Source organism: Rhizobium sp. 62_C5_N11_2 (assembly GCF_051811185.1).
Classification (GTDB): domain Bacteria; phylum Pseudomonadota; class Alphaproteobacteria; order Rhizobiales; family Rhizobiaceae; genus Rhizobium; species Rhizobium leguminosarum.
The window spans coordinates 345,086-400,269 of record NZ_JBPWPW010000004.1; the positions used below are offsets into that span (position 1 = coordinate 345,086).

At 59.4% G+C, this 55,184-nt stretch carries 53 protein-coding genes and 5 pseudogenes (1 of these 58 cut by a window edge); 31 read left to right on the plus strand and 27 right to left on the minus strand.

Going from position 1 to position 55,184, the window contains the following annotated elements:
- Nucleotides 1-1,621: the 3' portion of a type VI secretion system baseplate subunit TssF gene (tssF, locus tag AB8B31_RS33380; protein WP_096772083.1), read on the plus strand. It extends 266 nt beyond the left edge of the window; the window shows 1,621 of its 1,887 coding nt (coding positions 267-1,887); its start codon lies beyond the left edge, outside the window; it ends in the stop codon at nt 1,619-1,621.
- Nucleotides 1,585-2,556: pseudogene (gene tssG, locus AB8B31_RS33385) on the plus strand (type VI secretion system baseplate subunit TssG); the annotation flags it as partial. The gene tssF and the pseudogene tssG, both read left to right, overlap by 37 nt.
- Nucleotides 2,557-2,661: 105 nt before the next feature.
- Here tssG and AB8B31_RS33390 read toward each other — a convergent pair.
- Nucleotides 2,662-2,799 (minus strand): annotated as a pseudogene (locus AB8B31_RS33390) (CoA ester lyase); the annotation flags it as partial.
- Nucleotides 2,800-3,347: 548 nt separating this feature from the next.
- On the opposite strand from AB8B31_RS33390, the gene AB8B31_RS33395 reads away from it, so the two are divergent.
- The 5 genes and pseudogenes from AB8B31_RS33395 to AB8B31_RS33415 form a co-directional block, all read left to right on the plus strand.
- Nucleotides 3,348-5,375, plus strand: a complete 2,028-nt coding sequence (locus AB8B31_RS33395; RefSeq protein WP_096772086.1) for a type VI secretion system Vgr family protein — start codon at nt 3,348-3,350, stop codon at nt 5,373-5,375.
- Between the two features lie 170 nt (nt 5,376-5,545).
- Nucleotides 5,546-5,965 carry a hypothetical protein gene (locus AB8B31_RS33400; protein WP_170961528.1) on the plus strand — a complete coding sequence of 140 codons (420 nt, stop codon included), beginning with the start codon at nt 5,546-5,548 and terminating at the stop codon, nt 5,963-5,965.
- Nucleotides 5,966-6,472: 507 nt separating this feature from the next.
- Entirely contained in the window at nt 6,473-6,778 is a 306-nt protein-coding gene (locus AB8B31_RS33405; RefSeq protein ID WP_097622224.1) for a hypothetical protein, read from the plus strand.
- 47 nt (nt 6,779-6,825) lie between these two features.
- Entirely contained in the window at nt 6,826-6,969 is a 144-nt protein-coding gene (locus AB8B31_RS33410) for a hypothetical protein (RefSeq protein ID WP_170961552.1), read from the plus strand.
- A gap of 321 nt (nt 6,970-7,290) precedes the next feature.
- Nucleotides 7,291-8,306 (plus strand): annotated as a pseudogene (locus AB8B31_RS33415) (IS3 family transposase); the annotation flags it as partial.
- Nucleotides 8,307-8,329: 23 nt separating this feature from the next.
- Here the strand turns inward: AB8B31_RS33415 and AB8B31_RS33420 are convergent.
- Together AB8B31_RS33420 and AB8B31_RS33425 are read right to left on the minus strand one after the other, a co-directional pair.
- Nucleotides 8,330-10,393, minus strand: coding sequence for a recombinase family protein (locus tag AB8B31_RS33420; protein ID WP_097622254.1), 2,064 nt, complete (start codon nt 10,391-10,393; stop codon nt 8,330-8,332).
- Nucleotides 10,383-10,580, minus strand: a complete 198-nt coding sequence (locus AB8B31_RS33425; RefSeq protein WP_037145433.1) for a hypothetical protein — start codon at nt 10,578-10,580, stop codon at nt 10,383-10,385. The genes AB8B31_RS33420 and AB8B31_RS33425 overlap by 11 nt, the downstream gene beginning before the upstream one ends.
- A 342-nt stretch (nt 10,581-10,922) precedes the next feature.
- Here AB8B31_RS33425 and AB8B31_RS33430 point away from each other — a divergent pair.
- From AB8B31_RS33430 to AB8B31_RS33445, 4 genes and pseudogenes are all read left to right on the plus strand, one after another.
- A pseudogene (locus AB8B31_RS33430) lies at nt 10,923-11,102 on the plus strand (IS3 family transposase); the annotation flags it as partial.
- 714 nt (nt 11,103-11,816) lie between these two features.
- Nucleotides 11,817-12,188 carry a hypothetical protein gene (locus AB8B31_RS33435; RefSeq protein WP_096772329.1) on the plus strand — a complete coding sequence of 124 codons (372 nt, stop codon included), beginning with the start codon at nt 11,817-11,819 and terminating at the stop codon, nt 12,186-12,188.
- A gap of 8 nt (nt 12,189-12,196) precedes the next feature.
- Nucleotides 12,197-13,195: a caspase family protein gene (locus AB8B31_RS33440; protein WP_096772330.1), complete on the plus strand. Its 999-nt coding sequence runs from the start codon at nt 12,197-12,199 to the stop codon at nt 13,193-13,195.
- A 3-nt stretch (nt 13,196-13,198) separates the two neighbouring features.
- A complete protein-coding gene (locus tag AB8B31_RS33445; RefSeq protein ID WP_088397079.1) occupies nt 13,199-13,462 on the plus strand; it encodes a hypothetical protein in 264 nt (87 codons plus the stop codon).
- A 1,482-nt stretch (nt 13,463-14,944) separates the two neighbouring features.
- Here the strand turns inward: AB8B31_RS33445 and AB8B31_RS33450 are convergent.
- On the minus strand, nt 14,945-15,148 hold the full coding sequence (locus AB8B31_RS33450; protein ID WP_007636633.1) for a cold-shock protein: 204 nt from the start codon (nt 15,146-15,148) through the stop codon (nt 14,945-14,947).
- Between the two features lie 642 nt (nt 15,149-15,790).
- On the opposite strand from AB8B31_RS33450, the gene AB8B31_RS33455 reads away from it, so the two are divergent.
- The 3 genes from AB8B31_RS33455 (at nt 15,791) to AB8B31_RS33465 (ending at nt 19,653) form a co-directional block, all read left to right on the plus strand.
- On the plus strand, nt 15,791-17,392 hold the full coding sequence (locus AB8B31_RS33455) for an MFS transporter (protein WP_096772332.1): 1,602 nt from the start codon (nt 15,791-15,793) through the stop codon (nt 17,390-17,392).
- Nucleotides 17,393-17,767: 375 nt separating this feature from the next.
- A complete protein-coding gene (locus AB8B31_RS33460) occupies nt 17,768-19,405 on the plus strand; it encodes an MFS transporter (RefSeq protein ID WP_239621082.1) in 1,638 nt (545 codons plus the stop codon).
- Nucleotides 19,406-19,458: 53 nt separating this feature from the next.
- A complete protein-coding gene (locus AB8B31_RS33465) occupies nt 19,459-19,653 on the plus strand; it encodes a hypothetical protein (protein ID WP_170961515.1) in 195 nt (64 codons plus the stop codon).
- A gap of 622 nt (nt 19,654-20,275) precedes the next feature.
- Here the strand turns inward: AB8B31_RS33465 and AB8B31_RS33470 are convergent.
- Nucleotides 20,276-20,422 (minus strand): hypothetical protein, encoded by a 147-nt coding sequence (locus AB8B31_RS33470; RefSeq protein WP_170961516.1) that lies wholly within the window; start codon nt 20,420-20,422, stop codon nt 20,276-20,278.
- Between the two features lie 215 nt (nt 20,423-20,637).
- On the opposite strand from AB8B31_RS33470, the gene AB8B31_RS33475 reads away from it, so the two are divergent.
- The 5 genes from AB8B31_RS33475 (at nt 20,638) to AB8B31_RS33495 (ending at nt 25,046) form a co-directional block, all read left to right on the plus strand.
- On the plus strand, nt 20,638-21,705 hold the full coding sequence (locus tag AB8B31_RS33475) for a DUF3991 and toprim domain-containing protein (protein ID WP_141399563.1): 1,068 nt from the start codon (nt 20,638-20,640) through the stop codon (nt 21,703-21,705).
- Between the two features lie 9 nt (nt 21,706-21,714).
- Nucleotides 21,715-21,996 (plus strand): hypothetical protein, encoded by a 282-nt coding sequence (locus AB8B31_RS33480; RefSeq protein WP_239621084.1) that lies wholly within the window; start codon nt 21,715-21,717, stop codon nt 21,994-21,996.
- 358 nt (nt 21,997-22,354) lie between these two features.
- The gene (locus AB8B31_RS33485) at nt 22,355-22,552 is read left to right on the plus strand and encodes a hypothetical protein (protein WP_141399564.1); all 198 of its coding nucleotides are present in this window, start codon (nt 22,355-22,357) and stop codon (nt 22,550-22,552) included.
- Nucleotides 22,553-23,230: 678 nt separating this feature from the next.
- Complete coding sequence (locus AB8B31_RS33490) at nt 23,231-23,818, plus strand: hypothetical protein (RefSeq protein WP_096771922.1); 588 nt, start codon at nt 23,231-23,233, stop codon at nt 23,816-23,818.
- Nucleotides 23,819-24,122: 304 nt separating this feature from the next.
- Nucleotides 24,123-25,046 carry an ArdC family protein gene (locus AB8B31_RS33495; RefSeq protein WP_096771923.1) on the plus strand — a complete coding sequence of 308 codons (924 nt, stop codon included), beginning with the start codon at nt 24,123-24,125 and terminating at the stop codon, nt 25,044-25,046.
- Nucleotides 25,047-25,052: 6 nt separating this feature from the next.
- On the opposite strand, the gene AB8B31_RS33500 is transcribed toward AB8B31_RS33495, so the two are convergent.
- A complete protein-coding gene (locus tag AB8B31_RS33500; protein WP_179874271.1) occupies nt 25,053-25,574 on the minus strand; it encodes a hypothetical protein in 522 nt (173 codons plus the stop codon).
- A 95-nt stretch (nt 25,575-25,669) separates the two neighbouring features.
- On the opposite strand from AB8B31_RS33500, the gene AB8B31_RS33505 reads away from it, so the two are divergent.
- From AB8B31_RS33505 to AB8B31_RS33520, 4 genes are all read left to right on the plus strand, one after another.
- Nucleotides 25,670-25,978 (plus strand): DUF736 domain-containing protein, encoded by a 309-nt coding sequence (locus AB8B31_RS33505; protein WP_096771924.1) that lies wholly within the window; start codon nt 25,670-25,672, stop codon nt 25,976-25,978.
- Nucleotides 25,979-26,298: 320 nt separating this feature from the next.
- The gene (locus tag AB8B31_RS33510) at nt 26,299-26,463 is read left to right on the plus strand and encodes a hypothetical protein (protein ID WP_170961517.1); all 165 of its coding nucleotides are present in this window, start codon (nt 26,299-26,301) and stop codon (nt 26,461-26,463) included.
- A gap of 337 nt (nt 26,464-26,800) precedes the next feature.
- A complete protein-coding gene (locus tag AB8B31_RS33515) occupies nt 26,801-27,292 on the plus strand; it encodes a hypothetical protein (protein ID WP_096771926.1) in 492 nt (163 codons plus the stop codon).
- A gap of 330 nt (nt 27,293-27,622) precedes the next feature.
- The gene (locus AB8B31_RS33520; RefSeq protein WP_170961518.1) at nt 27,623-27,796 is read left to right on the plus strand and encodes a hypothetical protein; all 174 of its coding nucleotides are present in this window, start codon (nt 27,623-27,625) and stop codon (nt 27,794-27,796) included.
- Nucleotides 27,797-27,829: 33 nt separating this feature from the next.
- On the opposite strand, the gene AB8B31_RS33525 is transcribed toward AB8B31_RS33520, so the two are convergent.
- From AB8B31_RS33525 to AB8B31_RS33535, 3 genes are all read right to left on the minus strand, one after another.
- The gene (locus tag AB8B31_RS33525; protein ID WP_096771927.1) at nt 27,830-28,087 is read right to left on the minus strand and encodes a WGR domain-containing protein; all 258 of its coding nucleotides are present in this window, start codon (nt 28,085-28,087) and stop codon (nt 27,830-27,832) included.
- Between the two features lie 196 nt (nt 28,088-28,283).
- Nucleotides 28,284-28,745, minus strand: a complete 462-nt coding sequence (locus AB8B31_RS33530; protein ID WP_239621087.1) for a thermonuclease family protein — start codon at nt 28,743-28,745, stop codon at nt 28,284-28,286.
- A 603-nt stretch (nt 28,746-29,348) separates the two neighbouring features.
- A complete protein-coding gene (locus AB8B31_RS33535; RefSeq protein ID WP_096771929.1) occupies nt 29,349-30,425 on the minus strand; it encodes an IS110 family transposase in 1,077 nt (358 codons plus the stop codon).
- Nucleotides 30,426-31,024: 599 nt separating this feature from the next.
- Here AB8B31_RS33535 and AB8B31_RS33540 point away from each other — a divergent pair.
- Both AB8B31_RS33540 and AB8B31_RS33545 read left to right on the plus strand, forming a co-directional pair.
- Nucleotides 31,025-31,162 carry a YHYH domain-containing protein gene (locus tag AB8B31_RS33540; RefSeq protein ID WP_096771945.1) on the plus strand — a complete coding sequence of 46 codons (138 nt, stop codon included), beginning with the start codon at nt 31,025-31,027 and terminating at the stop codon, nt 31,160-31,162.
- Complete coding sequence (locus AB8B31_RS33545) at nt 31,153-31,431, plus strand: DUF5334 family protein (RefSeq protein ID WP_239621089.1); 279 nt, start codon at nt 31,153-31,155, stop codon at nt 31,429-31,431. The genes AB8B31_RS33540 and AB8B31_RS33545 overlap by 10 nt, the downstream gene beginning before the upstream one ends.
- Nucleotides 31,432-31,602: 171 nt before the next feature.
- Here AB8B31_RS33545 and AB8B31_RS33550 read toward each other — a convergent pair whose 3' ends face one another.
- On the minus strand, nt 31,603-32,058 hold the full coding sequence (locus AB8B31_RS33550) for a phasin (RefSeq protein WP_096771931.1): 456 nt from the start codon (nt 32,056-32,058) through the stop codon (nt 31,603-31,605).
- A gap of 1,208 nt (nt 32,059-33,266) precedes the next feature.
- On the opposite strand from AB8B31_RS33550, the gene AB8B31_RS33555 reads away from it, so the two are divergent.
- Nucleotides 33,267-33,971, plus strand: coding sequence for an aquaporin (locus tag AB8B31_RS33555; protein ID WP_096771932.1), 705 nt, complete (start codon nt 33,267-33,269; stop codon nt 33,969-33,971).
- A gap of 140 nt (nt 33,972-34,111) precedes the next feature.
- On the opposite strand, the gene traG is transcribed toward AB8B31_RS33555, so the two are convergent.
- The 3 genes from traG to traC are packed head-to-tail and all read right to left on the minus strand — an operon-like array spanning nt 34,112 to nt 36,543.
- Nucleotides 34,112-36,034 (minus strand): Ti-type conjugative transfer system protein TraG, encoded by a 1,923-nt coding sequence (traG, locus tag AB8B31_RS33560; protein ID WP_096771933.1) that lies wholly within the window; start codon nt 36,032-36,034, stop codon nt 34,112-34,114.
- Complete coding sequence (traD, locus tag AB8B31_RS33565) at nt 36,027-36,242, minus strand: type IV conjugative transfer system coupling protein TraD (protein WP_170961519.1); 216 nt, start codon at nt 36,240-36,242, stop codon at nt 36,027-36,029. Before traD ends, traG begins: the two co-directional genes overlap by 8 nt.
- A gap of 4 nt (nt 36,243-36,246) precedes the next feature.
- Complete coding sequence (gene traC / locus AB8B31_RS33570; RefSeq protein ID WP_088396705.1) at nt 36,247-36,543, minus strand: conjugal transfer protein TraC; 297 nt, start codon at nt 36,541-36,543, stop codon at nt 36,247-36,249.
- A gap of 255 nt (nt 36,544-36,798) precedes the next feature.
- Between traC and traA the strand changes: the two genes are divergently transcribed.
- From traA to AB8B31_RS33590, 4 genes and pseudogenes are all read left to right on the plus strand, one after another.
- Nucleotides 36,799-40,110, plus strand: a complete 3,312-nt coding sequence (gene traA / locus AB8B31_RS33575; RefSeq protein WP_096771934.1) for a Ti-type conjugative transfer relaxase TraA — start codon at nt 36,799-36,801, stop codon at nt 40,108-40,110.
- Nucleotides 40,107-40,673 carry a conjugative transfer signal peptidase TraF gene (traF, locus tag AB8B31_RS33580; protein WP_096771935.1) on the plus strand — a complete coding sequence of 189 codons (567 nt, stop codon included), beginning with the start codon at nt 40,107-40,109 and terminating at the stop codon, nt 40,671-40,673. The genes traA and traF overlap by 4 nt, the downstream gene beginning before the upstream one ends.
- Nucleotides 40,663-41,825 (plus strand): annotated as a pseudogene (locus tag AB8B31_RS33585) (conjugal transfer protein TraB). The gene traF and the pseudogene AB8B31_RS33585 overlap by 11 nt, the downstream one beginning before the upstream one ends.
- A gap of 15 nt (nt 41,826-41,840) precedes the next feature.
- Nucleotides 41,841-42,464, plus strand: a complete 624-nt coding sequence (locus AB8B31_RS33590) for a TraH family protein (RefSeq protein ID WP_088396708.1) — start codon at nt 41,841-41,843, stop codon at nt 42,462-42,464.
- 436 nt (nt 42,465-42,900) lie between these two features.
- Here the strand turns inward: AB8B31_RS33590 and AB8B31_RS33595 are convergent, their stop codons facing one another.
- Nucleotides 42,901-43,164, minus strand: a complete 264-nt coding sequence (locus AB8B31_RS33595; protein ID WP_088396709.1) for a helix-turn-helix domain-containing protein — start codon at nt 43,162-43,164, stop codon at nt 42,901-42,903.
- A 206-nt stretch (nt 43,165-43,370) separates the two neighbouring features.
- Here AB8B31_RS33595 and AB8B31_RS33600 point away from each other — a divergent pair, with 206 nt between their 5' ends.
- Entirely contained in the window at nt 43,371-43,691 is a 321-nt protein-coding gene (locus tag AB8B31_RS33600; protein WP_096771936.1) for a transcriptional repressor TraM, read from the plus strand.
- Between the two features lie 3 nt (nt 43,692-43,694).
- Here the strand turns inward: AB8B31_RS33600 and AB8B31_RS33605 are convergent, their stop codons facing one another.
- The 13 genes from AB8B31_RS33605 to traI all read right to left on the minus strand — a co-directional run bounded on the left by AB8B31_RS33605 (nt 43,695) and on the right by traI (nt 54,795).
- Nucleotides 43,695-44,399, minus strand: coding sequence for an autoinducer binding domain-containing protein (locus tag AB8B31_RS33605; protein WP_088396711.1), 705 nt, complete (start codon nt 44,397-44,399; stop codon nt 43,695-43,697).
- 271 nt (nt 44,400-44,670) lie between these two features.
- Nucleotides 44,671-45,966 (minus strand): IncP-type conjugal transfer protein TrbI, encoded by a 1,296-nt coding sequence (trbI, locus tag AB8B31_RS33610; RefSeq protein WP_096771937.1) that lies wholly within the window; start codon nt 45,964-45,966, stop codon nt 44,671-44,673.
- A gap of 10 nt (nt 45,967-45,976) precedes the next feature.
- Complete coding sequence (trbH, locus tag AB8B31_RS33615; protein ID WP_096771938.1) at nt 45,977-46,414, minus strand: conjugal transfer protein TrbH; 438 nt, start codon at nt 46,412-46,414, stop codon at nt 45,977-45,979.
- 2 nt (nt 46,415-46,416) lie between these two features.
- Nucleotides 46,417-47,229 (minus strand): P-type conjugative transfer protein TrbG, encoded by an 813-nt coding sequence (trbG, locus tag AB8B31_RS33620; protein ID WP_088396714.1) that lies wholly within the window; start codon nt 47,227-47,229, stop codon nt 46,417-46,419.
- Nucleotides 47,230-47,243: 14 nt separating this feature from the next.
- Nucleotides 47,244-47,906: a conjugal transfer protein TrbF gene (locus AB8B31_RS33625; RefSeq protein ID WP_096771947.1), complete on the minus strand. Its 663-nt coding sequence runs from the start codon at nt 47,904-47,906 to the stop codon at nt 47,244-47,246.
- Between the two features lie 24 nt (nt 47,907-47,930).
- Nucleotides 47,931-49,112, minus strand: a complete 1,182-nt coding sequence (gene trbL, locus AB8B31_RS33630; RefSeq protein ID WP_097622194.1) for a P-type conjugative transfer protein TrbL — start codon at nt 49,110-49,112, stop codon at nt 47,931-47,933.
- 5 nt (nt 49,113-49,117) lie between these two features.
- Nucleotides 49,118-49,288, minus strand: coding sequence for an entry exclusion protein TrbK (locus AB8B31_RS33635; RefSeq protein ID WP_096771939.1), 171 nt, complete (start codon nt 49,286-49,288; stop codon nt 49,118-49,120).
- A complete protein-coding gene (gene trbJ, locus AB8B31_RS33640; protein WP_096771940.1) occupies nt 49,282-50,085 on the minus strand; it encodes a P-type conjugative transfer protein TrbJ in 804 nt (267 codons plus the stop codon). Before trbJ ends, AB8B31_RS33635 begins: the two co-directional genes overlap by 7 nt.
- Nucleotides 50,057-52,513 (minus strand): conjugal transfer protein TrbE, encoded by a 2,457-nt coding sequence (locus AB8B31_RS33645; RefSeq protein ID WP_096771941.1) that lies wholly within the window; start codon nt 52,511-52,513, stop codon nt 50,057-50,059. The genes trbJ and AB8B31_RS33645 overlap by 29 nt, the downstream gene beginning before the upstream one ends.
- A 10-nt stretch (nt 52,514-52,523) precedes the next feature.
- Complete coding sequence (locus tag AB8B31_RS33650) at nt 52,524-52,823, minus strand: conjugal transfer protein TrbD (protein WP_088396717.1); 300 nt, start codon at nt 52,821-52,823, stop codon at nt 52,524-52,526.
- Nucleotides 52,816-53,193 (minus strand): TrbC/VirB2 family protein, encoded by a 378-nt coding sequence (locus AB8B31_RS33655; protein WP_088396718.1) that lies wholly within the window; start codon nt 53,191-53,193, stop codon nt 52,816-52,818. The genes AB8B31_RS33650 and AB8B31_RS33655 overlap by 8 nt, the downstream gene beginning before the upstream one ends.
- Complete coding sequence (trbB, locus tag AB8B31_RS33660) at nt 53,183-54,160, minus strand: P-type conjugative transfer ATPase TrbB (protein WP_096771942.1); 978 nt, start codon at nt 54,158-54,160, stop codon at nt 53,183-53,185. Before trbB ends, AB8B31_RS33655 begins: the two co-directional genes overlap by 11 nt.
- Before the next feature lie 11 nt (nt 54,161-54,171).
- Nucleotides 54,172-54,795, minus strand: coding sequence for an acyl-homoserine-lactone synthase TraI (traI, locus tag AB8B31_RS33665; protein ID WP_088396720.1), 624 nt, complete (start codon nt 54,793-54,795; stop codon nt 54,172-54,174).
- Nucleotides 54,796-55,184: the final 389 nt, after the last annotated feature.

Sequence of the window (55,184 nt, forward strand, 5' to 3'; positions counted from 1 at the left end):
GATGACGATCGTGCGCTTCGAGCCCGACCAGGAGGCCGGACGACTTGAGAATGGATACGTCGTGCCGCGGGGAACCAAGCTTTTGGGCCGCCTTGCTCCGGGTGCCGTCACACATTGCGAGTTCCGCACGGCCCATGATGTGCATCTCTGGCCAATTGTGGTAAGCGCTGCCGATTATTTTTCGACGCCGGGGCAGATCGCCGCACTGGATCTTCCGGCCCGGCAAGATGCGAAGGCTGCTTTGCGACTACGCCTTCGCACCACCAATGGCATGCCGTTCAATAGACTCGCACTAGACGCTCTCACACTGCACCTAACAGGCCCCGGTGGCATCGGCGCCGCACTCGCCGAACAGCTTCTCGGTGACGCATGCAATATCATAGCCCGTCCGGTCGGCCGGCCCATCCCTTGGCAGGAAAAGATTCCGGTTCATGCGCTGCAGCAGCGCGGTTTGGAGCCGAGCTGTGCTCTCCTGCCCGAGGTGCCACGCTCTTTCGACGGGTACCGTCTCCTACAGGAGTATTTCGCCCTCGCGGAGCGGACGTTGTTCGTCGAGGTTAGCGGGCTGGCAGACGCAGTAGCCCTGTCAACTGCCGAGACCCTTGAGATCGTCTTCGCACTTGGACGTGTCGAGCCACGGCTGGAACGACAGCTCGGACCCCAAAATATCGTTCTCTTCGCAACGCCCGCGATTAATCTGTTCGAACGCCAGGCAGATCTCGTCCACGTGAGCGACAAGAACACCGAACATCATGTGATTGTTGACAGGATGAGGCCGCTCGACTTTGAGGTCCACTCGATCCTCGAGATGAGCGGAGACGGGGCGAAAAACGAAGCGGCTCCCGTGAGGTTCTACCCGTTCTATAGCATCAGCGCGCACGGTCAGGAGGAGCAGCATTCCAGATACTACGCGATCCGGCGGGAGCAGCGCCTCATGTCGGAGCACCAGCGTCTAAATGGCGCGCGGACTGGCTATATCGGCAGCGAGACGTTCGTTTCTCTAGTTGATCGCCAGGCGGCTCCCTATTCGGCGGAACTCCGGCATTTGTCTGTAAACTGCCTGTGCTCGAACCGGGACCTGGCGCTGCTGCTGCCGATTGGCCGGGACGAGACAGACTTCACCCTGGAAATCGGCGCTCCAGTTACCGCCACCCGGTGCGTATCGCCCCCGAGCCGACCGCGCCACTCTTTCGCCAATGGCGATATCACCTGGCGATTAATTAGCCATCTCTCACTGAACTACCTCTCGATCAGCAATTCCGATAGGAACGACCACCGGGGCGCAGAAGCGCTGCGTGAACTCCTCCGCCTCTACGTCGATCCAGTCAATGCCTTCGCCTCACGGCAGATCGACGGGATCCGGGAGATCCGGTCCAGGCCTGCGGTCAGGCGATTGTCCAGCGGTGGACAAGCCGCCGTAGCACGTGGGATTGAGGTTGGTATCATCCTGGACGAAGCGGCCTTCGAAGGCGTTGGCATCTTTCCGCTCGCCTCCGTGCTCAACCAGTTCTTCGCAAAATACGTATCCATCAACAGCTTCACCGAGATGGTCGTCTCGACGCTACAGCGCGGGGAGGTAATGCGATGGCCGACGATGGCCGGCCGCCGGGCGATCCTTTGATTTCGGGGGCACTCGGCGACTTCCTAAGCTCGCTTGGGGCCGAGCCGCATGCCTGCGACTTCTTCCAGGCTCTGCGGCGGATCGATGCAATCAGCTCAGATCGGCCTCGGCTGGGAGAATCGAGCGGTCCCAGCCTGGATCGTGTGCGGATCGCCCAGCAGCCCTCCCTTGCATTTCCGACTCGATCGATCGCGGGCGTGACTGCGCACGAGGAGAACGATCCCGTAATCTCCACCTACGCCTTCGGCTTGTTTGGACCCCACGGTCCCCTCCCATTGCATCTGACGGAGTACGCCCTTCTCCGGCAGCACAACGCCGCGGATGAGACGCTGATCCGATTTGCTGATACCTTTCATCATCGAATGGCCTCGTTCTTCTTCCGCGCATGGGCGGAGGGCGAACCGACCGTGAGCTATGACAGGCCACAAGAAGATCGATTTGCCCTTCAGCTCGGCGCGCTAGCCGGCTTCGGGATGACCTCCCTGCGCGCGCGGGATGCTATGCCCGATCTGGCCAAACTCCACTTCACCGGCCGTCTCGCCTCACACACCCGCAACGCCGAGGGGCTCGCTGCCATCCTCGCCAGCTTCGTCGAGGCGCCGGTTGATATCCGTGAATTTGTCCCAAAATGGGTCGAGCTGCCCCGCATATCGCTCTGCCTCCTGGGCCGCGACCCGGGCACGGGTACGCTGAACAGCACGGCTGTTGCAGGTGCGAGGATCAAAGTGTGGCACCATCGGTTCCGACTCATTGTGGGTCCCCTCAGCCTGGCTCATTACGAGTCGCTTCTGCCCGCAACTCCCGGCCTCAAGTCGATAGCGCAGATCATCTCCAACTACCTTGGAGATGAACTGGACTGGGAGATTAACCTCGTTCTTCGTCAGGAGCAGGTCCCGGAAGTGCAGTTGGGTCGCTGCGGCAGACTCGGTTGGTCCAGTTGGATGGGCAAGCGGAAAAGGCGCCAGCACGCCGATGACTTGACAACTACCCCAACTGACCGCGGCCCACCGGCTGCCGCATGGCACTCTCCCGAAACGGACATCCATGATGCGGCGGGCCCGCTCGACCTTCTTTTCGGGCGGGGAGAAGATCTCGTTGGCGAGATCGATCTGGATCGGATGAATGGCCCACGTGCCCTCGATGCCAAGTGCGGCGGCACGGCGGGCGGCGGCTTGGAAGGCCCGTTATGACAAGCATCGGAAGCCAGACTATCTTCAGTAAGCTCAACGCAAACTGCAATGAGACCGCCAAGGCCCTTTGCAAAATTCGCCGTGACGCCTCTTTGGAATGTTCTCGCCATTTTGACGCCCTTGAGGCTTCAGCAGCGGAGAGGCCGATCGAGGCGACGATCGCGGCGAAACTCGACCACCGTGGTTGTCCGCTAGGGCGCTGCGCCCTGGGCCTGGCTGAGAATTCCAGGAGATACGTCGTCGCTAGCACCGCCGGAATCCGCCAACTCATCGATGTTCTAAGGCCGCATGGCGAGATTTGGGTGGGAGTTAGCGTGGGTGAGTTCCAAGAGGCCCACACGCTTTCTTCGCCCCGCCCCCCCCGCTTGGCTCTGACGATGCGGGCCAGCAAGCCATCTTGGCTGAGCAACGGTCTGCGATTTCGATGCACGAGATAAACGCCTTTCTGCATCTTCGCCGATGGCTTCGGCGGCATCTTACTCACGCTATCGGGCGCAACCGCGCCTTCTCATCAAATCTGCGGAACACACACCACCATGGTCCTGTCAAGAATCGAGAGTCTCTTAAGGCACAATCGTTTTGTTGCGGTCACTTCGGCCGCGTCCGAGTTGAATGAAATCTCTCTCCGACGGCTCAGTGGCACCGAGCGGCTGGGGGAACCTTTCCTCTACGAGGTGAAGCTCGCCAGCCGCAATCCAGTTCAGAACTTTGCTACGATTCCCGGTCAAAGCCTGACAATCGGGCTTAAGCTCAAGGACTCGCAAACGCGCTTCTTCAACGGTGTTGTTACGCGCTTCCAATATCTCGGCCTCGACGATACCGAGCACCTCAACTACGTGGCGCAGGTGCGCCCGTGGATTTCATTGCTCGAGCATCGCTCTAACAGTCGGGTCTTTCAGAACAAGACCAGCATCGAGATCATCACCACGATTTTTCGAGAACATAAAGGCAATTTCAAGAATCAGACCGCCCGACGGTTCCCAGAGCGCCCATATTGCGTCCAGTACGATGAAACGGATCTGGCCTTCGTCAGCCGCCTCATGGAGCAGGACGGCATCTACTACTATTTTGAACATGCTGAGGACCAACATGACCTCGTGCTGGTCGACAACGCCGCGAGCCACATGGCCTGCACGCCTGAGATCGTGGAGACCCACCACAATCTCAGGCCTGCCCGAAGTCTTTACCAAGAAGACGTCATCCTGCATTGGGACGAGGTCGTTTCGCTACAGCCGAACAAGGTCGTTCTCAGGGACTATGACCATGAGAAGCCGATGGCAGAACTCACGTCTGTCGCGCGCGTTCCTCCCGTGAGGACAGGCGGCATTCCGCCCCGCAAGCTCACGGGAAGCGCCATCACCCGACCGCCGGAGAGCGTGGCGGTCAGAACGGGCGAGACCTCGTCGGGAAGCAGCGGCTGCACGGCAATGCGGGAGGTCTTCGAGTATCCAGGCCACTATACAAAAAAAAGCGATGGCGATTTCTACGCCACCATCCGTGCCGAGGAACTCGCCTGCAACGCTTATCGCGCGCGGATCGAAAGCACTGCGCGCCAGATAACGACCGGGTCATTATTCAAGGCCGCAAATCCCTTCTACTACGGCCAGGTCGGTTCCCGGCCGAAACCCACCGATCGCTTTCTGGCAGTCGGACAGGACTTCACTGTCATCGGAGAGGTGGGGGACGATCTCACTGCGGACACCGTGGGGGGGAAGGGCGAGCGCTTCCTCTATCACAGCAACGTAGAGATTATCCCCGCGACCACCCAGTACCGCCCGAGGCGCCGCACATCGGCGCGGTTGATTCACGGACCGCAGACGGCCGTCGTCGTAGGCCCCGAGGGCGAGTCGATCGCGACGGATAAGTACGGCCGTGTGAAGGTTCAGTTCTTCTGGGATCGAGAAGGCGAAAAGAACGAGAACAGCTCCTGCTGGATTCGGGTGGCCCAAAACTTCGCTGGTAAGGGTTTTGGCAACCTGGTCGTCCCACGGATCGGCCATGAGGTCGTCGTTGATTTCATCCACGGCAATCCCGACACGCCCCTGGTGACCGGCGTCGTATACAACGGCTCAAATCTGCCGCCTGAAACCCTGCCGACTGACAAAACGCGGTCGACTTTCCGGACGCATACCGATGGCGGCGCCGCTAATGCGTACAATGAACTGCGCTTTGAGGACAAGCAAGGCCGTGAGGAGGTCTATTTGAAGGCGCAGAAGAATCATACCGTCGAGGTCGGGAATATCTACAGCATCGACGTCAAGAGACACTTCCTCCTGACCTCGGGCGTCGCCGCGCCCGCGTCCTCTGCCGCAGCGGCCTTGGGTAGCCGCGTCGAGGTAACACCCGACAAGATCCGCCTTGTAGTATCGGGCAGAACCGGCCCCCAGGCCATCGAAATCAGCGCCGATGGGATAGCCATTATCGGCACGATGATTGGCGTTATGGCAACGCCTCCGCGGCTCGGGTCCATCGTCTCCATGCCGCCGCCGACACCGGGTCCACCCACGCCGTCGATAATGAAGCTTATTGCGACACTCGGGCTGCCGCCTGTGACGCCCGAGTGACACGATGTCAAGGTGAACTGGTTCTGGGTCTGGGCTGTCCGGCAGTCGTTGCCTTTAAGTCGTCAGGGCCCTGCAGGCGTAGAGATCAACAGCGGAACGGCTTCGGCGTCGTAAGCTGACCTACCGAATCAACGCGACACCGCGAGATTGCCCGAAAATGAGGAAAGGTTATGGTGCGTGAGCGTTTGTTCCGGGAACTTGCGCCTCAGTTGATGGAGTTGCCTCGCGAAATCGGCCGCAAGCGGCTCCAAATGCGTCTAGTTTATGTCTCCACCAAGCTGGAGTATAGCCCATCGATGAGGATGAAATACCTTTATCACTCGGCGTCACGAAATTGCCATCAGGGCGCGGGCGGCGCAAAAATCAGCGTTCTCGATCTGGGCGTCATAGCGCTGCTTTGTAGGGCGGCCTCTCGCCTCGAAGCGCTTCTGGCGGAGCGTGGCCGCCTCGAGCAGCAGTCGAAGCCTTTCGCCATGCTCGAAGGTGTCTCGCTTCCGTTTGCGTTTCGAGTTTCTGATGGGCGCTGGCCATGCCTGTCAGGCCGAGTTCGCGCAGCATGTCAATGGTGGAATTGGTCAACGTCGCGATAAGAATCATGCGCTGTCCAGCTCGAGGAAGGCCGCTGGCCATGCCCCCGAAGCATAACGGGATACGAATTTGGTATTGGAAGGAAAGGTCGCGACGGAAATAACATCAGCAGTGACGCAATGACCTAAGGAGCGTCGCAATGTACGGCAGAAGGCAGGGGGGTGGTGGCAATAGTTCCGAACAAGGAAGCCCAGGCTCGGCACTTGTGTCCTTCGGGCGAACTTGCATGCGAGCCACTTTGTAGAAAGGATTACCCGCTCTCGCGTATCAGAAAGGTGCGATGCTTATGGCCTAGAGGCCTTGCTGCCGGTTGGAAACCTCGCAAGCTGGACCCGATACCAACAGTCCTCAAGCGCATCGGCCATTTCCACATCCCAGCATCGCGTATTCGTTGATCTAACTACCCGAGACTCCAGCCTACGGGCCTTTTTGGATTCATCGGCGATCGAGGACTCTGTCGCCTATCAGTTGAAATAGGGTTTCGTGGCGAGCCAGCAGAGGGACAGCCCATGGATGAGAAAAACAGCCCCATTGTTTGCATCTCGGGTGTGGACGAACGAAAGCTCGGCGCCGCTCTAATCGCGGTCCAATCGGCATTTAGTGTCGCGATTGCGGAACTATCGAAGCTTCACAAAGGGAACAATCCTCAGTGGTTCGAAGACCTGGAGGAGGTGGTAATCGCTAACGCAAAAGGCACAGTCACCGAGGGCATCTCGCTGGATGTCGAGGTAGAAAGCCTCAAATTCGGCATCGACGTCCTTCGGGCGATCTTGGATGTAAGCCGCGTTGAGCTAGGCTTTGCAGCAAAGGAATAACCCTTTCGCCCAAACGAGGTGTCGATCTTATTTGGCGCGTCCAAAACATGCTCAGCCTGGACCGTCGACGCGCCTGCCTCTCGGAGGCGCTGGACAAGCATGCGCTGCTGCTCGATGATCACTTCACCGCGCAGCAAGTGGCGCTCGACCATTTCGAGTGCGGTCTCGACAGGGGTCTCCATAACCAATAAGCCGCTGACATTCTGAGCCACGGATCGGGGGCGGCAGCAGCCTCACCGATTTTTTCATCAATGGTGGCAATGTCACCATTGCCCCTAACGGCGGCCTTCCCGCGATCCTGTAGCAACTGGCGTGGCTTGCCGGATTGTTGCCCACAATCACCGCGGCAAGACCAGCAGGCTTGCCGATATCAGCTTGAAACCCCTTGACCGCGTCGATGACCGTTGCAGCCGTGGCCTTGCCTCGATGATAATTGTCATGTCTTTCGGTGACCTGCCCCTGCGAATTTCCTCCAGAATTGATTAGAGTCCGGCCCATCAAAGGACGGACGAATGAAGAAGCAGAGATTTACCGAAGAGCAGATAATTGGGGTGCTGAAGGAGCAGGAGGCTGGTGCGAAGGCGGCCGACCTTTGCCGCAAGCACGGAATTTCGGAAGCCACGTTTTACAATTGGAAAGCCAAATACGGCGGCATGGAGATCTCTGAGGCGAAGCGGCTGAAGGCGCTTGAAGATGAGAATGCCAAGCTGAAGAAGCTGCTCGCCGAGCAGATGTTGGACGCAGCAGCACTCCGCGAGCTTCTTTCAAAAAAATGGTAGGGCCTGTCGCCAAGCGTGACGCCGTCACGCATCTGAAGACCGTCATGGGTCTTTCGGAACGGCGGGCCTGCCAGATCATATCCGCCGACCGCAAGACGATCCGTTATCGGTCAAGTCGACCGCCGGAGGTAGAACTGCGGGCAAAGCTACGTGACCTCGCCAATGAGCGGCGGCGTTTCGGCTACCGGCGGCTGTTCGTCCTGCTTCGGCGGGAGGGAGAACCGTCCGGGGTCAATCGCATCTATCGCCTTTATCGCGAGGAGGGTCTCTCTGTCCGCAAGCGCAAAGCCAGACGCCGTGCTGTCGGCACGCGAGCTCCGATTCTGGTCGAAGCGAAGGCCAATGCCCGCTGGTCGCTGGACTTCGTGCACGACCAGTTCGCTTGCGGAAGGAGGTTTCGCGTGCTCAACATCGTCGATGACGTGACGCGCGAATGCCTGGCGGCGATCCCGGACACCTCGATCTCCGGTCGTCGCGTCGCTCGCGAACTGACGACCCTCATCGAACGGCGCGGCAAACCTAAAATGATCGTCTCCGACAACGGCACGGAACTCACTTCGAATGCCATCCTTGCCTGGTCGAAGGATCATAAGGTCGAGTGGCACTACATCGCGCCGGGAAAGCCGATGCAGAACGGCTATGTTGAGAGTTTCAACGGGCGCATGCGCGACGAACTGCTCAACGAAAGCCTGTTCTTTGGCCTCGACCATGCCCGAAGCGCCATTGCTGAATGGGCCGACGATTACAATCCTGTTTCATAACACCCATCTTTCTATGTCATTGAAAGGAATAGATTTTCCTGATCTGGAGGCGATCCCGCGGGGTGGCGAGGGTTCTTCCGGGCACGATCGAGAATCTGACGTGCTTGCGGGGTCGCGAGTTTGGAACGGCTGAAGATCCATGGGCCATCGGGTAGCGGATGAGCCCCCTTAATATCGCCAGCCTCGGCCGCCAGACGCAGCGTCTTTGGCGATATCCCGAGTAACTTCGCCGCACCGCCCAGATTAAGCCATGGCTCAACCCCGTCGATCTGCGGACGGAAGACCGGAATCTTGCGATATGACCTCAGCGCGGTGACCCGCTCCCGTGTCCAGCGATTGCCATTGCCGGTCGTCAGTCCGTTGCGATTGAGGACACCGGCAATCACATCATCATTGGCGATCAAGACGAGCTGTTTCACAGCGTCGACAATGTCGTCAGGGGTCGCATTTCTTTGGCCACGGTGTCGCTTCGGCAGGCGCAGTTCGGTGTGGACGCCTCCAACCCAATGAATGACGAGGACGATCTCAGAGGTTCCATCATCGAGATCGGCGACCACTTCATTGATGAGCGTGCGCACGATGCGCTTCTTCAGCCTTGCATCGGTTGTCGGCGCCGTCCAGACGGCGCGAAGGTTTCCCGCAAGTGCGGTTACCTGTGATGCGGACATGGGGAACGGATGCGGCGTAACTGTCCGATGTTTGGCAATCTTGGCCTCGATCTCACCGACGCCAGTCAGCGCCTTGTTCCAGCGTGCTTCCAGCTCCGACGTCACCAGCCTATTCTCTGGATCGGCCGCGTCATATTGCCGGAATGCCCGGTCGGCTACATAGCGTGCTGCCTCGAGGTCGCGCATCAGGGCATCCTGAACCTGATCGCGTTGGTTGGCCATATTGCGTTCCGCCTCGACGGCGGCGGCAATGGCTCCTGGCTCGACCACGCCGAGAAGTGCCTCTTCGATCGCGTCATCGACCCGCAGACCGCCGAAGGCGATGCAACGTGGTTCGCCGTTGTCGAGCAACCCTCGCCAACAGGAATAGCGCGGGATGTTATGGTTGGCTCCTGTGTAACGAACCGTCAGCTTCCGGCCGCACCTTTTGCAGCGGAACAGGCCGGCAAGCAGAGCGTCGCCATGCTTCGGCGCTCCATGATGGCGACTGGCCGGTACATTGTCGCTGACCATCTTGCGGATCTCCTCCGCCCGTTCCCAACTGATGTAACCTTCGTGCGCATCCGGGATCAGCGCCAGCCATTCATCACGCGCCTTGCGGCGAATTCCAGATCGGCCATCGTATCCTGGTACGGAACGACTCTTACCATAAGCATAAGCGCCGCCGTAGATCGGGTTCGCAATCATCCGGTGGATGGTGGCATAATTTGGCCTGCGCCAGATGACGTCACCGTTGGCGCACCTGACGGGCAGGTCCAATCCCTGCTCAAGGAACCATAGCAAGGCCTGCCGGGCACTCCCGAGTTCGGTGACCTTGTCGAAGACGAGTGCGATGGCTTCCTGGATGCGCCGATTGGGATCCTTCTCGATCCTGTCACCGGCCTTTACGAAGCCGGCCGGAACAGTGACGACGAGTTCACCGCGGCGAGCCTTCTCATAGCGGGCGGAAAGGGAACGCTGACGCAAGAGATCGAGTTCATACTCGTTGAGGCTGCCCTTCAAACCCAAGAGCAGGCGGTCGTTGCCCTGGCGGGGCGCATAAACTGCTTCCTGGTCGACCAGGACGGTATCGACAACGCGGCACATCTCGATGAGTTGCTGCCAATCGCGGCTGTTCCGGGCGAAGCGCGATACCTCACGCGCGGCCACGGCGCCTACCTTGCCAAGGCAGACTTCCGCCACCATCCGATCAAATCCAGCGCGGGTCACGCCGCCGGCGGCCGAACGACCAAGGTCGTCATCCACCGTCTCTATATGTGACCATCCAAGCGCTGCCAGACGGTCGCGCATGGCGTACTGGAGGGCGCTGCTCTCTCGATTGTGCAGAACCTGGTGAGCCGAGGACTGCCGAACATAGAGGATGGCCTTCCGCTCCAGATGATGCGGCGCGATCTTCTCATGCATCATGACCGGCCTCCTTCTGTTGGCAGGCATGTCCGCACTTTGCGTGATCGACGAACAGCCGCACGATGAGCACCGTCAACGCTTGGCGGGTCTCCTCCGGCAACTCCGGCCATTGCGGCGTCCCTGCCGTCTTCCCCCGCTGCGGGGCCGAGAACAGATCGAACTGGCATGTCATGGGCTGGCGAGGCATGAACATCTCTCCGACTCGTTTCGTGAGAGACCAATGCTGCGCCCATTACCGAAGATTGCGATGAGGCATCAGCGTCCTTCAGCAATCTTGCCAAAGAATGCAGGCTTGCGAGATCGACGTGCGGGACCGCCAGGCTGCGCCAACAACCACTCACTGATCGGTCGAACATCCACGACGGGACCTCAAGAAGTCGACCAGAAGAAGAACCAGAAAGGCTGCAGCGGAAAATATGCGTCCCTTTAGACACCGCCTCATGCACGTGAACAAGCCGTCCGGACCAGGGATGCCACGGATACAGAAGCTCGCGAACCTCGGTCCCGTGGGTGTTCTGTCGTCGTGTTGTACAACCATTTCCGGCCACACTCATCGCTCGGATACCAGACCCCGGCAAGCTATGCCGATACAATTGCCGCAACCGGCTCCAACGCTGCGCGAGATGAAAGCTTCGCGTTTCCGCCGGTTGCTCACACCGCGCCACTTGGCGTATTCAAAACCGCCGGGGCTCTAATCGCCGTTGGATGAAAATTCAGTGGCAGGTCATCGGCGCTCTCAATTTGGACCTCAATATTTGAGGACGCTCCATACGACGCTAAAACGCTACACTTTCTGCGTGACCGAAAACTACTGTACCTTTCATTGTCTCCCGTTTCTTCCCGGCTAGAAAATGCATCAAAACCTTCAGCTAAGATATTCAGTCCGAGGGTTTAGACCGATTACGCGGGTGGCGAAAGGAGCAGTCTCGTGAGCCAGTGATTGCATGGCGCTGAGGCATTCGCCAATGAGGCAATACGAACATCTGTCTACGGTCGATGGGTCGTCAAGGAGCGCTCTGCGTTTACTTGCAGCATTCCTGCGGACTCGCCCGAAAATCGCCGCGGACCTGCAGAAACTCCCTATTAAACGCTGCACATTGTCTCGGGCGCGGCAGTATTTTGCCGTTGTGAGGGCTCCGACGAAAGTGTCCGGCTGAGGACACATCAATGGGGGACACGTCGTGACCATCGATATCAGTGATATGGCGGTATAAGTACTACGATACCGGCTCGCATCCTTTGATGCAGATCAAGGACTTTGCCATGGGAAGCTCGGCCGGCCGCCGATCAGAGATCGCATCCAGGATGCGCATGGCAGCTGTCGTCGGTTTGCGGGACTTCACCATTGTTGTGGCTGCGATTTGATTCTCATCAATGCAAATAAATCATTTTAGTGCCGGGGATCGGCGATGGAGATTATCACATGGCAACTAAGAAAGTCATCTTCGTGGCTTTTGCCATCGAAGACGAGAGTATTCGGGACATGATAAAAGGTCAGTCGCTGAACACGGGCACGCCGTTCGAATACATCGACATGTCGGTGAAAGAGGCATACGAATCCGACTGGAAAAACAAAGTGAAGACCCGAATCTTGCGCTCGGCTGGGGTTCTCGTGATCGTGACGAAAAATTCGATATCATCGACAGGCCAAAATTGGGAAATCGCGTGCGCTCATGAAGTAGGTGTGCCTGTACGGGGAATCTGGGCCTACAAGGACGATCACACTCAAATTGCCGGCGTCGAAACAATGGAATGGACGTGGGCAAACATCAGCAATTGGATCGATAGCCTGTAAGGAGCCTCATGCGTAAAGCGTTGATTGTAGGTATCGATCATTATGAGCATATTGCATGTCTGAATGGGTGCGTAAACGATGCTCACTCTGTCCGTGCAGCCCTCGAACGTAACGCAGACGGTACAACCAACTTCAAGACGCCCAAGCTAATTACCGGTACCGGACGGGGCGACATTGTAGAGCGAGCGGAGCTTAAGGAGGCTGTCCGAGCGCTTTTTGCCGACCGGTCCGAGATTGCGTTGTTCTATTTTGCCGGGCATGGCTACATCGAGGATACAGGTGGCTATTTATGTGCGGGAGATTGCAAGGTAGGAGACGATGGTCTTGCCTTGAATGAGGTCATGACCATCGCAGCCAACTCCCCAGCCACCAACAAAGTCATCATCCTGGATAGTTGCCACAGCGGAATCGCTGGTGAAAACCCGACTATGAAGGGTGTTTTCGAAATCGTGACCGGGATGACCATACTCACCGCGTCAACCGCAGAACAGTATGCACTTGAAATGAACGGACCCACACCGGGTGGCGTTTTCACGGGCCTCTTGATAGACGCGTTGGCTGGCGCAGCCGCCAATCTTGTCGGAGATGTCACGCCGGGGAGCGTCTACGCCCATATTGATCAGTCGCTCGGGCCTTGGGCCGGTCAACGGCCGCTGTTCAAAACTAACGTCAAAACTTTCGTGTCTTTGAAAAAGGCTGACGCCCCCATTCCTCTTGCGGATTTGCAGCAATTGGCGACCTTGTTCCCTTCGCAGGACTACGTATTTCCGCTTGATCCCGAATACGAGCCCGAACGCAATGACGAACAAAAGAACGATCCAACAATCCCAAAGCCAGATCCCGCAAAGAATTCTGTTTTTGCGATCCTTCAGAGATACGTGAAGGTCAACTTGGTCCGGCCGGTAAACGCACCTCATATGTGGCACGCTGCAATGCAGAGTAAGGGCTGCGAGCTGACCGTGCTAGGTGAGCACTATCGAAAGCTTGTTGGAGCGGGGATGATCTAAGCAATGGCCCTTGACGACATCCTAGATGGCCTCGTGGACGAATTAGCCAGCATCGAACACGAACGTTGGGCCCACTGGCAGAAATATGTGCACGGCCAATCCCTTAAGCAACCTGATGGCTCTATCGTCATTCCTGCAAATCTTGTCGCCAAATGGGAACGACAGATTGCTACGCCGTTCTCGCAACTTTCCGATACGGAAAAGAAAAGCGACCGCGAGCAGGTCCAGAAATATCTGCCATTGCTTAAGAACGCTCTGCGGAAGTAGCAAGATCATAATCGGCGAATTGTTCATTCATTTCAATGCATGATAGCTAGTTTATCGGAAAGAGAACCGTTGATTGCCTGATGGAATTGTCACTGTCTATGCTGCTTCCGGCATAGATCCTCTAAACCAAAACGAGTTGGAAAGAAAACTATGTCAGACAAACGCTCGCCACCGCCACCGCGTCCTCCGGCGCCTTCACGGCCACCCGTTCATATCGAAAAAGGTGGAACACGGCATGTTGGAACTCAACCACCGCCGCCACCTCCCAGGAAGGGATAGAAATGACCAACGTAGAGGATGACTGCTATAACGAGGTGCACGGCATTCGCCACAACACTCTGCGCAACGCGCTTTACCATATTGCGCGACGTGCATGGTTGGAACGCGTCAGCCGATTTCTCAATTTGGCAGTCATTCTCGGTGGAACGAGTTACGCAGCGCAGGTCTTTATCAACAGCCCACGAGGAACGTTTGTGTTAGGTTTGGCTTCGGCTACTCTCGGAGCTGTACAACTCATCTTTGATTTTAGTGGAAAGGCACATCACCATGAGCGCCTACAAAAGCGCTACTATGATCTGCTCGCATCTGTCGAAGAGACACGCGGGCCTACGATGGACGATTGTGCAGCGTGGAGGGCTGAATTAACGAGGATCTATGCGGACGAGCCGCCCACGCTCCGCGCGCTTGATGCAATTGCCGACAATCAGGCTACCGCTGCCACGTATGGATCAAGCAACCCGAGACTGAACGTGTCTTTCTGGCAAAGCTGGACTCGAAATTTGTTTCTTCATAACGCTGGGAGGTTCCCAGAGAGAGACGGTTGGCGAATTCAGCCTGACGCTAGTCAGTCAGCTGTGGAACCGTACCCTCGGTAGCGGCGTGCCAGCCGGCGATCCACCCGCACGTCTCCTTGCCCACGCAGTCCAGAAAGATGAGGGACAAATCCGGCCTATTGCCGTAGGCGGACCGCGGGCAAACGCCGAGTGGATCCACAAGCTCTCAGTCACGGCAAAGGGTCAACTTGCCTGGGTTGTAGATCATTTTTGTTTCGATGTTTCCCTCAAGTTCGACATGGGAAATTGCATATTGGGACACCCCTGCTTTGCCAGCATTTGTGAGATCGCGATCCGCTTGACATCATATAATTAGATTTATTGCGTCACGTAAGGCAGTACCTTCAACCGCGCCACGCGGCGGCGGAAATCCGCGGGTATGCACTAGTATGCGGGAATAGAAGCTTACTCTGGACAACGTACCCGCTGCGCCCTCTTCGTCTGGACGTCGAGCTTAAGTCCAAGTGAAGGAATGTCTAACTGCTGTATTTCGAAGCCGACACACAGCTCCCGGAGGGGATTTGGGAATCAACTCCTCGAAATACCTGAAGCCCGAAGGACAGGATTCGAGCTCCAATCTGAGGATTTCGCCCGCAACAACGAACGGCCTGCAAGGCCAAGTTCGATGGACAAACTAGACGATCGCAAATCAAAGAACGCGTACGTTTTCTGCCTTCGATTTACCAGTCTTCCGATCCTGACCGACATCGTAGCTCACAGTTTGCCCTTCGCTCAGATTGCTGGCGCCCTGCAAAGCAGACACATGCACAAACACGTCAGCGCCTCCATTGTCGGGCGTAATGAAGCCAAAACCCTTGTCTCCATTGAAAAACTTAACTGTTCCGGTGGCCATGAACAAATCCTTCACGATTGCAAAGCAGATTGCCGCTGCAAAAACCTTTAAGGCGACGAGGTGCCATCCGCAATATGTTTGGCCTGATTTTTAAGCCATCGGAGTGAATCAAGGTTTTCGCTAGTCACTTCTAGGCACCCTTTTTCTGACCTTGTGGGGAGCCTCTCGTGAGGTCCTTAGCGATAGATGATATGGTCATGGCTGCTGCGAAAATTCGCGGCCCGTTACCCTAACTTTATTCCGGATTGTGCTTACTTCCGGGTCGGCAGCCGCATCCCGTGCGCGTCTGGCGAGCCACGGCTACCATGTCGGGCCGTTGCGCCTCGCGCGATTCCGTCTAGGGCCAAATCCCGGCGAGTATGGGAGGCGCATGAGGTCTGGGAAAGCCTTTGGCAGTTGGCCGAACCGGCAGTGCCGTGCGTGAACTCTGAAGGGACAAATTTCGGCGGCCGGTTCAAAGATTCGCGAGGGAGAATATCAGGCGGCCCGCCTTCACACCGGCGCTACGTGCCTGGTGTCTCTCCTGCTCGATGCAGTGTTCCTGCGCCAAGCAGCTGAATAACGCCGGAAATCATATCGTGGTTACGGATAAGCTCCTTCGTCAGCGAGATGATGGGAAGCGTCAGAGTAACCTAAATGCAGATGCAGATCGAAGACGTTTCCATGACCGGGGCAACCACCCCTGCTCCGCTGCGCAATGCAGCATTCTGTTCGATTTGGAGTTCAGCGCAAGTCGCAAATCTCAGATGGCTTGTGCAGACCGTCGCGATTGGTTGGCTGATGGTGACGATCACCGCTTCCGATCTGACGGTCGCGCTCGTACAGGCGTCGACAACGCTTCCGGCATTCATACTCTCCATCATCGCCGATACTCATAGCCGCCGATCGGTGATGATCATAGGACTGTCATTGATCGCGCTAGCGTCTGTCGCACTGGCAGGTGCCGCCGCCTTCGACTTCCTCAGTCCCTGGCTCATTCTAGCGCTGGGATTTATCGCAGGCTGCGGATTTGCGCTGAATGACCCCGCCTGGCACGCCTCCGTGGGGGATATCCCGGCCGCGGTGACGCTTATGTCTACTGGATATAACATGACGCGAAGCGTTGGGCCGGCGCTGGGCGGGGTTATTCTCGCCTTTCTCGGACCATTGGCCGCCTTTCTCTTCTCCGCATGCAGCAACCTGGCGCCTCTCGCCGCGGTATTGCGTAACAAGTGGCACGCGCGCCCGTCTCCTCTGCCTGCGGAGCCTATGTCGACCGCAATCCGAGATGGCATCCGGTTCACGGCGCTTTCGTCCGATATCCGGGCGACAATCATGCGCGCAACCCTCTTCGGCCCGGCCGCTATTGCTATCCTCGCACTTCTGCCGCTCGTCGCCCGCGATCGTTTGGCCGACGACCCCATCGCCTACGGCGTTCTTTTCGCAGGTTTTGGAACGGGCGCCTGCGTGGCCGGATTGAACAACCGGCTCTTAAGGCAGGAATGGCTGATGGCAATTGCTTCCATTGCTTGCGCGGTGTGTTGCATCTCACTTGCCTTCACCTCCTCTGTGCCTTCAGCAACACTTGCGCTTGCTTTCGGCGGCGCCGGCTGGATCATCACCTGGACCGGCTTTGACGTCTGGGTGCAATTGGCAAGTCCGCGCTGGGTCGTCGGCCGCACGCTCTCGATCTATTATGCGTTCCTATCCGGCGGCATGGCAGCCGGCAGCTGGATCTGGGGCCATGTTGCCCAGTCATATTCGCTCGCTTCTTCTCTCGAGCTGGCCGCGGCCGCCCTGCTTCTTGTTGCTGCGTCAGGGTTGGTCTTGCAGGTGCATCTGGGGGCGGAGGGAGACCAGCAGGGCGCGGTTTTTCCGGCTCCATCGGTGGCGCTTGATCTGAAGCCGCAAAGCGGTCCGATTGCAGCGAGGACAGAGTATTCCATAGACGAAAGCGACCTGGACAGCTTCTTCGATCACATGCGCACTCGCAGATACGCCTTAGCTCACGCAGGCGCGCGCGCCTGGACGCTCCAGCGAAATCTTCGAAAGCCCTCCCATTGGACGGAAACGTTTCGCACGCCGGCCTGGATGAGTTTCCGGCGTCTGCATCATCGCCTCTCTCTATCGGATCAGGACGTCTCCCAGCTTCTCGCCGCTTTGCATTTGAGTGAAAAGCCTGCGGAAACTGAGCTCGTTATTGAACGTACAACGGACGCGCGACGAACCCGGAGCCATCCAGTCCCGCGCGTTTTGCGTCCGTGAGGTGATTAGTGATGAGACCATCCGTCGAGCAGCAACGGTTAAAAGGCGGCGCCGACCAAAAACAAAACCTCACGATCACTAGGACTGCGGAGAATAGCCGCAAGTCCGACACGGCTCCTGGCCTGGGAGTGGCATCAACCCCTGCCATCCAGGTTCACTCGGCTGTCGTCGATCCCTGGTCGACGACAGCCGCTTTTTCCTCTGTTTTTGATTGTGGTCTTGCCGCAGCCCGCCGAAGCGGAACTTGCGACCCTCTGCTCACAGGCTCAAGGCCGGAGAGAGGAAGTAAGGCCAACCCAGTTCCCACTGCCCTCCCTCATCGCCGCCGCCCCGCAAAGACGGCCGAAGTGCCCCGTCCGAAAGAGACCGAATGACATGCCATCAAATGAAGGGACAGCATCCGTAGGCCTACTGGCGCCACTGAAGAATTCGACGTTCCGTTCGATTTTCTTCGCGTCTCAGCTCTCCAGCCTGGGTTGGCTGATGCAGACGGTGGCTCTCAGCTGGCTGATGGCCACCGTTTCCACCTCGGATGTGATGGTCGCCCTGGTCCAGGCCTCGTCTACCCTGCCTGCCTTTTTTCTTGCGATTTTCGTTGGCGCGATTGCCGACAACTACAGCCGGCGCATGGTCATGATCGTCGGCCGAAGCCTGATGATGGCGGCCTCGGCGATGCTGACGATCCTGATGGCTTTCGGCATCACCGATCCATGGATGATCCTGGCGTTCAGTTTCCTTGACGGCTGCGGTATCGCACTCAGCGATCCCGCGTGGCGCGCTTCGCTTGGCGACATGCTGGAGCGCCGCTATCTGCCGTCGGCCGTCACCCTTCTCAATGTCGGATTCAACACGGTCCGTAGCGTCGGTCCCGCGCTTGGCGGCATCATCGTTGCGATTTTTGGGCCGCTCGTCACTTTCGCGCTCACCACGCTTGGCTTCGTCGCGCCCCTCACCGCTCTGTGGCGAAACAAGTGGACCGTGAAAGCGTCGCCCCTCCCTCGCGAAGCGCTCATGACGGCGATCTATGATGGACTGCGGTTCACGGCGATATCCTCGGAAATCAAGGCAGCTATTGTCCGCGGTACGCTGTTTGGGCTGACCGGAACCTCGATGCTGGCGCTCCTGCCGCTCGTCGCAAGAGAACTCTTGCAGGGCGGCCCAATCGACTACGGTATTCTCATGGGTGGCTTCGGCGCCGGCGCGCTGATCGCGGGGCTCGTGAACCCGCCACTCAGGCGCGCGGTCACGCAGGAACTGCTGATTGTTCTGGCATGTGTCGCGTGCGCGGTATGTGCGATCTCACTTGCGCTGACGTCTTCCCTGATCATCGCAACAGTCTGCCTCGCCTTCGGCGGCGCCGGCTGGGTAACCGGATGGTCGGGGTTCGGCGTCAACGTGCAGTTGGCAAGCCCGCGCTGGGTGGTGGGTCGCACGATTTCCATCTACAGCGCTTTTACTTATGGGGGGATCGCCGCTGGCAGTTGGCTCTGGGGAATTATCGCCGAAAACCATTCCCTCTCCTTATCCTTGGCATGTTCTGCTGCCGCCTCGTTGCTGGTCGCCGCACTTGGGCTCAAGCTGCCGATCAGCAACCGCTTGGAGTCTGAACTCGAAGCCTCCGGCGCCTTCGATGCGCCAGTACCTGCACTCGATCTGAAGCCGAGAAGCGGCCCAATTCTGGTGACGACGGAATATGCGATTGCCGAAGAAAACGCCGCTGTCTTTCTTGAGATCATGCGCAGACGGCGGCATGTTCAAAGCCGAGCCGGCGCACGCCATTGGACCCTCACGCGCGATGTTCAGCAGCCTTCGCGATGGCTCGAGACCTTTCGGACGCCAACCTGGACGGATTACCATCGCCTTCATCACCGCCTCAACGAAGCGGACAAGCGCCTGGGCGATGAGCTCAAGTCGCTGAGCGTGGCATCCGACCTCCCGCGAACAATCGTTCTGGTGGAGCGCCCGACGGCTGCGCGCAAGTCCACGCCCGTGCCGTACGTTTCCCAGAAATGAGCACGCTATGCGACTCCGAGGCAACTCATCCAGCAAGAGAGGATCGTTCGATAATGGATACGTCGAAGCTTTGCCCCCTCCAGTTGGCCTCCCTCCGATGGCTGAAACAGAGCAGAACGTTGGAAGAGATCGCGCGGATCGAGGACCGAACCGTCGTCGATATCGAGCGATGCCTGCAGGATGCTTTGGTGCTGCTCGGCGCAGACTCGATTGAGGCGGCCATTCGTATGATCGAAAAGACAGCTTGAAGTGATGGCGATCTTTCGGCGCGCTGCTTGAGGCTTTGAAAATTCGGATTCGAGCGCACGGTGGAAGGAGCCGCGGGAACGCCGCCTGTTTTAGGTCGCGATTCCAGGAAATCCGGAACCGGTGTTCGATTTTATTCTCGGCATTCCCGCGCGAAGCAACTCGGCGAAGGAGCTTCTCTTCCGTTGAGCCCTTCGTGAAAGTTATCCTTGCGGCGGCAGTCCGAGACCTCCCCGGTCATCCGGTCCATCGTCTGGAATCGCAATCGACCGATGATCGACATCCGCCCCTTCGTCGCAGCGATTCACACCAAGTGGATTTGACCTGGACAGCGACCGCTCGCGCTGAAGCGCAGAATATCGGCGGCGCATTTCATCGGACGCAATCCTCCCTGCCGTCCAAAGAGCGACCAGTTCCATGAAACCCGGGTCTTCATCGAGCCGAATTCCCCGTGCATTCCAACGCGCGATGACCCGCTCGGCTATGTCCCTGCGTGAATCCATTACCAACTTCCCTGCCCGGCCTGCCGCCTACGCGGTGAGATACCAAGTTGCTGGGTTCTTCGCCAGTCGAAAGCGTCCGATATGTCACGCCGGGTGCCCGCGATCTGTTTTCGGGAGCTTGTTAGCTGGAGCTATCGAGATCGCTAAGACGCACTTTCCAGCTCTCTCCGACCTGATGGCCCCCGCCACCATCTTTTCCGTCGACCGCGAATACGGCGTCCTGCCGTCCGACGAAATCGACGTAGACGACGATCTTGAGATCGTCCATGAATACACGCCTTGGCATTGAGCGGGCGGCGACATGGCCTGCGGCCGTGCCGCTTGCGAGCGGCGGGGCCGCAAGGGAGGCTTCGCCGCGGCCGACTTTGTATAATTCACTAGGTTGCCAGCCGCGCCGTTGCGGCCTTTGCTCTTCGCGGCCGCTGAAGCGGCTAATAGATAACGCTGACGAGCAGGAGGCGATCACTCGTGATCGGAAGGAAAATGAAAAGAAGAGAGATAGAGGGCCTTCGCGAGGCCGTATCCTGCGCCGCGGTGCTGGAAGAGGCCGGTTTTGCCGTTGACGCCAAGGAGAGCTCCCGTCGGGCAGTGAAGTTTCGGCGCAGCAGTGAGATTGTCATAGTCACGCATGAAGGGCGCGGATGGTTCGACCCCCTAAGCGAGGCGAAAGGCGATGTCTTTGGGCTCGTCGAGCACCTCGATCGCGCCGGCTTTCTCGAAGCCGTCGAAAAGGTCGGGAGTCTCGTGGGATTCAAAATTTCCGCGCCAGGATGGCAATCTCGAAGCCCTGTCGCCAACTCCGAGTTTTCCGTTTCCGATCGTTGGCAGGCACGTCGCCGCCCGTGGCAAGGCTCATCGACCTGGCAATACCTGCACAACGAGCGCTGCCTTCCGACATATCTGCTCCGCACGGCGATCGAACGCGACCTCCTTCGAGAAGGCCCGAACGGCAGCCTTTGGGCCGCTCATACGAACCATGCCGGCGACATCACCGGATGGGAGGCGCGCGGCCCGCAATATCGCGGCTTTGCCACCGGGGGAGCGAAGGTCCTGTTCCGCTTTGGCTCGGACGCTTCAATGCGCCTGGCTGTGACGGAAGCTGCGATTGACGCCATGAGCCTTGCCGCCATCGAAGGATTGCGTGATGGAACGCTTTATCTCAGCACCGGCGGCGGCTGGTCTCCGACCACGGCCGCAGCCCTTGGTGCGCTTGCTTCACGTCGCAATGTCCAACTCGTCGCTGCGACAGACGCCAATCCTCAAGGCGACATGTTTGCTGGGCGATTACGGGCGCTTGCCGACGGCGCCGGCTGCGACTGGATGCGGCTCCGCCCACCGCGAGAGGATTGGAACGAGGCTCTGAAGCTTCGCGTGAAACAGAGGAATGAGAACAGGAAAAGGGTGGGTGGGAAAGAGAAGGAGGCGTGCCGCTTGCGCCCCAGCCGCGTCGAGGCAGGCTCCGCCCGGTTCAAGCCGGCCCTGGACCCGGCCGGTCGCGATGTCGGCGGAGGAAAGGGGCATGAAGGACTTAGGTGCCGAACCGCTCGATAATTGCTGGAGATGACGCGCCGATCGAAGCCCAGGCTAGCCGGCAGGACCGCACCGGCTGATCGCCGCGGCGCGCGCACGCCAAGCGCACGCCGGCGGATCGCGATCTACACCAACCGTCGGCAGATCAACGAATTGCGCCGCGCCAACGATCGCAAGGTCGTGCCCGAGAAACTCGCAGCGTGGGAGGACAAGCTCGCCCAGCAGCGATCGCTGATCCAGGTTCTACAGGTCGAGGAACGACGGCCCGTCACAGAAAATGCCATTCTACTGAAGCGTTTCCTACGAAGCTGAAACGGAGGTTGATCGCCGGCGGCATGCCCGACTCCTCGCAGAACGCGCCAAGTGGCTCCAAAGCCAATCCTGATGCCAAATAGTCACCGGCGGCCGACCTCCTCGAAGCCGTTCAGCAGATAGAAATCGAGAGTACTGAAATGCGCAGGCGTGGGACTTCTCACCGAAAGCAACCGGGTTCACCTCGAAACCGCACTCTGAAGCTCGACTTGCCGAAGTAAAAGCTCGAGGCGCCGACGATTGACGCGGTCGATGCAAATCAAGCGTCACATTACTATAAGACCGCAACAGATAGCGCCCGGTCGCGCACGCGTGTATCAAGGCGACGTAATCCTACCTCTCATATCCGGAGCACAACATGCCAAGCCTCGCAGAGATGAATGGATCGTTGCATATTCATAACTTCTATATCGAAAAGCTAAAGGCCAAACTGGAACAGTTTTTCGAAAACGATCCCGATTTAGCTATGCTCCTCGAAAACGTCGCTGCCATTTTGTCGGAGCACGCCGCGGATTTGGCCGAGGATATCGACGACATGGAGTGCGATCAATCATGAATGCCGAGCGGACCGAAGCCCGATCTACAAAGGTGCTCCTAACACGCGGGTCTTCCCTATCCGTTACCCCTAAGCCGCCCCTGAGCGGCAGATGCTCGCCGCCATAGCTGCCGGCCTTGCGATGCCATAACGTGCGATTGTCAATATTTTCGCCGTATCCGGTGTTCCACTCCATGTTGTCCCTCGGCTCTCATTTTCATCACTCCGTGCACGAGCAGGGTTCTCAATGAAGAGCCCCTGAACAATGCTTGGTTGGGTGGGCCGCCCGATGATGGCGGCAATGTTTTGCGAGCCTGGCTGCAATACTATTGGTTGCCTAGCCGGTCGAGCGTCGTCGGCGCACAGGCTTACTTGCCCGTTAGCCCCTGTCATTCATCGAGGACGCCATCTGCCTCACAAAACCGGATTGCCTTCGGTTTTGCTGCGGTCTGAACCGGCGGCCGTGCGCTTCAAGGTCGCTGTCGCGCCGCGGGGCGGCCGGACCCCGCCGTCCTTCGCGGAGCAGGCTCGCGTGCTCTTTCGAGGGCAGTTTGCCCCCGTCGCACGCAAACCGGCTCCGCTCGTCCAGGCAGGGCCGGACCCTGAAACGCCCGTCTTCCGCCGGTTCGGAATGACCGCACCGAAGGGTAAGCCGGCATGGGCCGGAGCCCGATCGGACGACCTCGAAAGGAAACGATCATGGCCAAGTCCGCACCCTCCTCTCGCCAACCCGCCCGCGTCGTGCAGCTGCGCAAGGGCGCCACCATCGAAATGGTCCGGCTGACATGCCCCGACGCCAGCCAGGCCCTGAAGATCGCCGAGAGTTTCGGCACCGCCGTCATCGACAGCGACGGCATCCGCGACCTGCACGAACGGCTCGTCATCGACACCGCCGATGCGCTCGGTGATGGCCTGGGCGACAAGGCCATGCAGATCCACCTGCAGCGCATCGTCGGCGCCTTCGTCGGCTCTGCCCACGGCGCCGGCCAGTTCTACAGCCGCGCTGTCACCGAGGCGCGCGATGCCACCGCCAAAGCCGCCAACGATGCCCGCGACGAGGACCTCGACGGCCCTGTCGGTTATGACAGCGCCGCCCAGCGCAAGCGCGAGTTCGCCGCCGACATGGGCATACAGGCCCATTCGCTTAGAATGGCGGCCGAAGGCGCCGTTGCCGCCTATGCCCAGGTGATCGGCGAGACCTGGAAGCCATTCGACCGGCCGGTCGAGCAGCCGGGTCACTCGCTGGGCCGCAAGGCCGCCGAAGCCCAGATCTCGGCATTCGACTAGGCCATGCCGGCGGGGCTTCGGCCCCGCACTTCGATAAACGCGAGAAGGGCCGGCTCCCTGACGGAGCCGGCCTGTTTTCGTGTCGCTGACGCGGCCAAAAGGGAATCGGAAATCAGGCAGGTGGCACGTCCGTTGCGGCCCGTCCCGCTTGTCGGGTCTGCAGGAGCTGCCGGCAGATGCAACGGCTCCGCCGTCCTCCACTTAAGTTCCGGCCGTTCCGGTGCATCGGCCGGCTGATCGGCTCCTGCCTTCTGCCCTCCGCAACGGGCCGCGACGGGCGCGGCCTCAAAACGGAGGCTTGAAGATGAGCAGTACGGAGAGACAACGGGTGGATCTCTATACCCGCATCACGGACAGAATCGTTGAAGATCTGGCGAAGGGCGTGCGGCCGTGGATGAAGCCATGGAACGCCAAGAATATGGTCGGCCGTATTACCCGGCCGCTGCGTCATAACGGGCAGCCATATTCGGGCGTCAACGTGCTGCTTCTCTGGTCGGAAGGCAGCGCCCGGGGATATACGTCATCCACGTGGATGACGTTCAAGCAGGCCCTCGAACTGGGCGCTGCTGTCCGCAAGGGCGAGACCGGGGCGACGGTCGTCTTCGCCAGCCGGTTCACCAAGTCCGAAACCGACGGAAATGGCGGCGAGGTCGAGCGGGAGATCCCTTTCCTGAAGGCCTACAGCGTCTTCAACGTCGAACAGATCGACGGACTGCCCGACCAATATTATCACCAGCCGGGGCCCGCGCCGGACCCGGTCGAGCGCCTCGAGCGTGCCGACAGCTTCTTCCGCAACACCCGTGCTGTGATCCGCCACGGCGGCAACCAGGCCTTCTTTGCGCCGGCCGCCGATATCGTCCAGATGCCACCGTTTGAGAGCTTCAAGGATACGGCCAGCTATTATGCGATCTTGAGTCACGAGGTCACGCACTGGACGGCGCCGGCGCATCGCCTCGGCCGCGACCTCAGCCGCTATGCCAAGGACAAATCCGAGCGGGCGCGAGAGGAACTGATCGCCGAACTCGGCAGCTGCTTCCTGTGCGCCGATCTCGGCATTGCTCCCGAGCTCGAGCCCCGCCCCGATCACGCCTCGTACCTCGACTCCTGGCTCAAGGTCCTGGTCGACGACAGACGGGCGATATTCCAGGCGGCGGCGCATGCGCAACGGGCCGTCAGTTTCCTGCACTCCCTGCAGCCCGAAACCGCTGGCGAGCGGCTCGCGGCCTGAAGGCCATCAGCGTCGGTCGTTGGTCTCGCCAGCGGCCGGCACCTGTTCAGGCCTCAACGCGGAGAGCGTGTCGGGATCAGCCGTGAGGTCCAGTTTGCCCCAGATCGAGGTTTTCCGGTCAATCGGTTTGAGCTTCCGGGACGGCTTGATTTCGACGGTAAACGGCTTTGGCTGCTGACGCATAGGTCCTCCAGGCGACGATTCGCGAACACGACGATAGCCCGAAGAACGGCCAACGCAACGCCCTTGTTCGGCTGTTCCCGGACGCCTGATTTTGACATGTGGCAAGGCGGCAGCCCCACCGTTGCAGGGACCCGGCAGGCAGTCGGGGCGCAGCTGCCATCGCCATATTCCTTTGGCCCTGAGCCAGGCCACGTCCTTCGTGGGCTCGATGAGGCATGTCTGATCGAAAACCGGCTTCGCCTCGATCGTCCTCCCGCAACGGCCTTCCAAAACTTTCTTCCCCTGAGCGCGGTGCGCCCATTCCTCGCGGAACAACAAAGTTTTTCCGGGCGCCCACCATTTCATTCCGGCCCTCCGGGTGCGGTCCGATCGTCCCCGATCCTTGCGACAGCCATCGAGGCCGCGATGGGCGCGGCCCGAAACAGCAAAGGAATACGACAATGGCAACCATCGGCACCTTCACCTCCACCGAAACCGGCTTCAACGGCTCGATCCGCACGCTCGCCCTCAACGTCAAGGCCCGCATCGCCCGCGTCGAAAACCCCTCCGACAAGGGCCCGCACTACCGCATCTACGCCGGCAATGTCGAGCTGGGTGCGGCCTGGCAGAAGCGCTCCGAGCAGGACCGCGACTACCTCTCGGTCAAGCTCGATGACCCGAGCTTCCCCGCTCCGATCTACGCAACCCTCACCGAGGTCGAGGGCGAGGACGGCTACCAGCTGATCTGGTCCCGCCCCAACCGGGACTGAGGCCCGGACGGCCCCGCCACCAAGGCGGGGCCAACTGGTCACAAAGACAAGCCGGCGGCAGGCATCGAGCCTGCCGCCTGCTTTTTCGGTGCGATACGGAACCGGAATATGTCTGCTCAGTGGATGCTATCGTGCCGGGAAGAAATGCCGGCCTCGAGGACGAGCGGTCGCCCCCAATTTTGCCTCCGCTCCGGTTTCCTCGCTCCAACAAAATCGGCACCCCCACTCGCCGGCTCCGCCGGTCGCTTCCGCGCTCCTTGACCCCGTCATCTCGTCCCGCCCCGCCGTCTCGTCTTTCACGAACTCAAGGAGATGAGACGATGACCATCGAACAGCACATCGAAGAACTGCGTGCCGAGTTGAGGAACGCCTGCGACGCCGTCGAGCGGTGCCAGGTCGAAGCGGAGCTTCAGCTCGCCCAGGCTGATTTGGCCGTGGCGCTTGCCGAACAGGACGGCACTATCGAAGCCGAGCCGCCCTTCTGAGGCGGCTCTCATTCTGCCGGAATATGAGCCGGTCGGCCGGATCGACCGGCCTTCCGGCTGTCAGGGATTCACCCCTCAACGCTCCCCTCCGGCTCACACCGGATACGGTCGCGTCCCCTCCGGGTCCGCGGGTCTCTTCTCTCTCTGACGTCCCAGTTTACTCCAGCAAATCCGGCGTCAAGGACGGCGCGGTCTCCCCCAATTTTAACGCCGCTGCGTTGCACTTCGCTTCCCGAAAAAATTGGTTCCCCCGCTTGCAAGCCGCGGTCCGCGGTCCTTGACCCCTCTTTGCCACAGAGTGGCCGGTCTCCGTCATCAAGATGAAGGAGATCACACAATGACATCTGACCAGAACCTTGCGCTCTACACCAAGCTTTCCGGTTTCCGGCTCGTCGTCCTGGCAAACCGCTTCGGCTGCGATACCGACGTCTCGCGAAAGCTCCATGATCGACTGCTCGAAGGGCTTGAGGCGGCTGCCGGTCGTATCCGGACCATCATGGCATTGGAGCGGAGCGTTCTTGCCGGCGACGACGAATATGCGGCGTACCGGCTGGAAGGTGAGACCGAGATCTTCGGACGCTTCACCATCATCCTGCTCGATGAACTCGACATCGATTTCGACACGCATGAATACCGCATCAACGGCGGCGATTGGTCCAGCGCTTTGACGGCGGACTATACCGGCGTCGACATCGACTATCCGGAGCTGATTGCGCTCACCGATGACGAACTTGGCTCACTTGCGCCGATCATCAAGGATATCACGTGGCAAACCGGTATCGCGGTAAGCGCCTCCCGTGTCAGCTACATCAGGTGCACAGGATCATAATCAATCCCGCGGCGGGCTCGACCAGCCGGAGGGCGTCGAGAGCGGCCCTTCGTTGCGATGCCGACGAGACCATCGCAATGATGGCGAGGACGACCCGTTGAGCCTCTTCCTTTCGACCTGCCGTCATCTGTCATCGGGGATGTTGCAGCCCGTTCGTCACGACGCAACCTGCCGCCGCCAGAATTTTCCCCGCCGCGCTGCGGCTCCTCGCGGATCAAAATTCGGTCGCCGGCAGGTCCTCCACGTCCGTTCCGGCCCTTTGGGTGCGTCCCGCCTTTCCGGTCTGCCGCTTATCCCCTGCGATAACCGCATTTCGAAAGGAGAAACGCCATGCAACAACTCGCCCAATTCCTCGCCGCCACCGGCCGCCGGCTCCGGAATCTCGGCAAGGTGATCAGCCACTTCTGCCGCAAGGGCAAGCTCGGTCTGAAGCTTGCGATCAAGATCCCGTTCTTCGTCGAGATCGAGGTGTCCTTCGAGACCGATTGGGACCGGCGCCGATGAGGCGCCCACATGGCCCGCTTCGACGGGCCTTTCTCAACTCGCCACAGAGGCGCGCGGGCGGTAACCGCGTTTTCGCTTTTGTCGGAGCAGATCGAGAAACAGTTCGACGGCATCTTCTTCCCGTCCGAAATGATGGACCATCATCTGGCCTTTGGCTCCAATGCGGCCCCATTTACGCAGGAGACAGACGTCCCCGAACAGGTTGGGTTCGATCGACATGGCGTAGTAGCGCGACATGTTCCTGGACGCGTCTGAGCGCTCGACATAGAGATGGTAGGGTTGCGAGATCATGAGGTTAGAATCGCTGATCTCGGGAATCCCGTCCAACGACACTTATGAATCGGTCGGTATTGATTGATTCAGATCTGTTATGAAACGCGAGTGGTGGGCTTGGGCGAGACGCCTTCGGCGCACGGCTCTACTCGCTTACGCTCCCCGAACCCGCCGGGCGGTTTCGGCCATCCGGCAACGATCCTCTCGCGGGTCCTCAGCCGCACCATCCGTGTCTTGCACCGTCCCAGCGCCTGGCAAGGCCCTCGTTGACGAGAGTGGCTCCGAGCGAGTGTCCTGATCGTATTACGGTCCGGAGCTTGCGGCCATACTTGTCTTCGTCGCGCCAGCCGGCCGAAAGCCAAAACGCGCCGGCATTGAGGAGCGCCAGCAGGCGTGCTTTCGCGGCCTCGCCTTTGATCCGTTCCGCCTCGCAGCGAGGCGGGCTGAGCTCAGGTGTATCGATATCCGCAATGCGGATTTTTTCGCCTTGGAACCAGAATGTATCGCCGTCGACGACGCAATTCACATGACGACCGTCGCTGCAGATTGAAAAGGCGGCCGACGCTGAGTCCGCTACCGGTGTCTTGGCCACAGCCGGCAGTCCGGGGAGGTTGCCGGCGCCGCCGAAGGCAAGCCAGCCTGCCGCAGCAACGACGATAGCTGAGATGACTGCCATCAGTGATTTGCGCGAACCGCTCTGTCCCGTTCGAGGTTTTCCCTGCGGGCTACGGCGATCGATCTTGCCGCCGGACTTCCGCGGCCTCCTGAACGGAACCACATTCGATTTCGCCATTTGCCTGCTCCTCTCCTGCTTTCCTCAACCTATCTTGGACTCAGTTTCATCTGCGTTTGCGGACAAGGTGCCTCCATGCGGTGTGCGAGGCGCGGGGCGCAGTCGGTCCCGCCTCCCCTGCGGGCCACTATGTTGAGGCTCCTGCGGCTGCGCTGTTTCCCGCTCTCGCACGGCGAGAATTCCCGAAATCCCGCACTTTCGTGCGGCCGCTATGCTGATTTCTCCAATGAAAGAACACAAGGAAAAAAACGCTTTGTTTTCGTGGCTTTCCCTGGGTTTGGCTTTACTTTGACCGACGTTTCGGCCGGTCGGAAAAATCTTCCCCGTTCGAAGGACGGCGTGTTCCGTCCTCCGGTCTTGAACCATTCTCCAATCCGTGCCCCTGATGCCGTTTCCTTCCGGCTTCGGTCACATAGTGGCGTTCGGTTCCCGGTTTCCCATTCTCCGATAAGAGCTCAGCCCAGACCTGCCGGGCTCGCTAAGAAATCATCGGGACAGCCGGGATATCGTTGCCGATGCACCTTCCTCACCAACGACGCCGCGACGCTCGTAAGGGCGCTGGTCACGCAGGATCTGGAAGGCGATCGTTAAAAGCTGGCGCGCGATCGCGACACGCGCCTTGTTGTTGGTTGAATTGCGCTTCAAATGTTCATATTGGGCACGAAGCTGCGAGTCGGCAGCGACGGCCGGTGCAACAGCCTCGACGAAGGCCCAGCGCAGCCACTTGTTGCCCTGCTTGATGATCTTCCCATGATAGGTCTTGCCACCGCTCGAGTAGGTCGAGGGAACAAGCCCGGCATAGGCAGCCAGCTTCTTCGGATTCCGGAAGCGATCGATGTCGTCGATCTCCGCATCGATCAGCCGGGCGAAGAACTCCCCGATGCCAGGGATGGTCTTCAACAGCTTCACATTGCCGTTGGTCTTCGTCATCGCCTTGATCGTGGCTTCGGCCTGCTTGATCCGCCCGTCAATGTCGCCGATGAACTCTAGCCCGCGGTCGATCTGGATTCGGTCGATCGCTGATACGTTGAGCGTGGCGAGCTGCTGGAGGCCGGTCTTGCTGAACAGGTCGCCCAGCTTCTTCAACTGCGCCGTCTGCTCTGGGTAACGGTCGAACACTGTCACAACCCGGTTCTTCACCATCGTGCGCAGCCGTACATAGAACATCCGCTCACGAAGCGCCACGCGAAGGTCCCGCGCCTTCTCCGTTGGTGCCCAGGCTTCCGGCACCAGATCGGCACGCAACAAGTGCGCCAGCACCGTCGCGTCGATCTTGTCCGTCTTGATTTTGGCGTCGGCGATCGCCTTCACCTTCAACGGATGCGCCAGAACGACATCGTCGCAGATGTCGTCCAGCCAATCATACATCACCATCCAGTTGCGGGTCGCTTCGATCACTGCATGGCTGTTCTCCCGATACCGTTCCAGAAACGATCCGAGAGACTGGCGGTCGTTCTTCACACGGCCGGATCGCAATGTCTTCCCGGCAGAGTCCTGCACGACAAGGTGGCTGTAGCTTTTGTGGTAGTCCACGCCGATGTGATAATGATAAGGGGCAGTCATGGTTTGCTCTCCTTCATTGAGTTCGCGAAAACCCAGGTAAGGTAAGCCAGGCGGTGCAAGGCGTGACTTTCCAAAGAGCATATCCATCTCAGATATCCGTTCTCGGTGGGCGCGGCCTCTTTCATGCCACCTCCGATACTCTTCATCATCCTTGATCGGCCGTGCTCGTTGCACTGCGCACCGGCTCGATCGAACGAATTCTCTGCGGGGTTTGCTGTTTTCGACAACGCGCTCGTGCCCACGCACCCCTTCATGGCATTCTGACCGCAAGGCCTTTGTCTGTCAGAATGAGCTTCCCGCCGGAGCCTCGGCCGTGGTGCAAGCGATAACGCAGCGACCATGCCAGTCCTGACCAGACACTCGCTGCGCGCGGCGTGTGCACAATGTTGCGAAAGGTTACTCCGTCGCAGGCTGTTCACGAGGTTGGATCGAACGTCACCGAATTACCATACTCCAAATTGTAGTTCCTCGTACTAATGTGCTCGACTCATTAGTGTAAATTGAATTAGATGTTCTTGGGTGGGGCATCCAACTCTCTGGGCAACTCCGCGAGGCGCGGCGAGCTAACTCGCACCCACCTGTTGCCGTCGGGGTTAGAAATGAAAATCGCAATCGCAATCTTGGTCGCATGGTCCACGTTCTCGCTGTCTGTTTCGGCAGCTTCCGCTCACAGTGGCGGAACGGATTCAAACGGCTGCCACACCAATCACAAGACCGGAGATTACCATTGCCATTGAAATCGTTGTTGGTGGCCGCCGTCCTGACGCTATCGCTTCCGGCGAACACCTTCGCCTGGGATGGTGTAGATAGCGATTCTGGCGGTGCGGTCGAGATTGGCAAAGGCAATCTAGTCAGATCGGGACAGACCGTCGAGGTTTACGACTACGAAGCGGGCGAGTACCGTGACGTTGATGTCCAAAGCATCCAGCGTTCTGGAGGCTCGGTCGAGGTCGAGGTTTACGACAACGAAAGCGGCGAATACCGCACCTTTGAAATGGACGACTGATAAAGTGGGCCGCCCTAAAAAGGGCGGCTGCTGCTATCGTTGCCATAGCGATTGGTGTCTTTGCCGCGGAGCTATCCTCTCCCAATGACCAACTCGTCAAAGATAGTCTTAAACTCCTCAAAAGAAGCTTCGATCACGATCCGTCCAGGCGATTTAGGTGTCTCCTCAGTTTTACGTCGCCTTGAGGTCCGTCAGCACCTTGTCAAAAGCATCCTTGACCGGCTTTGAGATTTCCTCCACCGTCCTGCTTGCGAGTACCCGGAATTCCTTGGCGTGCTGCAAACTTGTCTCAACCCGCTTGCGCAGGAAGGTCGACTGCAGTTCGAGGACCTGCGACGGCGAATTTGCGCTAAGCAAAGCTTGCAGATGCGAGAAGCTGGCCTCGGCGTCGGCCTGCAGTGCAGCGATCGTCTTCCACGACAATTCGTTGCCGAACAGACTTGTCGTTTCGAGGATCGGAGGCAGCATTTTCTGTGTCGCTTCAGCGCCGGACGCAAATTTCAAAAAAGCCTCTGTCACCTGCTTGTTCCCCTTTTCAACGGATGCGCCGAACTGATCTGGCACCTTGAGCGGCGATGACGCCGGGTTTTCGATCGTTTCAAAGGATCTTTCGGAAATCTTGGTCATAGCGTTTTCCTTCTCATTGAGTTGGTTGCAAGCTGTGACGTCGGGATTGCCCCTTCCGCCGGCGGACTATGCAGGCCGCTTGGTAGAACGTCGGTTCGATGACGAACCGTCATGTGGCCTCCGTTCCGTTCGTTTCATGAACCGCCATCATGCAGACTGCTTTCTGCCGCTTGTAACCAGGGATCAGCAAACACCATGCCAACTGCTCAGATGCTCCAAGAAGATGATTTTTGTTTATCGATGGGCGGATTGATCGGTATTTGGCGGAGAGACCGGCGAACAAACGTTCTAATCTCGACAATTCGACAATAGGTGTCGGGTGCCCGACATTTGCGAGACATGTGGACAGCTGAGATGGGGACAAGCGAATGAGCATGTAATTCAATCGCGCTCAGGATCGTCCTGTGTTGGATCGTATTGAGCCTGCGGGGTGGAAAGTGACGTTGCGGTCCTCGCCGCAAGTGCCTCCGTCAGCCGCGCACTGGTGTTTGCCTTGACGGTCAGCTTGCGCGAGACATTGCGTGCAAGCGCAGTGCCTTCTTTACACCGGCCGTCATCTGGGTAGAAACCGCCGCATCCGCATCCGCGGAACCGGCATGGGACACGAATGTCACGATGTGTGGCGATCCGATCACGGGGCATCTGCCTTGGCAACCGGATAATCGGTTCATCGCCGAGGGCCACGAGACAGCTGAACCGATTGGAACTACGGCGAGGCCCAAGGATCGTGTGCCTGTCTTGACCGGGGGCAGCTCGACTTCTCGCGAACGTATCCCTCGCGCGCTTATCAAACCTTGTCCCAGTCCTGCTGTTGCGCCACCTTCCGAGCTTGGAGACCATGAAAAGCGTCGCTGTTCGTTCGACAGCCTGAATGGGCGCTTGGCGCTTTGTTCGTAGCCCAGCTTGGGTCCATTCGGCTCGGAAACGGCATGCGCCTGCAGATCCTGTTCATCACACGTTTCGAACGTAAGACCGAAGCCATCGGAGTGACGCCGTGATGCGATTTTCATTTGGTACGAAATTTGCTGGTTTTGGTAACTCCGCTTGACCAAAGGCTCTGATGCCGGCCTCGTCGGACGAGGACTGATTTTAAATCAAGAGCGGAGTTTCAGAACCTGATACGATGATTGGTTCGGTGCGTGTGGAACGCTTGGCGGCACGAGGATGACACCGAAAAATTTCGCGGGGTCTAATTAATGGAGTGAAACATGAAAAAGTATGTTTGCGAATTCTTCGGAACCTTTACGCTTGTCTTCCTCGGCTGCGGCACACTGCTCTATATGCGTCTAGAGGTGGGCCTGCTGGGTGTCGCTTTAGCCTTCGGAATGACCGTGGTTGCTATGGCCTACACGATTGGCCCAGTCTCGGGTGCGCATCTTAATCCGGCGGTCAGCCTGGGTTTCCTTGTGTCGCGCCGACTGAGAGCGTGGGACTTTGTCGGGTATGCGTCTGCTCAATGTGCAGGAGCTATCGCGGCGGCGGGCACGCTCTACCTTATCGCTATGGAAAAGGTCGGCGGGTACGATATCACCATAGAAGGTTTCGCTCAAACCGGCTGGATAGTCTATGGGTGGAGAGCCGCGTTCCTTTTTGAGTTCATCGCCACGTTCCTGTTCGTGACTGTATTCCTCAAATGCACGGCAGAGGGGGGCGCTGTCGCACGATTGGCGATTGGACTTACCTTAGTTGCGATCCACCTTGGCGGTATCACGGTTTCTGGTTCTTCTGTGAATCCAGCACGATCGATCGGCCCAGCACTTTTCGCAGGAGGGGCGGCACTCTCTCAACTGTGGCTTTATATATTTGCGCCAATGCTCGGCGCTGTTGCAGCCGGCCTTCTTCAGCTCAGGGGGATCCTCGCGTCAAGCAAGCCGCAAAGTCTGCGCAAAGTTCGTGCGGCCCATCGAGCTTAAATATCGGTCTGCCCTCGCCCGGCCCCAGTTTTCGCAACGGTGCTGTAGAATCGGAAGCGCGGCAAGGATAAGCGAGCGCAGACACATTCGCTTCGAGATTTTGACTGCTCGCGCACCATAAAGCTGAGGCTGCCGCCAATTTACTCTCTAGTGCAATTGACCGGTAGAATTTTCTCGGTCCCAACACAGGCCTTCATATCGTCGCGGCGGAACCAGATCGCGCGTCCGCATCTGAGCGGCGGGTTGCCAGCGGTGAAGACGATCTGCTCGTCGGCCCGCATGCGCAGCACCTCATGCGGCTGGATCAGGGGTCTGGCGGCGAGTTGCTTCGATCGCGTGCGCGACGATCCTTTCGACTGAACACTGCGGCTGATCTGGTCGATCTCGACGGTCGCCATGCCGCAACGGCGCGAGATGTAGTCCGCGGTCTCGGAATCGTTGATCGCTGCAAAGGATATCCAGCTTGCGCTCTCGAACCATTTGCTGGCAGCGTCGCGACCGCCGTAGGTCTCGCGCATCTGGCCGATCGACTGGTAGATCGTGGTCAGCATGATACCATATTTGCGGCCGGCGTCGCGTGCGGTCTCCAGGATGCGCATGTAGCCGAGGCGCGCCACCTCATCGAGGAGGAAGAGCGCCCTCCCCCGCATCTCGCCGTTGCGGTTGTAGATCGCGTTTAGAAACGAACCGATGATGACCCGCGCCAAGCCCGAATGCGTCTCCAACGTCTTGAGATCGAGATTGATGAACACGTCCGTTTTTCCGTCTGCAAGATCACCCGTCGTAAAACTCGTTCCCGACACCAAGGCGGCGTAGTTCGGGTAGGATAGCCAGTGGGTTTCCTTGACCGCGTTAGCATAGACGCCCGAGAAGGTTTCCGGTGTCATGTTGACGAAGGCCGCGACATTTTCCTTCACGAAATCTGAACTTGAATCGTCGTAGATTTCCTGCAACCGCTTTCGCAGTTTGGGTTCGGGCTCGGACAAGTTCTTGCGTACTTGCCGGAGCGTCTGGTCGCTTTCCGTCGTGTGGCCGGAGAGGCAAACGTCGGCAATCAGCGCGGTGAGCAATTGCAAGGCCGAGGCGCGGAAGAAGTCGTCGCGAACCCCACGGGCGCCACCGCTGTCGCTTATAATCCACGATGCGACGGAGGCAATATCCTCCTCCTTCGTTCCGCCGAAGCGGCCGATCCAGTCGAGCGCGTTGAAACCGATCTCCGACTGCTTCGGATCGAGGACGAAGACGTCGCGGTTGGCGTTGCCACGGTGTTTCGACACAATTGGCGCGACCTCGTTCGACGGATCGAGGACGACGAGCGCAGCGCCCCATGTCAGCGCCGTCGGAATCGTGACTGACGTCGTCTTGAAGCCGCCCGATCCGGCGAAAACGATGCCATGAGACGAGCCGAACGAGCCGTCGAAGCAAAGCAGCGGCGACTTGCCACCTGCTCCCCAGGTCTCGGCACTGCCGGCGCGAAACGGCTGGGATGCAGTGCTGTCGCGGTCGACGCGATAGCACTCGCCGATGACGACTCCGCCGGTCTCGGGAAACAATTTTTCGGCTAGTAATAGTTTCATCCAGTCCGCGTCGCCGTGCAGAGCCCGTTTTCCAACGATGCGTTTCGGCTCGGCCTTGGCGAATGCGGCATTACCGGCAATCGCCACCCGCACGCCGAACAGCGCCGACATCAGCACCGTGGTGGTGCCGATCGCCGTTGCGGGATCGAGATAGTTGAAGATCGATCTGCCGGCCGGGACTTGTTCGAAAAACGCGGAGAGTCGCGATGCCTCGCGCATGACAGCAATGAGGAGCGCGGCTATCGCGCCGGTGACAACGCCCCATCCGGCCGTCTTGATCCGCACCGAGCCGGCGCTCGCAAACAAGAAGACGATGCCGACGACCGACGCGGCGACATAGGGCAGAGCGATACCGGCGCGGCCGAGCATCTGCCGGGCGGCATCGCTCTTGCCGAAAGGGGCGAGCCAGTGTTCGATCCCTGTCGTTCCGATGGCCGCCAGCATCATCAAACTTGAGGGTGCAACGAACAGCACGATCCTATTCATGGGTCTCTCTAAACGCCACAGCACCGATAACGGCAAGCCGTGAGCGCTCCTGTGCGTCTTCCTTCAGTCGCGCGGCGGCATCAATGAGGAGCCCGAGCAGTAGCGCGCGCTTCTCGTCTCGCAGCCCCGCCTTGACGATAAGGCCGCCGAGCTCAATCTTTTCGCGTGTGTCCTTCTTGCGGGCGTCGGATGTCGTGGATCTTCGCATTCGCTCAAGCCTCGCCAGTCCTGCCCTCAGCCGCGCCAGGCGGGTGTTGCGCGGAGAGTGTGCCCCCCTCCCCATTGTTGGAGGCGCCTTTCCCTCCGTTCGGACGGGCCTTGCCTCCGCGAAATCGTTTCGCCAGTTCCTCGAACGCTGCCTGCAATTCACTCTCGTCGATCTCGACTTCGCCGAGCCCGGCTTTCAGCGCGATCCGGCCGATCCGCTCGGCCTCCCGGGTCTCGGCGAGCTTCAATTGTTCTTGGAGCCTGGCGATTTCGTCGCGGATTTTCGAGGTAGGTTTCTTCATGTCCGGATGTCTCCTTGGGTGCGAAAGCTAGTCTTTGGGACCCATCTTCCGAATGTCGGTGCGGAACGCACTACTGTGAATACTACAATCGCCAAGGGCGATGCTTTCCTGGATGATCCCGGCCGCTCGACAAGGGCGGCATCCGAAGGGCGCAATTATACGTCGCTGACGCGACGTCCTTTTGATAGCGCCTGGCGGGGCCGATCTCGCTGCCGAACAAGTTGATTTTGCTCGCAATCGGGAGATAACTCCTCTGTGGCCGTCCCTCATTTCTCCGTCAGCATTGTCGCCCGCGGCTCCGGCCGCAGCGCTGTGCTGTCGGCGGCCTACCGGCATTGCGCGAAGATGGAATACGAGCGCGAGGCCCGCGCGATTGACTACACGCGCAAGCAGGGCCTGCTGCATGAAGAGTTCGTGGTCCCGGTCGATGCACCGCAATGGCTGCGGGCGATGATTACCGATCGCTCCGTCTCCGGGGCCTCCGAGGCCTTCTGGAATAGCGTCGAAACCTTCGAGAAACGTGTCGATGCCCAACTCGCCAAGGACGTGACCATTGCGCTGCCGGTGGAACTCTCGACCGCGCAGAACATCGGGCTGGTGAGGGATTTCGTCGAGCGGTACATCAGATCGAAGGGGATGGTGGCCGACTGGGTCTATCACGACGCACCCGGCAATCCGCATGTGCACTTGATGACGACGCTCCGGCCGCTGACCGAAGATAGTTTCGGAGCCAAGAAGGTCGCACTGACCGGCCCTGACGGCAATCCTCTGCGCAACGATGCCGGCAAGATCGTCTACGAGGTCTGGGCCGGCAGCCTCGACGATTTCAACGCCTTTCGCGACGGCTGGTTCGCCTGTCAGAACCGGCACCTGGCGCTTGCCGGCCTAGACCTCCGCGTCGACGGCCGCTCCTTCGAGAAGCAGGGGATCGAGCTCGCGCCGACCGTCCACCTCGGTGTCGGCGCCAAGGCGATCGAACGGAAGTCGAAAGAAGCCGAGCGGGATATTTCGCTGGAGCGGCTGGAGCTGCTGGAGGAGCGCCGGGCTGAAAACTCCCGCCGCATCCAGCTCCGCCCCGAGCTCGTGCTCGACTTGATCACGCGGGAGAAGAGCGTCTTCGACGAACGCGACGTCGCCAAGATCCTCCACCGCAATATCGACGACGCTGGCCTCTTTCAAAATCTGTTGGCAAGGATCCTGCAAAGCCCGGAGACGCTCCGGCTCGAACGCGAACGCATCGAACTTTCAAGCGGCCGACGCGAGCCGGCGCGCTACACGACGCGGGATCTCATCCGGCTCGAGGCGGAGATGGCCAACCGCGCGATCTGGTTGGCTCAACGCTCCTCTCACGGGATTGCGGAAGCTGTGCGCGAAGCCACCTTCGCGCGTCACTTGCGCCTCTCGGACGAGCAGAAGACGGCGATCGCACATATTACTGGCGGCGAGCGCATCGCCGCGGTGATCGGACGTGCCGGTGCCGGCAAGACGACGACGATGAAGGCGGGGCGCGAAGCGTGGGAAGCCGCCGGCTATCGCGTTGTCGGTGGGGCGCTTGCGGGCAAGGCCGCCGAGGGTTTGGAGAAGGAAGCCGGAATTGTCTCCCGCACGCTGTCATCATGGGAACTGCGCTGGAACCAGGGCCGTAGTCAGCTCGACGACAAGACCGTATTCGTTCTCGATGAAGCGGGCATGGTGTCGTCGCGGCAGATGGCGCTGTTCGTCGAAGCGGCAACCCAGTCTGGCGCCAAACTGGTGCTTGTCGGAGATCCGGAACAGCTGCAGCCGATCGAAGCCGGAGCTGCCCTCCGCGCCATTGTCGATCGCATCGGTTATGCCGAGCTCGAAACCATCTATCGCCAGCGCCTGCAATGGATGCGCGACGCGTCGCTCGATCTGGCCCGCGGAAATATTGGCAGAGCCGTGGAAGCCTATCGCGCGCAGGGCCGTGTCCACGGAGCCGAGCTGAAGGCTGATGCCCTGCAGGCACTGATCGCCGATTGGAACCGCGACTACGATCCTGCCAAAACAGCGATAATCCTCGCCCATCTGCGTCGCGACGTGCGCATGCTTAACGAAATGGCTCGGGCAACGCTCGTCGAGCGCGGTCTCGTCGCGGAGGGTTTTGCCTTCCGAACCGACGACGGACACCGGAAATTTGCAGCCGGCGACCAGATCGTGTTCCTGAAAAACGAGGGTTCGCTCGGCGTCAAGAACGGTATGCTCGCGAAGGTTCTTGAGGCAGGGCCCGGGCGCATCGTCGCGGAAGTCGGAGAAGGCGAGCACCGCCGCCCGGTCACGGTCGAGCAACGCTTCTACGCCAATCTCGATCACGGCTATGCCACCACGATCCACAAGAGCCAAGGTGCCACCGTCGATCGCGTGAAAGTACTGGCGTCCCTCTCGCTTGACCGCCATCTCACCTACGTTGCCATGACGCGTCATCGCGAAGACCTTGGCCTGTATTACGGCCGGCGATCCTTTGCCAAGGCAGGCGGACTGAGCCCGATCCTGTCGCGCAGACAAGCCAAGGAAACAACGCTCGACTACGCCAGCGGCCGCTTCTACGCCCAAGCCCTTCGATTCGCCGAGGCCCGTGGTCTTCACCTCGTTAACGTCGCACGCACTGTCGTTCGCGACCGCCTTGCGTGGACCGTCCGGCAAAAGTCGAAGCTCGCCGAGCTTGGCGCACGTCTGGCGGCGATCGCCGGCAGGCTTGGTCTGTCCGCCGGCGCGGCCAAGACTACTCAACCGCGCAGCATCAAGAAGGCAAAACCCATGGTATCGGGCATCACCACGTTCCCAAAATCGCTGGAACAGGCCGTCGAAGACCGGCTTGCCGCCGACCCCGGCTTGAAGAAGCAATGGGAGGAAGTCTCGGGGCGCTTCCATCTCGTCTACGCTCAGCCGGAAGAAGCGTTCAAGGCCGTCAACGTCGAGGCGATGCTGAAGGACGAAGCTGCGGCGAAATCCACTATTGCCAGGATCGGTTCCGAACCGGAGAGCTTTGGTGCCTTGAAAGGTAAGACTGGGCTCCTTGCCGGCCGCGCCGACAAGCAGGCCCGAGAAATGGCCGTCACCAATGCACCGGCGCTTGCCCGGAACCTGGAACGCTATCTGCTTCAGCGCACGGAGGCGGAACACAAATATGAAGCCGAGGAGCACGCTGCCCGCCTGAAGGTCTCCCTAGACATTCCAGCGCTGTCGCCGGCGGCAAAACAAACGCTCGAATGCGTCCGTGACGCCATCGATCGCAACGATCTTCCCGCAGGCCTCGAATACGCGCTCGCCGACAACTTGGTGAAGGCCGAACTCGAAGGCTTTGCGAGAGCCGTATCGGAACGTTTCGGGGAACGCACCTTCCTGCAGCTTGCGGCCAAGGACACGAGCGGTCAGACCTTCCAGTCAGTGACCTCAAGCATGTCTGCGGGGCAAAAGGCGGAGGTGCAAACGGCCTGGAGCGCTATGCGCACGCTTCAGCAACTTTCGGCGCATGAGCGCACGACCGAAGCACTTAAGCAGACTGTGACGCTGCGGCAAACGAGGAGCCAGGGGCTCTCGCTTAAATGACGCTTCAAGTTCGAACACACACACGAGCCTCTGCCCAGCGAAGGCGAGCCGCCAGCACTCTGTCAGTTGCTGCGGGCGCCGCCGCGCTGATGTCATTGGGTGGTTACCTGGGTGGCTATCGCGTCAACCTGACGCCGAGCGAGCCGCTCGGCCTCTGGCAGATCGTCCTCCTCAACCGTTCGCCACGCGTTGGCGACCTGGTGTTCATCTGCCCGCCAGACACAGCCACTATGCGCGAAGCGAGAACTCGGGGTTACCTCCGCTCCGGCCTTTGCCCCGGCCATCTCGCCCCGATGATCAAGTCGGTGGCTGCGGTCGGCGGTCAGCGGGTCGAGGTCGCGAACGAGGTAAGGGTCGATGGGCGCTCGGTTCGTGCTTCCGCGGTCTCGGGAAAAGATGGAGAAGGTCGGCCGCTGACACGGTTTTCCGGCGGCGTGGTGCCGCCCGGTGACGTCTTCCTGCATTCCGCCTTCGCCGGCTCGTTCGATTCGCGCTACTTCGGGCCTGTGCCGGCATCTGCCATTGTCGGTCTGGCGCGCGAGGTGCTGACCTATGCGCCATAATTGGGGGTGGTCAACACTGCTTGTCATCGCCTCGCTCGGGGTCAGAACGGTCGCATGGAGTGGCCACATGCTGTTGCTGCCGGTGGCGCTCGGTTTTCCCGTCTTCTGGTCGCTGTCGAGAACGAGATCGACGGTAACATTGGTTTCCGCCGCATATTTCCTGTCGGCGTCACGCGGCCTGCCGCAAGGCGTGGCCACCTTCTATGCAGCGGATATCTGGCCGGGCCTGCTGCTGTGGCTGGCTGCCTCCGCAAGCTTTGTGGCAGTGCACGCGCTGCTGTGGACGAAGGATGCTGGTCGTCGACCAACTCGCTATATTCTGGCCGCGCTCCTAGTGGCAGTGCCCCTTTCGGCATTACCGGCTGGGCGCATCCCATCACGGCTGCAGGCGTCGTGTTTCCGGGATGGGGATGGTGGGGACTGGCCGTCACGACAGCCGGCCTGGCGGGCCTCGTTTCCCGCCTCTGGCCAGCTGTCGCCATAGGCCTTACTGCCTTCTGGGTCTGGTCCGCCGCTTTCTGGACCGATCCGAAGCTACCCGAACAATGGCGGGGCGTCGATCTCGAATTGGGTGCCTCGCTTGGGCGGGATACCAGCATGGTTCGTCACCGTGATCTGATTGCAACGGTGCTTGACCGAGCGTCCGACCGTGCTCGAAGACTCATCCTCCCGGAAAGTGCGTTGGGCTTTTGGACGCCAACAGTAGAGCGGCTATGGAGACCCGGGCTAGAAGGACATGACACTACCGTTCTCGCGGGTGCGGCAGTCGTCGACGCGGCCGGATACGATAATGTGATTGTCGCAATATCGGCGGGTGGCAGTCGGATCCTCTACCTGGAACGGATGCCTGTCCCTGGGTCGATGTGGCAGCCCTGGCAGCCCCTCTTCGGAGGCAACGCCGGCGCGAAATCGAACATCTTCGCAAATCCCGTCGTGACACTCGGCTCCAGCCGGGTGGCGGTACTGATCTGCTACGAGCAACTGATCGTCTGGCCGGTGTTGCAATCGATGCTCGGAGGTCCGGACTTGATCGTTGCTGTCGGCAACGGCTGGTGGACCAAGGGAACGTCCATCGTCGCGATCCAGCGCGCCAGTACCGCCGCCTGGGCAAAACTGTTTGCCAAGCCGCTGGTTTTCTCTTTCAACAATTGATGCAGAGGAGGTCCCATGCTCGACGCGGCCCAAATCAAAGACTGCGCCGACCCTTCACTCACACCCGCGATCGTCGAACAGTTCGTCACTGCCGCGGGCTCTGCCGATCCTCTCGCGGTGACCGTCCGATCGGGCGGCCGATTGATCCTGGTGCCTAAGGCCAAATCACCTGACGAGGCGATGGACATCGTGCGTCAATATACCGGCAAGGCTGTCGTTCGTGTCGGTCTGACGCAGTTTCCGGCCGGTGTGGGGGTCAAGGACCTGGCGGATCTCAAACCAGATTTAATCGACGCCTGCCAGAACCTGCGCAAGGGAACGGCTATGTTCGCCAAGATCATCAGGATCGTCGCCAAATGGTACGGCAATCCAAAAAGCGACGATGTTTTTCCGCAGATTTTCGAGGACTCGGTCTACGCCTGGAAAACCGGCGTGTTCGAAGGGGTAGGGGTGTTTCAGGCGGATGATCCAGGCGGCGCTATCATTAATCAGACCGAGCTGAAGGACGGCGGGGAGACTGAGTTCGTGGACGAAGCCACCCCCTCCCAGACCGATGCGGAACCTCAGGAGTTGGAAGAAGTCGGCAAAGCCGGAATGCGGATTGATCTGTCGAGGATCGGCGGTCAAAAAGGCCTCTAAGTCTCTGTATCTCGATTGATCGCGTAAACGTCCCGACCTCGCTTGGTCCCGGCGCCACCATGCAACGGAACGCTGGCCACTTTGGACCATGTCCACTCGCCGGCTGCCTCCCCAATGCTATATCTGTTGTCCAATGCATGATCATGTCAAATGGACGATCGCCTGCTTCGAACAGAGGTAAAACGGTCCAAGGAGCGCAGGAGGATTCGCGTGTCGGCGCATCCAGGAATTGGTCATCGCGCGAATTTCTGCAGTTGCGGAAGCGCGTCAGGTCAGCACACTATCGTTGCCTACAGGCTGTACGGCGAAGGACCCTCGGCCTTGAGATGCGGTCGGCTCCAACGATACCGTTTTCGCTCACACTGGCTGAGCAATCGTAGCGCGAACGCGCCCGCGAAACGGTGCAACAGCTTCGAGATGAGGAATGTGCTGAAATTTACGACCGGTTGGCGCACCCGGAGCTGATGGGGGCGTTGCCACGGCAGGTCGGACTTGTTCTTGCTAAAAAATCCGATGGATCGACACCAAGGGCGTCAGAGATCTGGCCAAGGACAGTGAGGGTTGCGGACGTCTCGGCACGTTCGATGGCACCAATATGACGCATGCTCAGACCAGTTCGGTAGGCCAGTTCTTCCTGCGTCAGTTTTTTGCCATGGCGTATTCGACGCAAGTTCATCGCCATGACCTCGTTGAGATCCATGACATGAGCGGAACCTGAATCCGAACTATTGTTCTAGGAAGTATAGTTCCGATTCCGCCTGGCGCGTGCTATTGGTGGCCGCCGCGCGTTAATCTTTGAGTCGATTGAGCTGGATGATGGCGATCAGGGCCGTACACCGGCGGCCCAAACGATATACTGCGGTGAGTAGCGTTTGAAGAGTGGGGACGATGTGTGAGGAGAAGCGGATGAGCGAGTGTGATGCGTCCGGAGAGCCCGAAGAAAACGAGGGAGCTTCTCGCTATAGTTCACTCACGAAAACTGAACTGGAGGCGCTGGCCGTCTCAGCATTGCTGAAACACCGCAGTATGCTTGGCGCCGACGAGGCTGTTTACGAAGAATGGCTCAGCGCCAGCCGCGATCCCACCGTGTCGAGCGATGTTCTCCAGACTTTGCAGGACGAATATCTTTTAAGGCAGAAGAAGGCGCAGGACCAGCAGGAAGAGCTTTCCGAGATCATCGACGCCCTCGGCTATATTCCATTTATTTCGTCAGAGGAGGAGGGCTGACGGTCAGTACAGGCCACGGTCCTTGGCAATTGCGACGAGTTGGGGAACGGTCTTGGCCTCGAACTTTCGGCGCGCGCTGTCCAAGTAGTGCTGTACCGTCCTCGCGTTGATGCCCGTCAGCATGGCGGTTTCCGGCGCGCTTTTCCCCTTCATCGCCCACATCAGGCACCTCCCCTCCCTTGGGGAAAGCGCCTGTCTTGGAGCCACGAGCGTCGTCGCGCCAACGATCTTCAGGCTGTAATGGACAGCCATGACCGCCTGCATTGCCTTTCGAGCATCACGCAATTTCGGTATTTCCGACTTTCGTTCCGATGACGCCAATGTCAGCAACATTGTCGAGCCATAGCTTCCTTCGACGGGAATGGTCACTCCACTACAAATACCGTGCTCGACTGCCTTGTCGCGAAACTGCCGGAGTTCCGAAGAACCGCGAGCCGGCCAGTCGTCGGAGGTCCAGGCGAACATGTCCATGCGGCGCTTGGCCTCCGTCACCACAGGGTCGATCCGCGCGTAGCGACGGGCAAGGTAAATCCCCTCCCAAGTTTCAGGGTAAGAATTGAACGTTTTCACTTCAGCGCCTTCGGTTTGTAGATACGCAAAATAGTCGAACCCACATGCATGCGCAAAGCTCTTGACCGCTTTCTTGATCATACGTTCATCGCGCGCGGCTTCGGCCATGTCGATGAGTGAGCGAAAGTCTTCGTCCATTGACCTTTATCCTGCCTTCTCCCGTGCCGCTAGGGCCCTGATCTCGCCGCAACTTGGCCGCCCTTGTCATCAAGGCCGGCGAAGAGCCGGCCCAAGGTCAACCAATCTCGGATTCATGAGAGCCGTGGGACGCATGCCACAGTCGCTCACCGATATGTCTACTCACGTTCTGCGCGTATTCAAGCTCTGGTCGATCTAAAACAAGACCATAAGATGGAAGATTTTACCGCCGCCAAGCCGCGGACTTCGCTTGCAGCTATCGTCTTGGCTGTTACGGGCCGCTATAGGCCGACGGGAAAACGATGTCCTGATCGACAAGAACGTTGAACTTGTAACCGGGGCGTATGCGGATGGTCGGTTGGACGTTCAGGTTTTTCGAGATCGTCTGCTCAGCCACACGGCCGAAGCTTTCCGCGAAATTGCTCCTTGCCGCGTCAGAGGCGGATTCCTGGCTTGCGAGCGTCGAACTCTGGGGCGCCGACATTTCGATCCCGCTTCCGATCAGCGCGATTAGAGCGGCTGAACCAAAAGTCCGCCAGAGATGGCGATCGACCTTGTCCTTGAACCCGCCGTAGCCTTCAGCATCGGTGCCGGCCATGCCGCCGATCTGCAGCGTCGAACCGTTCGGGAATATGAGGTCGGTCCAGACGACCAGAACCCGCTCCTGAGCGAAGGAGATTTTCGAATCGTAGCGGCCGAATAGCTTGGCGCCCTGCGGCACGAGAAGACGGTGTCCCGTGGCGCTGTCATAGACATTCTGGCTGATCTGCGCGGTAATGCGTCCCGGTAGGTCGGAATTCAGGCCGGTGATCAGCGTGGCCGGGATGAACGCCCCCCGCTTGAGCTCATACGGCGACAACTGCGGCACAACCTGATTGGGCAGATAACCGAGGTCTTTGATATCCTGGTTGAAAAAGTCTTCCTTTGAGGCCTGGGCGTTCCCATCGACATTCTGTCCCAATAACCCCGATCTCATCGCAGCCGCATAAAGATCGGAGGCGTCGTTCGTCGTACTGTCGGTCTGTCGAGCAGTATCGTTGGTGTTCGCCGCAGCCTCTTCCGCGTCAGACACATTCACCTTTAGCGGCGAGTCCAATGCAGTTGCGCGCGCCTGTAGCCTCGCCATCAGCTGGCGCTGCTCTTCCCGAATATATTGTTCGTCCTGCTCGCGTTTCAGACGCGCCTTCCATTCCTCCTCGGACTCCATACCGGAACGCGGGTCCCGGTCCACCGGCCGCCGCTCGGGAACGGGCTCTTCAGTCTCGACCTTCTGCTCGATGACGGGCGTGGGCTGAAACGATCCGCGTTCAACCGGCTCGCCGATAATGCCGTCTGGAACTCCACGCTTGAGCTGTTCGCCGAAATTTGTCGCCGGGGTATTGGAGGCGCTGTCGATGTCGTTGCCGCGGTTGAAGGATAGTCCTCGCCACGACAGGCCGGTCACGACAATGCCGCAAAACAGCACGACCAAGATGATGGTGACGATGATCGGTAGACGGTTGAGGCGACGCATGCCGTTTTGATCGTCGGCCTGGCCGGATGCGCCAAGTTGAAGCGATTGCACCATGGTCTCCTCTTCAATTGCGCCGCATGACCGAAAGAGGACCCGCTGGCGTGGCGCCATCCGCTGTCGGCTTGTAGGCGCGGCTGATCGCGATGGAAGCGGTGGTCATCCGCGCGAGAACCTGGCCCTCAATGCTGTCGATCACATAGGCAAGCTCGACTGGCTTGATGTCCTTGCCGATCTTGTTGTCTGTAACGACGGTGTATCCCCATCCTTTGAGGGCCGCCTCAAGCGCGGTCGCAAACTCGGATTGGTCGTTGTTCATCTGGATCGTCGTCACTCTGGCAGAGCCGATCTGCTCGGCCAACCGACCGGCCATGTCACCGGCAACGGCGCTTGTGGCCGGTCCGGTGACAGCCCTCTGTGTTACACCGGTGGTCAATGCTTCATCGGCCGTCTGGCAACCGGAAGAGAAGGCGACGGCGATCGAGGCTAACAGCAGCTTGCGCATGATCACCCTCCCCGCTTGATCGTGATCTTCTGTTGTCGCCATCCGACGCCGGAAAGGAGGATCGCCTTGTCGACCACGTAGTCGACGATCATCATGTCATTCTTCATGCGAAAATTGACGATGCGGTTCTGACCGCCCGAGACGACGAAGAGGACCGGAGCGTCCTGGCCAGCGATCGCCTTTGAAAACTGAATGTAGGTCTTTGCTCCATCGGAATAGACCTGTTTTGGTTTCCAGGCGGCGGTGCCGCTCACCGAATAGGAGAAGTTAAGCTTATCGGGCGCGGCGCCTTGAATGCCTCCGGTTTCCAGCCGCGCATTGATGTCGCCGAGCTTCATCGAGACATCGTCGGGATACTCAAAACCGATGCGGGCCATGTATTGGGTCGGATGCGACTTGAGCTGGATATGGTATGTGCGTCGCGACGTCGTAACCACCATCGAGGTAAGGAGCCCGGCTTCGGATGGTTTGACGACCAAATGGATGGCCTGCCCCCCGGTCGCGCCCGACGTCGCCGGCTCGACCTTCCATCGCACCGTGTCGCCGACAAGCACGTCGCGGACGATCTCGCCGCCCTGCAACTCGATATCGCATACCTGCAGCGGCGAGCAGACCACCGAGGGTTGGGTTTCGCCGAACAGGAAGATGACCTTTCCATCCGGACCGGTCGTGACGAGACCGGCCGTTCCGCGCCACGTCCTGGAAATTCTCGTTCCCTTCGCCTCGTTCGAGGTCATGCCTTGCGCCAATGTGCCGCTCGCAAGAGCGAGCCCTGCAATGCAGCCGGCGGCCATGATCAATCCTGTTCTGTTCATTTAATTTCCCCGCATCAAAGCTGTGCCGTCCAGTCGAAATCACGGACGTAAAGGCCGATCGGATTGACCCGGATCGTCGCCTCGTCCTGAGGCGTGGTCAGCGTGACCGTGGCGATGCCCCGAAACCGGCGCGTGCCCATCTCCTTTCCCTTGCGGTCGCGCTCATATTCGGTCCAGTCGATCTGATATGTCTGGTTGGAGAGCGCGACGATGTTGTTGACTTCGATCGCGACCGTCGACGTCTTCCCCTTCTCGAATGGCGAGTTGCCACGGAACCAGGCATTGATCTTCTCCGTGGACGGGTCCGAAGTCCTCAGGAGTGCGTAGGTCCGGTCGATATATTGCTTCTGGACCACGGCGTCCGGTGTAATGGAGCGAAAGCTGCTCACGAAGTTGCCGATGGTCGCGCGGACCACGCGTTCGTCGGCATATTCAATTTGCGCTGGAAAGCCGGCCATCACCGACGTCCCAAGTTTGTCGACCTCGACAATGTAGGGCACGAGCTTGACCTGTGCGCTTAGATATAAGGCGTAAGTGAAGCCGATCACAGCCATTGTCATGCCGAGGATCCCGACCAGTCTCCAGGCGGCTGCGGCTTTGACGTATGAGCCATATCGTTCCGACCATTCCTGGCGTGCGGCGAGATACGGGCTTTCGGGAGCGCTGTTTGCTGCCATGGATCCATCCATTTCTGTTTCTTGCTAGTCGTTGAGTTCGGGTGGTCGCTTGGCGGCGCTGTGCCCACTGCGGCTTTCATCAAGCTTGGCGTTTGCGAGCCCGAGGATCGACCCCGCATAGGCGCCGGGCGAGCCGATCGCCTTCTCCTTGGTTGCGGATCCCGCAGCGTTGCCAGCAGAACCGACGCCGGCGCCAAGGCCTTTGAAGGCCGCGCCCACGACTGACGAGCCCGCAGCTCGAGCGGCTTGGCCCGCCGAAAACCCGGCCCCCGCCGCCCCTGCTCCGAGAAAACCTGCGCCGGCGGCGAAGGACGCGGCTTGTCCGCCGTGGCGAATGGCCTCCATCCCTCCGGAAACTGATGCCCCCTGCACCACGCCTTGCAAGATGCTGGGGACGTAGATCGCGATGATGAAGACGACGACGGCTATACCGGCTATCGCCAATGCTGTCTGAAACTGGTCACCGATATCAGGTTGGTTCGCGAGCCCGATCAGGACCTCCGATCCGATACGCGAGATCATGACAAGCGCCATGAGCTTCATTCCCACCGAGAAGGCGTAGACCAGATAGCGGATCGCGAAATCTTTGGTGTAGGATGATCCGCCAAGCCCGAGCATGATCATCCCGGCGAGCAGACCGATATACATCTCCACCATCACGCTCACGAAAATCGCTGCAACAAGCGAAAACGAGATGACGACGACGACCATGGCGAAAGCTGCCGAGATTGCGAGCGCGTTGTCCTCGAAGAGGCCGAACTGGATCTTCTCCGACATTTTGGTTGCGACGGCGAGGCCGGCATTGAAGACGTCGGCAGGTGAAGCAGTTCCACCGCCGGCGCCAATCTGGAATAGGCTGTCGACCACGGCCTTGGCGAAGGCTGGCCCTTGCGCGAGCACGAAGGCGAAGAAGCCGACGAACATGATCCGTCGCACCAACTCTGCGAACCAACTATCAAGTGACGCGGCCTGGATTGCGAGCCAGACGGCAGCGATGCCAATCTCGATCGTCGCGAGAATCCAGAACAACGATTTCCCAGCATCCATGACGGTGGTCTCCCACCCTTTGGCAGCCGTCGTGATCTGTTTTTGAAGTGATGTCAGCACCGATCCTTCTTGGGCGAATGCAGGCTGAGCTGCCACCGCCGTAAGTGCGGCGACCAACACCGCGGCTCGCAGCACACGGAAGCTTGTTGTGGCGCCCATGATGATCACCATTCGACCTTCATTTTATGCCCGCCAGAGGTGGGATAATCTCTCGAGGGATCAAAGACCGTGGCGCGGCGCTCATGCGCCGCCTGTCTTTCGAAAATGAGCCAAGCCGTGCGTAGAATGCCGACCACGTTCAGGAAAGAGGTCAGGATCAACTTGGTTCTCACCATTCGACTTTCATCCTTTCCCCGCCGGACGTGGATGGTGCAGTCGCGCCAAAGAACTTTTCCCGACGAGCCTGTGCGAGATCCTTGTCAGTCTGCTCGGTCTGGAGCCAGGTGCCCATCATGGTCATCTGTTGTGAAACGAGCCCGCGCATTTTCTGCATCTGCGCGACTTGCTGCGAAGCGATTTCGTGACCGACCTGGAGCGCCTTCATTTGCCCGTCGGCGGTCTCGGACATCGCGCGCAGCGTTGACATCGTGTTTTCCTCGCTGTCGAATTGATCGGCCGTGAGACTTGCCGCCTTCAATGTGCTGGCGATCGTGTCACGGTTGGTATCTGACCAAGTTTGATACGTGGATGTGAAGCTGGCTGCATTCGGAAGGTTGGTCTTGAGGTTGGCATAGCTCTGGAAGCGCTGCTGCAAGACATCGTCGGCATTCCCCATCGAGAACGATATGCTTTGCCCCTGGTCAACAATGCTGCGGAGCCGATTGAGGTCGCTTTCGACCTTTCCCCACATGTAAGACGGCAGTGTCGCCGTGTTCTGGAGAAGGTTCTGATAGATGTTCAGCTGGGTCTCGATCTGTTGCGCAAGCTGGCTGATCTGTGTCAGCTGATTCTGAATCTGCTCGCCGGATTGACCGACGAGGGAAACCAGTTCGCCGTTGTTGAGGACCTGAGTCCACTCGGTTGCTGCGCCGGTGGCGGTGCCAGCTTCGGCCTGCGCCACGGTAGCAACTCCGATTGCGAGGGCGCTTAAGCCCGTCAGCCATCTACTCGAAATTGAGCTGCGATGCGGCATCGTGAACTCCTCTCGTGTTCAGCCAATGGATCGGCCAGTCACGGCCGTGTTCGGCAATCAGCGCCCGGATGCGTTTCAGGTCGTCCTTGCCGGAAGCCCCGACGAAGCTCAACGCGACGGGGCCAAGCGTCATATCGAACAGCCGCCGGCCCTCTGGCGTGGCGACGTAATATTCGCGCTTTTGGGCTGCGCCCGCGACGATATCGATCTGGCGCTCGTTAAAGCCGATGCGCTCATAGAATTCCCGCGTTCCCGGCTCGCGCGCGGCACCGTTCGGAAGGCAGATTTTCGTCGGGCAAGATTCCTTCAAGACGTCGATGATCCCCGAGCGCTCCGCGTCCGAGATCGATTGTGTGGCGAGAACAACGGCACAATTCGCTTTGCGCAGCACTTTCAGCCACTCGCGGATCTTTGCGCGAAAAACGGGGTGACCGAGCATCAGCCAAGCTTCGTCCAACAGGATCAGGCTTGGAGAGCCATCGAGGCGCTTTTCGATGCGCCGGAACAAGTAGGTAAGCACCGGCACTAGATTGCGCTCTCCCAAATTCATGAGGTGATCGATCTCGAAGGTTTGCAGCGCGCCAAGCGAAAGGCCATCCTGCTCGGCGTCGAGCAACTGGCCCATCGGACCGTCGACCGTGTAATGGTGAAGCGCGTCCTTGATCTCGCGTATCTGGACCCCAGACACAAAATCTGAGAGCGATCGGCCCGGGGCGCTTGCCATTAAGCCGACCTGCCGGGAGATGGCATTGCGATAATCAGGCGAAACTGTGATGCCTTGCAACGCGATCAGCATCTCGATCCATTCGCTCGCCCAGGCCCGGTCCGCATTACTTCCGAGTTCGGAGAGCGGGCAGAAGGCAAGCGCCTTCCCCTCCCCTTCAGTGTCTCCGCCAATTTCGTAGTGGTCGCCGCCACCTGCCAACGTCAACGGCAGCAGTGAGTTGCCTTTGTCGAAGGCAAAGACCTGGGCGTTCTCGTAGCGTCGAAACTGCGCGACGATCAGCGCCAGAAGGGTCGACTTGCCGGAGCCCGTCGGACCGAACACGAGGGTATGTCCAACGTCGCCGACATGCAGGTTCAGGCGAAACGGTGTGGAGCCGCTCGCCACCTGCATAAGCGGCGCTGAATTTGGCGGATAGAATGGACACGGCGCGATCGGGCTACCTGACCAGACCGCATTGAGCGGGATAAGATCGGCCAGATTGTTGGTGTTGATCAAGGGCTCGCGAATATTGCAGTACCAATTGCCCGGCAGGCTACCAAGATAGGCATCGGTGGCGTTAAGCGTTTCGATCCGCGCTCCGAAGCCCTCGGCCTGGATCAGCCGTCGGATCGCCTCCGCCTTCTCCTGGAGTGCTTCGCGGTCGTGATCGAACAGCACGATCACCGGCGTGTAGTAGCCGTAGGCGACCCGCTGCGACGAAGCCTGTGCAATTGCGTCCTCGGTCTCGGCCACCATTGTCATGGCGTCCTGGTCAACGGACCGGCTTTGCGTCTGGAATAATTGATCAAAGAAGGGCCGGACCTTCTGCTGCCATTTCTTCCGGGTGCGTTCGAGCTTCTGTCGTGCCTCCTCGGCATCGAGGAAAATGAAGCGCGACGACCAGCGATAGGTGAGCGGCATCAGATCCAGGCTGTTGAGGATCCCCGGCCAGCTTTCCGCCGGCAACCCGTCGATTGCGACGATCCCGAGAAACTGGCTCTCGATCTTCGGCGTCAGCCCATGCTCGAGCTCGGCAGTCGCGATCCAGTCGAGGTACATGGGAACGTCGGGAAGCCGGATCGGGTGGCTCTCGCCGGTGATGCAGAAGCGAACGAACTGCAGCAATTCATCGTACCGTGCATTTCGCGTCCCGCCTCGTTCCCTGACAACGCGCGTTTCCATCCGACGGATCGAAAGGTTGTTCGCCAGATACTGCTCGATTTCCCGAATGGCGTTTTTGAACTCGAAGAGCACTGTGTCCGCATAAGACTTCTTGCGGCTTTCCTCGTCCGAATAGATGTATTTGCTCAGTGCCGTCTTCTTCGACTCCAGCGGCCGGTAGGTGAGAACGATTGCGTGCTTGCTCTCAAAATGTCCCTGTTCGCGCGCAAAATGCGCCCGGCGCTCGGCGTCGATCGCCCGTGTTACCGGATCGGGGAAATGGCACCGATCGTCGGATGGGTAGTCCATGGTCGGAATGCGGATCGCCTCGACCTGGATCATCCAGCCGCTTCCGAGCCGAGAGAGGATCGAATTGATCTGCCGCGACAGCTCGTTGCGCTCGAGAGCGGTCGCGCTTTCGGAGTCGGGGCCGGCAAAGTACCAACCCGCCATGAGACTGCCGTCCTTCAGAAGCAGAACGCCGTTATCGACAAGACCGGCGTAAGGAACGAGATCGGCAAAGGATGGGCCTGTGGTCCGCAAACGTTTCAGAGCTACCATGGGCGCCTCCTCAGTATCGGCGCCAAGGCGAACTCGTCGCCTTGTAGGTGGGCCTGTAGGAAATGTGCCGGATGTAGACCTGTCGCATTAGTGGGTCGGACTTCGCCATGATCCTGAGAACCCCGACGACCAGGATCCAGACGGCGACACCGAAGATCGCCGAATAGATTGTGAGGACGACGAAGATTAGGATCACGGCCGCAAGTCCGGTGAGCAGCACCAGTTCGCGATCCGCTCCCATCAAAAGATTTGAACGGGAAAGAGCCCGGTGGATGAGATTGCGTTGCAATCCGGTAAGCGACTCAGCCATCGGCCGCCTCCCCGCCCGCAGGCGGGTTGAGCTGTTGTTTCGCCAATCCAATTGACGCACCGGTCGAACCGAACAGACCGACAATCTGAGTCGCACCGAGAAGGATGCCGGCAACGAGCACGACGTAGACGAGACGTCGCGCAAAATCGTTGAGCTCGCCGCCAAAGATCAGCATGCCGCCCGCTATCGCCATTGCCGCGAGCGCAATGGCGCCCGCAACCGGGCCGGTGATCGACTCCTGGATTTGCTGCAGCGGTCCTTCCCAAGGCAGACCACCGCCCGAGGAGCTGGCGAGAGCCGGACCAAATGAAGCAAGCACGACCGGGGCCGCAAGGAGCGTGATGGTGACGAGGGAAACTTTACGCGACATGGCGCGCCTCCTCTTCTTCGGTGAGCTGGCCGGACTCAGTTTCGTATTGCCCCCCAGCGAACCGTTCGACTTGAATCACGTCGCGGACGCGCCGACCGCGCGGCGTCCGCTCGATCGAGATGATCAGGTCGACCGCCTCGCCGATCACCTCTTGCATCGGCTGCTGACTTGCTTCGGCAGTTAATTGTTCCAGTCGTCGCAGCGCCGACATGGCGGTGTTGGAGTGGATTGTCGCGACGCCGCCGGGATGGCCGGTGTTCCACGCCTTGAGCAATGTGAGCGCAGCGCCATCGCGGACCTCACCAACGACTATGCGGTCAGGCCGAAGCCGCATCGTGCTCTTCAAGAGACGCCCCATGTCGACGGTATCACTGGTGTGCAGGAGAACGGCGTTTTCAGCCGTGCACTGAATCTCGGCGGTGTCCTCGAGAATGACCAGACGGTCTTCCGGCGCGGATTTGACGATTTCGTCGATCACCGCGTTCGCGAGCGTCGTCTTGCCGGAACCTGTTCCTCCCGAGATGATGATGTTGAGCCTTGCGGCGATGGCGCTTCGGATCGTCGATGCGTGATGTTCGCCCATCACCCCGGACCGGATGTAGTCGTCGAGCGGGATGAGCCGCGACGCTCGGCGCCGAATAGTGAAGGCGGGCTTGGCCACCACTGGAGGCAGCAGCCCTTCAAAACGGTGGCCGCCGATCGGCAATTCGCCCGAGATGATTGGTTGCTCGTCGTCCACCTCCGACTGAAGGGCATGAGCGACGGTTCCGATCACCATTTCCGCGGCCGCCGAGGACATTTCTCCGGCCGGGGCAACACCGTGGCCCAGCCGTTCGATAAAGAGCTTTCCATCGGGATTGAGCATGATATCGACGACCGCCGCGTCCTCGAGCGCGATGCAGAGTTGATCGCCAAGCGCCTCCTGAAGTTTGCGCACGAGCCGGGGATGAGAAGGAAGCTGGGTCAAAGTGGTCTCCGTTACGCTTGATGACTGCAGGCGGTGAGGTTGGATTGGTAGTTCGGCGGCCGTAACCTCAGGAAGGTCTCAGCGTTTGCTGGCAGCGTGCCTGCGATGGCGGTGGTGGCACCGATCTTCTCCGGCTGCCCCAGGCGCTGGAGAGGCCATTCGACGCGAGCAAGAATTCGCTCGAACCTGATATCCGTTACCGTAACGACTTCGGTGAGACCGCCCGCCAGGCACCATTCTACGATGCCGGCGAACATGGTCCGCGTTGCCTCGTGAACCGAACCGTCTCCCCTCCCCTCTTCGAGGGCGGTGTCGACGCAAAAGCGAGAGCTCTCGACCATCAGGGGATGAGCGTTCAGGCGGCCTTTTGGGAGCAGCGATGGAAATACGTCTGCCAGCATGGTCGGTCCCATCGCAGGCAAAAGGCGCGCACATCCTGCAAGCCGTCCAGCCGCGGTGACAGCCAGGATGTAAGTCGGGCCGAGAGCGTCAAACCCATCTGCCTCGCAGTCGTCGACCACTTCCACATCCCAATTCAAGCGAGTGGAAAAGACCGACGCACGTAGCCTATGATGGTCCTGAACCAGCTGCGCTTCGTAGCAATTTTTTGGTGTCGAGATCGCGAATACCTGCATGGATTTCTCCGTCGTTGTTAGGCGACGGGAACTCAGCACGAATCGGAATCGGGCGTCAGTTGTCGAATCCTACAAGGTTTTTTGTGAGTGAGTCGCGGCAAGGAGATCACCGCCTTTGCCGAAGTCTTCTGCTTTTCGCCGAAATCGCCGCGGGCACATTTGTAGGATTCACAGTAAAACATACCGTGAACCCGTCGGTGCCGCGGCCTTGCTAAGCTTCAGGCTCTAAACGGAAATATCCATTTGCTCTACGTTTCGGGCTTCTCCGCGTTAACCTTTCGTTAACCTAAAAGCCCTTGCTGAAATTGCAGAATCGGCTCTAATAGCTAGTGGCGGAACTTTACCGGTTTCGCGAAAAATTCCGCCACTTGCAGGAAATGGGTTTTGAG

What these genes read in the sequence shown, in the direction of transcription:
- AB8B31_RS33395 (WP_096772086.1), top strand. Translation starts at nt 3,348, where the DNA reads ATGGTCCTGTCAAGAATCGAGAGTCTCTTAAGGCACAATCGTTTTGTT.
- AB8B31_RS33400 (WP_170961528.1), top strand. Translation starts at nt 5,546, where the DNA reads ATGGTGCGTGAGCGTTTGTTCCGGGAACTTGCGCCTCAGTTGATGGAG.
- AB8B31_RS33405 (WP_097622224.1), top strand. Translation starts at nt 6,473, where the DNA reads ATGGATGAGAAAAACAGCCCCATTGTTTGCATCTCGGGTGTGGACGAA.
- AB8B31_RS33410 (WP_170961552.1), top strand. Translation starts at nt 6,826, where the DNA reads ATGCTCAGCCTGGACCGTCGACGCGCCTGCCTCTCGGAGGCGCTGGAC.
- AB8B31_RS33420 (WP_097622254.1), bottom strand. Translation starts at nt 10,393, where the DNA reads ATGATGCATGAGAAGATCGCGCCGCATCATCTGGAGCGGAAGGCCATC.
- AB8B31_RS33425 (WP_037145433.1), bottom strand. Translation starts at nt 10,580, where the DNA reads ATGCCTCGCCAGCCCATGACATGCCAGTTCGATCTGTTCTCGGCCCCG.
- AB8B31_RS33435 (WP_096772329.1), top strand. Translation starts at nt 11,817, where the DNA reads ATGGCAACTAAGAAAGTCATCTTCGTGGCTTTTGCCATCGAAGACGAG.
- AB8B31_RS33440 (WP_096772330.1), top strand. Translation starts at nt 12,197, where the DNA reads ATGCGTAAAGCGTTGATTGTAGGTATCGATCATTATGAGCATATTGCA.
- AB8B31_RS33445 (WP_088397079.1), top strand. Translation starts at nt 13,199, where the DNA reads ATGGCCCTTGACGACATCCTAGATGGCCTCGTGGACGAATTAGCCAGC.
- AB8B31_RS33450 (WP_007636633.1), bottom strand. Translation starts at nt 15,148, where the DNA reads ATGGCCACCGGAACAGTTAAGTTTTTCAATGGAGACAAGGGTTTTGGC.
- AB8B31_RS33455 (WP_096772332.1), top strand. Translation starts at nt 15,791, where the DNA reads ATGCAGATCGAAGACGTTTCCATGACCGGGGCAACCACCCCTGCTCCG.
- AB8B31_RS33460 (WP_239621082.1), top strand. Translation starts at nt 17,768, where the DNA reads ATGCCATCAAATGAAGGGACAGCATCCGTAGGCCTACTGGCGCCACTG.
- AB8B31_RS33465 (WP_170961515.1), top strand. Translation starts at nt 19,459, where the DNA reads ATGGATACGTCGAAGCTTTGCCCCCTCCAGTTGGCCTCCCTCCGATGG.
- AB8B31_RS33470 (WP_170961516.1), bottom strand. Translation starts at nt 20,422, where the DNA reads ATGGACGATCTCAAGATCGTCGTCTACGTCGATTTCGTCGGACGGCAG.
- AB8B31_RS33475 (WP_141399563.1), top strand. Translation starts at nt 20,638, where the DNA reads ATGAAAAGAAGAGAGATAGAGGGCCTTCGCGAGGCCGTATCCTGCGCC.
- AB8B31_RS33480 (WP_239621084.1), top strand. Translation starts at nt 21,715, where the DNA reads ATGACGCGCCGATCGAAGCCCAGGCTAGCCGGCAGGACCGCACCGGCT.
- AB8B31_RS33485 (WP_141399564.1), top strand. Translation starts at nt 22,355, where the DNA reads ATGCCAAGCCTCGCAGAGATGAATGGATCGTTGCATATTCATAACTTC.
- AB8B31_RS33490 (WP_096771922.1), top strand. Translation starts at nt 23,231, where the DNA reads ATGGCCAAGTCCGCACCCTCCTCTCGCCAACCCGCCCGCGTCGTGCAG.
- AB8B31_RS33495 (WP_096771923.1), top strand. Translation starts at nt 24,123, where the DNA reads ATGAGCAGTACGGAGAGACAACGGGTGGATCTCTATACCCGCATCACG.
- AB8B31_RS33500 (WP_179874271.1), bottom strand. Translation starts at nt 25,574, where the DNA reads ATGAAATGGTGGGCGCCCGGAAAAACTTTGTTGTTCCGCGAGGAATGG.
- AB8B31_RS33505 (WP_096771924.1), top strand. Translation starts at nt 25,670, where the DNA reads ATGGCAACCATCGGCACCTTCACCTCCACCGAAACCGGCTTCAACGGC.
- AB8B31_RS33510 (WP_170961517.1), top strand. Translation starts at nt 26,299, where the DNA reads ATGACCATCGAACAGCACATCGAAGAACTGCGTGCCGAGTTGAGGAAC.
- AB8B31_RS33515 (WP_096771926.1), top strand. Translation starts at nt 26,801, where the DNA reads ATGACATCTGACCAGAACCTTGCGCTCTACACCAAGCTTTCCGGTTTC.
- AB8B31_RS33520 (WP_170961518.1), top strand. Translation starts at nt 27,623, where the DNA reads ATGCAACAACTCGCCCAATTCCTCGCCGCCACCGGCCGCCGGCTCCGG.
- AB8B31_RS33525 (WP_096771927.1), bottom strand. Translation starts at nt 28,087, where the DNA reads ATGATCTCGCAACCCTACCATCTCTATGTCGAGCGCTCAGACGCGTCC.
- AB8B31_RS33530 (WP_239621087.1), bottom strand. Translation starts at nt 28,745, where the DNA reads ATGGCAGTCATCTCAGCTATCGTCGTTGCTGCGGCAGGCTGGCTTGCC.
- AB8B31_RS33535 (WP_096771929.1), bottom strand. Translation starts at nt 30,425, where the DNA reads ATGACTGCCCCTTATCATTATCACATCGGCGTGGACTACCACAAAAGC.
- AB8B31_RS33540 (WP_096771945.1), top strand. Translation starts at nt 31,025, where the DNA reads ATGAAAATCGCAATCGCAATCTTGGTCGCATGGTCCACGTTCTCGCTG.
- AB8B31_RS33550 (WP_096771931.1), bottom strand. Translation starts at nt 32,058, where the DNA reads ATGACCAAGATTTCCGAAAGATCCTTTGAAACGATCGAAAACCCGGCG.
- AB8B31_RS33555 (WP_096771932.1), top strand. Translation starts at nt 33,267, where the DNA reads ATGAAAAAGTATGTTTGCGAATTCTTCGGAACCTTTACGCTTGTCTTC.
- traG (WP_096771933.1), bottom strand. Translation starts at nt 36,034, where the DNA reads ATGAATAGGATCGTGCTGTTCGTTGCACCCTCAAGTTTGATGATGCTG.
- traD (WP_170961519.1), bottom strand. Translation starts at nt 36,242, where the DNA reads ATGCGAAGATCCACGACATCCGACGCCCGCAAGAAGGACACACGCGAA.
- traC (WP_088396705.1), bottom strand. Translation starts at nt 36,543, where the DNA reads ATGAAGAAACCTACCTCGAAAATCCGCGACGAAATCGCCAGGCTCCAA.
- traF (WP_096771935.1), top strand. Translation starts at nt 40,107, where the DNA reads ATGACGCTTCAAGTTCGAACACACACACGAGCCTCTGCCCAGCGAAGG.
- AB8B31_RS33590 (WP_088396708.1), top strand. Translation starts at nt 41,841, where the DNA reads ATGCTCGACGCGGCCCAAATCAAAGACTGCGCCGACCCTTCACTCACA.
- AB8B31_RS33595 (WP_088396709.1), bottom strand. Translation starts at nt 43,164, where the DNA reads ATGGATCTCAACGAGGTCATGGCGATGAACTTGCGTCGAATACGCCAT.
- AB8B31_RS33600 (WP_096771936.1), top strand. Translation starts at nt 43,371, where the DNA reads ATGAGCGAGTGTGATGCGTCCGGAGAGCCCGAAGAAAACGAGGGAGCT.
- AB8B31_RS33605 (WP_088396711.1), bottom strand. Translation starts at nt 44,399, where the DNA reads ATGGACGAAGACTTTCGCTCACTCATCGACATGGCCGAAGCCGCGCGC.
- trbI (WP_096771937.1), bottom strand. Translation starts at nt 45,966, where the DNA reads ATGGTGCAATCGCTTCAACTTGGCGCATCCGGCCAGGCCGACGATCAA.
- trbH (WP_096771938.1), bottom strand. Translation starts at nt 46,414, where the DNA reads ATGCGCAAGCTGCTGTTAGCCTCGATCGCCGTCGCCTTCTCTTCCGGT.
- trbG (WP_088396714.1), bottom strand. Translation starts at nt 47,229, where the DNA reads ATGAACAGAACAGGATTGATCATGGCCGCCGGCTGCATTGCAGGGCTC.
- AB8B31_RS33625 (WP_096771947.1), bottom strand. Translation starts at nt 47,906, where the DNA reads ATGGCAGCAAACAGCGCTCCCGAAAGCCCGTATCTCGCCGCACGCCAG.
- trbL (WP_097622194.1), bottom strand. Translation starts at nt 49,112, where the DNA reads ATGGGCGCCACAACAAGCTTCCGTGTGCTGCGAGCCGCGGTGTTGGTC.
- AB8B31_RS33635 (WP_096771939.1), bottom strand. Translation starts at nt 49,288, where the DNA reads ATGGTGAGAACCAAGTTGATCCTGACCTCTTTCCTGAACGTGGTCGGC.
- trbJ (WP_096771940.1), bottom strand. Translation starts at nt 50,085, where the DNA reads ATGCCGCATCGCAGCTCAATTTCGAGTAGATGGCTGACGGGCTTAAGC.
- AB8B31_RS33645 (WP_096771941.1), bottom strand. Translation starts at nt 52,513, where the DNA reads ATGGTAGCTCTGAAACGTTTGCGGACCACAGGCCCATCCTTTGCCGAT.
- AB8B31_RS33650 (WP_088396717.1), bottom strand. Translation starts at nt 52,823, where the DNA reads ATGGCTGAGTCGCTTACCGGATTGCAACGCAATCTCATCCACCGGGCT.
- AB8B31_RS33655 (WP_088396718.1), bottom strand. Translation starts at nt 53,193, where the DNA reads ATGTCGCGTAAAGTTTCCCTCGTCACCATCACGCTCCTTGCGGCCCCG.
- traI (WP_088396720.1), bottom strand. Translation starts at nt 54,795, where the DNA reads ATGCAGGTATTCGCGATCTCGACACCAAAAAATTGCTACGAAGCGCAG.